49 protein-coding genes and 1 other RNA gene (1 of these 50 cut by a window edge) are annotated in these 56,495 nt (G+C 66.6%); 19 read left to right on the forward strand and 31 right to left on the reverse strand.

Annotation, left to right across the window (positions count from 1 at the left end; genetic code table 11):
• Window positions 1-95 precede the first annotated feature (95 nt).
• Together ACNFBT_RS06245 and ACNFBT_RS06250 are read left to right on the forward strand one after the other, a co-directional pair.
• Entirely contained in the window at window positions 96-590 is a 495-nt protein-coding gene (locus ACNFBT_RS06245) for a glycine zipper domain-containing protein (RefSeq protein WP_416747490.1), read from the forward strand.
• Window positions 591-712: 122 nt separating this feature from the next.
• Window positions 713-1,159, forward strand: a complete 447-nt coding sequence (locus tag ACNFBT_RS06250) for a glycine zipper domain-containing protein (RefSeq protein WP_416747492.1) — start codon at window positions 713-715, stop codon at window positions 1,157-1,159.
• 45 nt (window positions 1,160-1,204) lie between these two features.
• On the opposite strand, the gene ACNFBT_RS06255 is transcribed toward ACNFBT_RS06250, so the two are convergent.
• On the reverse strand, window positions 1,205-1,747 hold the full coding sequence (locus ACNFBT_RS06255; protein ID WP_416747494.1) for a DUF2087 domain-containing protein: 543 nt from the start codon (window positions 1,745-1,747) through the stop codon (window positions 1,205-1,207).
• Between the two features lie 276 nt (window positions 1,748-2,023).
• Here ACNFBT_RS06255 and ACNFBT_RS06260 point away from each other — a divergent pair, with 276 nt between their 5' ends.
• Window positions 2,024-2,389: a hypothetical protein gene (locus ACNFBT_RS06260; RefSeq protein WP_416747495.1), complete on the forward strand. Its 366-nt coding sequence runs from the start codon at window positions 2,024-2,026 to the stop codon at window positions 2,387-2,389.
• A gap of 321 nt (window positions 2,390-2,710) precedes the next feature.
• On the opposite strand, the gene ACNFBT_RS06265 is transcribed toward ACNFBT_RS06260, so the two are convergent.
• From ACNFBT_RS06265 to ACNFBT_RS06275, 3 genes are all read right to left on the reverse strand, one after another.
• A complete protein-coding gene (locus tag ACNFBT_RS06265) occupies window positions 2,711-3,145 on the reverse strand; it encodes an acyl-CoA thioesterase (protein ID WP_416747497.1) in 435 nt (144 codons plus the stop codon).
• Window positions 3,146-3,152: 7 nt separating this feature from the next.
• Window positions 3,153-4,310: an iron-containing alcohol dehydrogenase gene (locus tag ACNFBT_RS06270; protein ID WP_416747499.1), complete on the reverse strand. Its 1,158-nt coding sequence runs from the start codon at window positions 4,308-4,310 to the stop codon at window positions 3,153-3,155.
• A 286-nt stretch (window positions 4,311-4,596) separates the two neighbouring features.
• A complete protein-coding gene (locus ACNFBT_RS06275) occupies window positions 4,597-5,391 on the reverse strand; it encodes a thymidylate synthase (protein WP_416747501.1) in 795 nt (264 codons plus the stop codon).
• A 218-nt stretch (window positions 5,392-5,609) separates the two neighbouring features.
• Here ACNFBT_RS06275 and ACNFBT_RS06280 point away from each other — a divergent pair, with 218 nt between their 5' ends.
• From ACNFBT_RS06280 to ACNFBT_RS06305, 6 genes are all read left to right on the forward strand, one after another.
• Window positions 5,610-6,116 carry a sugar dehydrogenase complex small subunit gene (locus ACNFBT_RS06280; protein ID WP_416747503.1) on the forward strand — a complete coding sequence of 169 codons (507 nt, stop codon included), beginning with the start codon at window positions 5,610-5,612 and terminating at the stop codon, window positions 6,114-6,116.
• 2 nt (window positions 6,117-6,118) lie between these two features.
• Entirely contained in the window at window positions 6,119-7,702 is a 1,584-nt protein-coding gene (locus ACNFBT_RS06285; protein ID WP_416747505.1) for a GMC family oxidoreductase, read from the forward strand.
• Window positions 7,703-7,704: 2 nt separating this feature from the next.
• Window positions 7,705-8,979, forward strand: a complete 1,275-nt coding sequence (locus ACNFBT_RS06290; RefSeq protein ID WP_416747507.1) for a c-type cytochrome — start codon at window positions 7,705-7,707, stop codon at window positions 8,977-8,979.
• A 125-nt stretch (window positions 8,980-9,104) separates the two neighbouring features.
• Entirely contained in the window at window positions 9,105-11,504 is a 2,400-nt protein-coding gene (locus ACNFBT_RS06295) for a tetratricopeptide repeat protein (RefSeq protein ID WP_416747509.1), read from the forward strand.
• Between the two features lie 73 nt (window positions 11,505-11,577).
• Complete coding sequence (locus ACNFBT_RS06300; protein ID WP_416747511.1) at window positions 11,578-11,895, forward strand: DUF2388 domain-containing protein; 318 nt, start codon at window positions 11,578-11,580, stop codon at window positions 11,893-11,895.
• Between the two features lie 113 nt (window positions 11,896-12,008).
• Window positions 12,009-12,335 carry a DUF2388 domain-containing protein gene (locus tag ACNFBT_RS06305; RefSeq protein ID WP_416747513.1) on the forward strand — a complete coding sequence of 109 codons (327 nt, stop codon included), beginning with the start codon at window positions 12,009-12,011 and terminating at the stop codon, window positions 12,333-12,335.
• A 640-nt stretch (window positions 12,336-12,975) separates the two neighbouring features.
• Here the strand turns inward: ACNFBT_RS06305 and gcvP are convergent.
• The 4 genes from gcvP to ACNFBT_RS06325 form a co-directional block, all read right to left on the reverse strand.
• Window positions 12,976-15,852, reverse strand: a complete 2,877-nt coding sequence (gene gcvP / locus ACNFBT_RS06310; RefSeq protein WP_416747515.1) for an aminomethyl-transferring glycine dehydrogenase — start codon at window positions 15,850-15,852, stop codon at window positions 12,976-12,978.
• 75 nt (window positions 15,853-15,927) lie between these two features.
• Window positions 15,928-16,317, reverse strand: coding sequence for a glycine cleavage system protein GcvH (gene gcvH, locus ACNFBT_RS06315; protein ID WP_416747517.1), 390 nt, complete (start codon window positions 16,315-16,317; stop codon window positions 15,928-15,930).
• A gap of 65 nt (window positions 16,318-16,382) precedes the next feature.
• Window positions 16,383-17,465, reverse strand: coding sequence for a glycine cleavage system aminomethyltransferase GcvT (gene gcvT / locus ACNFBT_RS06320; RefSeq protein WP_416747519.1), 1,083 nt, complete (start codon window positions 17,463-17,465; stop codon window positions 16,383-16,385).
• Between the two features lie 112 nt (window positions 17,466-17,577).
• Complete coding sequence (locus tag ACNFBT_RS06325; protein ID WP_416747521.1) at window positions 17,578-19,197, reverse strand: ABC transporter permease; 1,620 nt, start codon at window positions 19,195-19,197, stop codon at window positions 17,578-17,580.
• Between the two features lie 175 nt (window positions 19,198-19,372).
• On the opposite strand from ACNFBT_RS06325, the gene ACNFBT_RS06330 reads away from it, so the two are divergent.
• The gene (locus ACNFBT_RS06330; protein ID WP_416747522.1) at window positions 19,373-19,711 is read left to right on the forward strand and encodes a hypothetical protein; all 339 of its coding nucleotides are present in this window, start codon (window positions 19,373-19,375) and stop codon (window positions 19,709-19,711) included.
• A gap of 15 nt (window positions 19,712-19,726) precedes the next feature.
• Here ACNFBT_RS06330 and ACNFBT_RS06335 read toward each other — a convergent pair whose 3' ends face one another.
• The 5 genes from ACNFBT_RS06335 to ACNFBT_RS06355 all read right to left on the reverse strand — a co-directional run bounded on the left by ACNFBT_RS06335 (window position 19,727) and on the right by ACNFBT_RS06355 (window position 25,347).
• Window positions 19,727-20,728 (reverse strand): extracellular solute-binding protein, encoded by a 1,002-nt coding sequence (locus ACNFBT_RS06335; protein WP_416747524.1) that lies wholly within the window; start codon window positions 20,726-20,728, stop codon window positions 19,727-19,729.
• 291 nt (window positions 20,729-21,019) lie between these two features.
• Window positions 21,020-22,237 carry a 2-octaprenyl-3-methyl-6-methoxy-1,4-benzoquinol hydroxylase gene (locus ACNFBT_RS06340; protein ID WP_416747526.1) on the reverse strand — a complete coding sequence of 406 codons (1,218 nt, stop codon included), beginning with the start codon at window positions 22,235-22,237 and terminating at the stop codon, window positions 21,020-21,022.
• Between the two features lie 25 nt (window positions 22,238-22,262).
• Entirely contained in the window at window positions 22,263-23,447 is a 1,185-nt protein-coding gene (ubiH, locus tag ACNFBT_RS06345; protein ID WP_416747528.1) for a 2-octaprenyl-6-methoxyphenyl hydroxylase, read from the reverse strand.
• 1 nt (window position 23,448) lies between these two features.
• Window positions 23,449-24,783, reverse strand: coding sequence for a Xaa-Pro aminopeptidase (gene pepP, locus ACNFBT_RS06350; protein WP_416747530.1), 1,335 nt, complete (start codon window positions 24,781-24,783; stop codon window positions 23,449-23,451).
• A gap of 9 nt (window positions 24,784-24,792) precedes the next feature.
• Entirely contained in the window at window positions 24,793-25,347 is a 555-nt protein-coding gene (locus ACNFBT_RS06355; protein WP_416747532.1) for a UPF0149 family protein, read from the reverse strand.
• A 185-nt stretch (window positions 25,348-25,532) separates the two neighbouring features.
• On the opposite strand from ACNFBT_RS06355, the gene ACNFBT_RS06360 reads away from it, so the two are divergent.
• The 4 genes from ACNFBT_RS06360 (at window position 25,533) to ACNFBT_RS06375 (ending at window position 26,926) form a co-directional block, all read left to right on the forward strand.
• Window positions 25,533-25,742 carry a TIGR02449 family protein gene (locus ACNFBT_RS06360; protein ID WP_371232512.1) on the forward strand — a complete coding sequence of 70 codons (210 nt, stop codon included), beginning with the start codon at window positions 25,533-25,535 and terminating at the stop codon, window positions 25,740-25,742.
• Window positions 25,739-26,053: a cell division protein ZapA gene (locus tag ACNFBT_RS06365; protein ID WP_416747534.1), complete on the forward strand. Its 315-nt coding sequence runs from the start codon at window positions 25,739-25,741 to the stop codon at window positions 26,051-26,053. Before ACNFBT_RS06360 ends, ACNFBT_RS06365 begins: the two co-directional genes overlap by 4 nt.
• Before the next feature lie 31 nt (window positions 26,054-26,084).
• A non-coding RNA gene (ssrS, locus tag ACNFBT_RS06370) (6S RNA) lies at window positions 26,085-26,263 on the forward strand.
• A gap of 9 nt (window positions 26,264-26,272) precedes the next feature.
• The gene (locus ACNFBT_RS06375; RefSeq protein ID WP_416747536.1) at window positions 26,273-26,926 is read left to right on the forward strand and encodes a 5-formyltetrahydrofolate cyclo-ligase; all 654 of its coding nucleotides are present in this window, start codon (window positions 26,273-26,275) and stop codon (window positions 26,924-26,926) included.
• Here ACNFBT_RS06375 and ACNFBT_RS06380 read toward each other — a convergent pair.
• Complete coding sequence (locus ACNFBT_RS06380; RefSeq protein WP_275609728.1) at window positions 26,914-27,045, reverse strand: hypothetical protein; 132 nt, start codon at window positions 27,043-27,045, stop codon at window positions 26,914-26,916. The genes ACNFBT_RS06375 and ACNFBT_RS06380 overlap by 13 nt on opposite strands.
• Before the next feature lie 326 nt (window positions 27,046-27,371).
• On the opposite strand from ACNFBT_RS06380, the gene ACNFBT_RS06385 reads away from it, so the two are divergent.
• A complete protein-coding gene (locus ACNFBT_RS06385) occupies window positions 27,372-27,833 on the forward strand; it encodes an EVE domain-containing protein (RefSeq protein WP_416747538.1) in 462 nt (153 codons plus the stop codon).
• A gap of 85 nt (window positions 27,834-27,918) precedes the next feature.
• The gene (locus ACNFBT_RS06390; RefSeq protein ID WP_416747540.1) at window positions 27,919-29,757 is read left to right on the forward strand and encodes a diguanylate cyclase; all 1,839 of its coding nucleotides are present in this window, start codon (window positions 27,919-27,921) and stop codon (window positions 29,755-29,757) included.
• Window positions 29,758-29,966: 209 nt separating this feature from the next.
• Here the strand turns inward: ACNFBT_RS06390 and ACNFBT_RS06395 are convergent, their stop codons facing one another.
• The 4 genes from ACNFBT_RS06395 to ACNFBT_RS06410 form a co-directional block, all read right to left on the reverse strand.
• Window positions 29,967-31,091 (reverse strand): ABC transporter permease, encoded by a 1,125-nt coding sequence (locus ACNFBT_RS06395; protein WP_416747542.1) that lies wholly within the window; start codon window positions 31,089-31,091, stop codon window positions 29,967-29,969.
• A gap of 1 nt (window position 31,092) precedes the next feature.
• Window positions 31,093-33,828 (reverse strand): ribosome-associated ATPase/putative transporter RbbA, encoded by a 2,736-nt coding sequence (gene rbbA, locus ACNFBT_RS06400; RefSeq protein WP_416747544.1) that lies wholly within the window; start codon window positions 33,826-33,828, stop codon window positions 31,093-31,095.
• A complete protein-coding gene (locus tag ACNFBT_RS06405) occupies window positions 33,825-34,898 on the reverse strand; it encodes an HlyD family secretion protein (RefSeq protein WP_416747546.1) in 1,074 nt (357 codons plus the stop codon). The genes rbbA and ACNFBT_RS06405 overlap by 4 nt, the downstream gene beginning before the upstream one ends.
• Window positions 34,899-35,062: 164 nt before the next feature.
• A complete protein-coding gene (locus tag ACNFBT_RS06410; RefSeq protein ID WP_416747548.1) occupies window positions 35,063-35,470 on the reverse strand; it encodes a flagellar basal body-associated protein FliL in 408 nt (135 codons plus the stop codon).
• 159 nt (window positions 35,471-35,629) lie between these two features.
• On the opposite strand from ACNFBT_RS06410, the gene ACNFBT_RS06415 reads away from it, so the two are divergent.
• Window positions 35,630-36,607: an NADPH:quinone oxidoreductase family protein gene (locus ACNFBT_RS06415; RefSeq protein WP_416747550.1), complete on the forward strand. Its 978-nt coding sequence runs from the start codon at window positions 35,630-35,632 to the stop codon at window positions 36,605-36,607.
• 516 nt (window positions 36,608-37,123) lie between these two features.
• On the opposite strand, the gene ACNFBT_RS06420 is transcribed toward ACNFBT_RS06415, so the two are convergent.
• The 7 genes from ACNFBT_RS06420 to ACNFBT_RS06450 form a co-directional block, all read right to left on the reverse strand.
• Complete coding sequence (locus ACNFBT_RS06420) at window positions 37,124-38,647, reverse strand: malonate--CoA ligase (RefSeq protein ID WP_416747551.1); 1,524 nt, start codon at window positions 38,645-38,647, stop codon at window positions 37,124-37,126.
• A 9-nt stretch (window positions 38,648-38,656) separates the two neighbouring features.
• Window positions 38,657-39,976: a malonyl-CoA decarboxylase gene (locus ACNFBT_RS06425; protein ID WP_416747553.1), complete on the reverse strand. Its 1,320-nt coding sequence runs from the start codon at window positions 39,974-39,976 to the stop codon at window positions 38,657-38,659.
• Window positions 39,977-40,005: 29 nt separating this feature from the next.
• On the reverse strand, window positions 40,006-41,463 hold the full coding sequence (locus tag ACNFBT_RS06430) for an amidase (protein ID WP_416747555.1): 1,458 nt from the start codon (window positions 41,461-41,463) through the stop codon (window positions 40,006-40,008).
• A 174-nt stretch (window positions 41,464-41,637) separates the two neighbouring features.
• Window positions 41,638-42,672, reverse strand: a complete 1,035-nt coding sequence (locus ACNFBT_RS06435; protein ID WP_416747557.1) for an extracellular solute-binding protein — start codon at window positions 42,670-42,672, stop codon at window positions 41,638-41,640.
• A gap of 19 nt (window positions 42,673-42,691) precedes the next feature.
• Window positions 42,692-43,498 (reverse strand): ABC transporter permease, encoded by an 807-nt coding sequence (locus ACNFBT_RS06440; RefSeq protein WP_416747559.1) that lies wholly within the window; start codon window positions 43,496-43,498, stop codon window positions 42,692-42,694.
• Window positions 43,498-44,421: an ABC transporter permease gene (locus ACNFBT_RS06445; protein ID WP_416747561.1), complete on the reverse strand. Its 924-nt coding sequence runs from the start codon at window positions 44,419-44,421 to the stop codon at window positions 43,498-43,500. Before ACNFBT_RS06445 ends, ACNFBT_RS06440 begins: the two co-directional genes overlap by 1 nt.
• A gap of 12 nt (window positions 44,422-44,433) precedes the next feature.
• Window positions 44,434-45,552: an ABC transporter ATP-binding protein gene (locus ACNFBT_RS06450; RefSeq protein ID WP_416747563.1), complete on the reverse strand. Its 1,119-nt coding sequence runs from the start codon at window positions 45,550-45,552 to the stop codon at window positions 44,434-44,436.
• 229 nt (window positions 45,553-45,781) lie between these two features.
• On the opposite strand from ACNFBT_RS06450, the gene ACNFBT_RS06455 reads away from it, so the two are divergent.
• Entirely contained in the window at window positions 45,782-46,687 is a 906-nt protein-coding gene (locus tag ACNFBT_RS06455) for a LysR substrate-binding domain-containing protein (protein WP_416747565.1), read from the forward strand.
• Window positions 46,688-46,809: 122 nt separating this feature from the next.
• On the opposite strand, the gene ACNFBT_RS06460 is transcribed toward ACNFBT_RS06455, so the two are convergent.
• From ACNFBT_RS06460 to trxA, 4 genes are all read right to left on the reverse strand, one after another.
• Window positions 46,810-47,778 (reverse strand): CDP-6-deoxy-delta-3,4-glucoseen reductase, encoded by a 969-nt coding sequence (locus ACNFBT_RS06460; RefSeq protein WP_416747567.1) that lies wholly within the window; start codon window positions 47,776-47,778, stop codon window positions 46,810-46,812.
• A gap of 109 nt (window positions 47,779-47,887) precedes the next feature.
• The gene (gene ubiD / locus ACNFBT_RS06465; RefSeq protein ID WP_416747569.1) at window positions 47,888-49,354 is read right to left on the reverse strand and encodes a 4-hydroxy-3-polyprenylbenzoate decarboxylase; all 1,467 of its coding nucleotides are present in this window, start codon (window positions 49,352-49,354) and stop codon (window positions 47,888-47,890) included.
• A gap of 220 nt (window positions 49,355-49,574) precedes the next feature.
• Entirely contained in the window at window positions 49,575-50,837 is a 1,263-nt protein-coding gene (rho, locus tag ACNFBT_RS06470; RefSeq protein ID WP_275609711.1) for a transcription termination factor Rho, read from the reverse strand.
• A 248-nt stretch (window positions 50,838-51,085) separates the two neighbouring features.
• The gene (trxA, locus tag ACNFBT_RS06475) at window positions 51,086-51,412 is read right to left on the reverse strand and encodes a thioredoxin TrxA (RefSeq protein WP_015475045.1); all 327 of its coding nucleotides are present in this window, start codon (window positions 51,410-51,412) and stop codon (window positions 51,086-51,088) included.
• Window positions 51,413-51,602: 190 nt separating this feature from the next.
• Here trxA and ppx point away from each other — a divergent pair, with 190 nt between their 5' ends.
• A complete protein-coding gene (gene ppx, locus ACNFBT_RS06480; RefSeq protein ID WP_416747572.1) occupies window positions 51,603-53,105 on the forward strand; it encodes an exopolyphosphatase in 1,503 nt (500 codons plus the stop codon).
• 281 nt (window positions 53,106-53,386) lie between these two features.
• Here the strand turns inward: ppx and ppk1 are convergent, their stop codons facing one another.
• Window positions 53,387-55,579, reverse strand: coding sequence for a polyphosphate kinase 1 (ppk1, locus tag ACNFBT_RS06485; protein ID WP_416747574.1), 2,193 nt, complete (start codon window positions 55,577-55,579; stop codon window positions 53,387-53,389).
• 21 nt (window positions 55,580-55,600) lie between these two features.
• Window positions 55,601-56,495, reverse strand: partial view of a porphobilinogen synthase gene (gene hemB, locus ACNFBT_RS06490; RefSeq protein WP_416747576.1) — the 3' portion only. It continues 119 nt past the right edge of the window; the window shows 895 of its 1,014 coding nt (coding positions 120-1,014); its start codon lies beyond the right edge, outside the window; its stop codon occupies window positions 55,601-55,603.

Genomic DNA, 56,495 nt, shown 5'->3' on the forward strand with positions numbered 1-56,495 from the left:
TTGCTGAAAGTCGTGTTATTCGTCGGAAGTGGCTTGTCAGAGCCTTCGCACGAACACAGGATCGCTCCCAACATCCACACAGAGAGATCCTCTCTATGAAATACTCCTCGATGCTCCTGTTGTCTCTTGCGCTGGTTGGTGGCACCGCCTTCGCGGACGGCGACACCCGTGCCGGCGTCGGTGGCGCCCTGGGCGGGGTATTGGGTTCGGTCATCGGCCAATCGGTCGGTGGCAGCACCGGCGCCGCCATTGGTAGCGGTATCGGCGGTGCGGCCGGTGGTGCGGTCGGTGCCCGCCACGGTAACAAGACAGAAGCCGCCATCGGCGGTGGCCTGGGCGCAGCCGGCGGCCAGGTGATCGGCAACAAGATGGGTGGTACAACCGGCGGCCTGATCGGCGCGGCCCTGGGCGGCGGCGCAGGTGGCGCACTGGGTAACCACTACGCCGACAACAACCGCGACGACGATGACGACTACCACCACCACGACGGCTACCGTCGCGCGCGCTACTACGACCGCGGCGACTGGCACGACAACGGTCGCCATCGCGGCTGGTACAAGCACAAGCACCACCACCGCGACTGGGATTGATCGTCGGCAGATAAACCGCGATCAGTCCACGGAAACGATGACTGACAGCCGGGCGCAGATTGCCCGGCTGTTTTCTGTGCGGGACAATCTCCGCAACCCTTTCCTACATTCAGGTTCGCAAGATGCGTAAGACTCTTTCTGTTCTGACGCTGGCCCTCCTGGCCAGCCACGCCATGGCCGATGACACCAAGGCTGCCATCGGCAGCGGCGTGGGCGGTGCCCTGGGCAACGTGGTCGGCGGCGCCCTGGGCGGCTCCACCGGCGCAGCCATCGGCGCAGGTGTCGGCGGTGCGGCCGGCGGCGCGATGGGCGCGAAGAACGGCAACAAGACCGAGGCGGCCATTGGTGGCGGCCTGGGTGCAGCCGGCGGCTCGGTCATCGGCAACAAGGTCGGCGGTTCCACTGGCGGCACCATCGGTGCGGGCCTGGGCGGCGCCGCGGGCGGCGCGCTGGGCAACCACATGGCCGACAAGAACAACGACGATGACGACGATGGCCACCACGACAGCGGCTACCACAAGGCCAAGGGTCACTATAAGCACAAGCACAAGCATCACGACGACGATTGATGCTGCGTTGAACCAAGAGCCCGCCTTCCGGCGGGCTCTTTCATTTCAGGCCTGGCAAGCCGGCAGCACGGAGAGCAGCGCGCTCAGTTCAACAGGTGGGCGCCGCTCGATGCGCCGGTACTCGCCGCCGTCGTCGGTGCGCGAAAGCCAGCCGCCATCGACCAACGCCCGGCGCAGCAGCAGGTGATCGCCGAGGCGCTCCTGGGTGCGCAGCCGCTCGTTGAGCTCCCGCTCGCTCCAGCGCTGGCGCGCCGGCAGCCGCGACCACAATACCCAGAGGCAGGCCTCGCGGTGGCTGTGTTTCTTCGGCCAGCGTTGCAGGCAGCCGGATCCATCGAAATAGCGCCGCCACTGCTCGATGCGGCGGAAGTCCACCGCCGCTTCGGGTTCGGCCTTGCGCGCCAGGCGCACTTCGGCCTGGTGGCTGGCGCGCAGCGCCTGGTAGTTGCGAAAGCCGACCGCGCGGGCCAGCAGATTGAGCATTTCGACATGGCCGGGACGTTCAGGCGACTCATCGAGCTGACGGGTCAGCGATTTCGCCAGGGCGGAAATGTCGGGGGAGTTGAAGGGCAAGCGTTGCCTGGACACAGTGCAATCCTCGTTGCGTGCCAAGACCTCGCGCAGAGGTTATCGGGGGTCGCCGGATTCCGATGCGGCACTCAAGGGATGTGTGTCGGATCGTCAAGGGTGCGGGGAACCGCGCGGCAGGTTTAGCGCTCTCCATACGGAGGCGGCGACGCCTGGGTGAACTGCCGACCGGCGGCCAGCATAGGCCCCCGGCGGCGCCCAGGGCAAGCCCCGACCGGATCGGCGAAGCTGGTATAGGCTTGCCGGGCAGGGATCACTATGGAGAAGGAGCTATCCGTGAAGGTTGTAGCGATTGCCGGGTTGCTGTCGACGCCGCTGCTGGCGAACACGGCGCAGGCCGGAGCCTGGCAGGTATGCCGATTGGAAGTGGAGATCACCGCGACGGTGAAACAGCCTCACCCGGGGCTCAAGGGGCGGGTGGAGTCGGTCAAGGCCAGACCCGCCGAAGCGCAATGCCCGGCCAAGGGTGCGGTGATCGCCTTCGAGCCGGAGAGTGCCGACTGGCAGAGCATGATCCCGCGCAGGCACTGGCCGACACCGGGGCAGCGGGTGTGGATGCGCTACCAGTACCTCGACGGGATGTGCAAGAACGACGGGAACGAGCGGCCCTGCAGGATCGAGCATTATCCGATGGGCTGGTGAATTGGCGGGCCGATGCAGCGCTCCTTTCGCGGACAAGGGCCAGGCGCCCCCGTCGTTCCTGCAGCAGCCTGACCGGGAGCGTAGGGCGCATAACGTTCGACGTTATACGCCGTTTGACCTTGGTTTCCGGCCGCACGGACTCTAACCAGGACACCTGTCACCGAGCGCGTCGAACTCAACCCATTTGCCAACTGACGATCGCGGCGTATCGGCGTACAACCGCGAACGGTTGTACGCCCTACGAATGCTGCGGCCATGGAGTCCTTCGCGATGCTTTCCAAAAGTGCATCGCGGACAAAGTCCGCTCCTACGAAAAGCCGTTCAGGCGCGAAGCAGCACTTCCATCGCCTCGCGCAGCGGCGCCGGAATCGACACCGGGCGATTGCTCGCACGGTCGACGAACACATGCACGAACCTGCCCGCCGCGCAGGCCAGGTCCTCGCCTTCGCGGAAGATCGCCAACTCGTACTGCACCGAGCTGTTGCCCAGCTTGCCGACCCGCAGACCGGCCTCGATGCGCTCGGGGAAGGCCACTGGGGCGAAGTAGTCGCAGCTGGAGCTGACCACGAAGCCGACCACCTCGCCGTTGTGGATATCCAGGCCGCCGCGCTCGATCAGGTAGGTGTTCACTGCCGTGTCGAAGAAGCCGTAGTAGGTCACGTTGTTCACGTGGCCGTAGATGTCGTTGTCGTGCCAGCGGGTGGTAATCGGCTGGAAGTGCGCGTAGTCGGCGCGGCTGGGGTGCTGTTCGCTCATCGCTCTCTCAGTAGGCGGCTCGGTAGATGGCCAGCGCATCGGCTTCGCTGACTTCGCGGGGATTATTCACCAGCAGGCGCTGCTGCAACATCGCATCGGCGGCCAAGCGCGGCAGGCTGTCCTCCGGCACGCCGGCGTCACGCAGGCGCGAAGGCAGGCCGCAGCGCGGGCTGAGGTCGGTCAGCTCGGCGATGAACTGCTCGGTTCGGTCCGCATCAAGGCGCAGGCGGTCGCCCAGCAACAACGGCGCGAGTTCGGCGTACAGGGCTCCGGCTTTGGGCGCATTGAAGCGGATCACTTCCGGCAGCACCAGCGCGTTGCTCAGGCCGTGGGGAATGTGGAAGTGCCCGCCCAGCGGATAGGCCAGCGCATGGACCGCCGCTACCGGGGCGTTGGCGAAGGCCTGCCCGGCCAGGCAGGCGCCCAGCAGCATGGCCTGGCGGGCCTCGCGGTTACGGCCGTTGTGCACCGCTTCGTCGAGGTTCAGCGCCAGCAGGCGCAGGGCCTCGCGGGCCAGCAGGTCGGACAGCGGGTTCTTCTTCAGCTTGCTGGTGTACGCCTCGATGGCGTGGACCATGGCGTCGATGCCGGTGGCGGCGGTGACCGCCGGCGGCAGGCCGAGGGTGAGGTCGGCGTCGAGCACCGCCAGGTCCGGCAGCAGGTGCGGGCTGACCACGCCCATCTTGGTGGTCTCGCCGGTGGTGACGATGGCGATCGGCGTAACCTCCGAACCGGTGCCGGCGGTGGTCGGCACCTGGATCAGCGGCAGGCGCGGGCCGCGGGCATTGCCGACGCCGAAGAGGTCCTTCAGCCCCTGGGAGGCCAGCGGGTGCGCCAGCAACGCCACCAGCTTGGCGACGTCCATCGAACTGCCGCCGCCATAGCCGATCACCAGTTGCGCGGCCATCCGGCGGGCCTGTTCGGCGGCTTCCAGCACTACGCTTTCCGGCGGGTCGGCCAGCACCTGATCGAAGACCTCCACCGCCACGCCAGCACTGGCAAAGCCCGGCAGCACGCCGTCGAGCATGCTCAGCCGGGTGATGCCGGGGTCGGTGACGATGAGCACACGCTGGGCACCGCGCTCGCGGCAGAGTTCGCCCAGGCGGGCGGCGGAGCCACTCTCGCAGAGGATCTGCGCGGTGGTGGCGAAGCTGAAAGGCTGCATGACGGTCCCCTTCTTGTTGTGCTTGCAAGCCCCATCGCAGAGCGGGCCGGCCAGGACACCGAGAATAATCCGCCGTCGCTGGTCCTCCGCCCCTCCCTTGGAAGGGGCAGGACGGGCAGCATAGCAAAGAACCCATCCACATACGGAATACCGTACCGCAGAGCGGAACAATCATTCACAAGATGAATACAATCAGCAGGCAGCGGGGACGGAGGGCTCACCCCGGGGAAATGAAATGGGCAGCCTGAAACGCAAGGGCCGGCATTGCGCCGGCCCTTGAGGAGTATCAGACGGCGACCGGCGCCTTGATGTGCGGGTGGGACTCGTAGCCGACCAGCTCGAAGTCCTCGAAGCGGAAGTCGAACAGGTCCTTCACCTCGGGGTTGATCTTCATGGTGGGCAGCGGCAGCGGCTGACGGGTCAGCTGCAGGTCGGTCTGCTCCAGGTGGTTGGCGTACAGGTGGCAATCGCCGCCAGTCCAGATGAACTCGCCCGGTTGCAGCCCGGCAACCTGCGCGACCATCAGGGTCAGCAGCGCGTAGCTGGCGATGTTGAAGGGCACGCCGAGGAAGATGTCGGCCGAACGCTGATACAGCTGGCAGCTGAGCTTGCCGTCGGCGACATAGAACTGGAACAGCGCGTGGCACGGCGGCAGGGCCATCTCGTCGATCAGCGCGGGGTTCCACGCGGAAACGATCAGGCGGCGCGAGTCCGGGTTCTTCTTCAGCATTTCCATCAGGTTGGCGATCTGGTCGATGTGGCGGCCGTCCGGCGCCGGCCAGGAGCGCCACTGGTAGCCGTAGACCGGGCCCAGGTCGCCGTTCTCGTCGGCCCATTCGTCCCAGATGGAGACGCCGTTTTCCTTCAGGTAGGCGATGTTGGTCGAGCCTTTGAGGAACCACAGCAGCTCATGGACGATCGATTTCAGGTGGCACTTCTTGGTGGTCACCAGGGGGAAGCCTTCGGCCAGGTCGAAGCGCATCTGGTGGCCGAACACGCTGTAGGTGCCGGTGCCGGTGCGGTCGCTCTTGAAGGTGCCGTGTTCGCGCACGTGGCGCATGAGGTCGAGGTACTGTTTCATCGATGCAGTCTTATCCGGTGAGGCTCTGCGGCGCGGCTCGCGGTGGCCGCCGGCGGATCGATCCGCCCAGGCAGAATCTGAACAAGCGGCAATACTAAGGGGCGCGGCCCGCTCTCGCCACCCCGACCGGCCCGGTGGCCGCCCAAGTTCCGAACGACACGATGCAAGCGGCGCAAGACCGCGCGCCGCCACCTTTGCCTGGTGCCAGAGAGGTCTGCATGTCTGACGTTCAACGACCCGACTTCCCCCTGTCCCGCCGCCGCCTGCTGGCAGCGGCCTGCGCCGGCGCGGCGGTGGGTGGCGTGCTGCTCAGTCCCGCCGCCCGCACCTGGGCCGCGCTGACGCCCCAGGCGGAGGCGGAACTGGCCAGCTTCATGACCCTGTCCCAGCGCCTGACCGGACGCAGCAACCTCGACCCGCGCATCGGCCAGCGTCTGTTCGAAGCCCTGGCCCAGCGCGACACAGCGCTCAAGCAAAGCCTCGCCGAACTCCAGGCGCACCTGGCCGACCCGCCCGCCAGCTGGGGCGAGCGCCCGCAGTGGCTGGCCCGGCAGATCCTCGGTGGCTGGTACCTGGGGCAGATCGGCGAGGCCAGCAACGCCAGCGTGATCACCTACGAGCAGGCGCTGATGTTCAAGGCGGTGGACGATGTGCTGGTGATCCGCAGCTACTGCCCGAACAAGCCGGGCTTCTGGGCGGCCCAGCCGGCCGAACGGGAGGTTTGAACATGGCCGACACGCAACGCGCGGATTTCGTGGTGGTCGGTTCCGGCGTGGCCGGGGCGCTGGTGGCCCATCAGCTGGCACTGGCCGGCAAGGACGTGCTGATCCTTGAAGCCGGGCCGCGCATGGAGCGCTGGGAGATCGTCGAGCGCTTCCGCAACCAGGCGGACAAGTCCGACAACCAGGCGGCCTACCCGTCCAGCCCGCACGCCCCGCACCCGCAGTTCCACCCGGACAACCACTACCTGATCCAGAAGGGCACGCATCCCTACGACGTGCAGTACCTGCGCGTGGTCGGCGGCACCACCTGGCACTGGGCGGCCTCCGCCTGGCGCTTCCTGCCCAACGACTTCAAGCTGCGCAGCCTCTACGGCGTGGGCCGCGACTGGCCGATCGAATACGCCGAGCTCGAACCCTGGTACCAGCGCGCCGAGGAAGAACTGGGCGTCTGGGGACCGGGCGACGAGGAGCTCGATTCGCCACGCAGCCAGCCCTACCCGATGCCGCCCCTGCCGCTGTCGTGGAACGAGCAGCGCATCAAGACCCTGCTCAACGCCAACGGCTACCGCGTGGTCACCGAACCGGTGGCGCGCAACAGCCGCCCCTACGACCAGCGGCCGACCTGCTGCGGCAACAACAACTGCATGCCGATCTGCCCCATCGGCGCCATGTACAACGGCATCGTCCACGTCGAGAAGGCCGAAGCCGCCGGCGCGCGGCTGGTGGAAAACGCCGTGGTGTTCAAGCTGGAGAACGGCGAAGGCGGCAAGATCACCGCCGCGCTGTACAAGGACCCGCAAGGCAACGAGCAGCGGGTCGAGGGCGGGACCTTCATCCTCGCCGCCAACGGCATCGAGACACCCAAGCTGATGCTGATGTCGGACGTCGGCAACAGCTCGGACATGGTCGGCCGCAACCTCATGGACCATCCCGGCACCGCCGTGCAGTTCTATGCCGACGAGAAGCTCTGGCCGGGCCGTGGGCCGCAGGAGATGACCTCGATGGTGGGCTTCCGCGACGGCGCCTTCCGCAGTCAATACGCCTCCAAGAAGATCCACCTGTCGAACCTCTCGCGCACCGACCAGGTGGCCGCCGAGCTGATCCGCAAGGGCCCGCTGCTGCTGGGCCGCGAACTGGAGGCGCAGATCCGCGACCGCGCCGCGCGCTTCGTGCGCTTCGACAGCTTCCACGAGATCCTCCCGCACCCGGAGAACCGCATCGTCCCCAGCGCCAGCGAGCGCGACGCGGTGGGCATCCCCAAGCCGGAGTTCACCTACGCGATGGACGACTACGTGCACAAGAGCGCCGAGCACACCCGCGAGGTGTACACCCACGCGGCGAAACTGCTGGGCGGCACCGAGGTGGTGTTCGAGGACAACTTCGCCAACAACAACCACATCACCGGCACCACCCTGATGGGCGCCGACCCGAAGGACTCGGTGGTGGATAGTCACTGCCGCAGCCACGACCACCCCAACCTGTTCATCGCCGGCAGCGCCGTGATGCCCACCGTCGGCTCGGTGAACTGCACCCTGACCATCGCCGCCCTGGCCCTGCGCCTGGCCGACCAGCTGAAGCACGAGGCCTGACGATGAAAGCCCTGGCCCTCCTCGCCCTGCTCGCCGCGCCGCTGCCGGGCCACGCCGCCAACTCCCTGGACCCGGCGCCGCAGGAACTGCTGCAACGCGGCGAATACCTGGCCCGCGCCGGCGACTGCGCCGCCTGCCACACCGCGCCGGGCGGCAAACCCTTCGCCGGCGGCCTGCCATTGGCCACGCCACTGGGCGCCGTGTACTCCACCAACATCACCCCCGACCCGAAGACCGGCATCGGCAGCTACAGCTACGACGACTTCGCCCGCGCCCTGCGTGACGGCGTGGCCAAGGACGGCATCCGGCTCTACCCGGCGATGCCCTACACCGCCTACGCGAAGATCAACGACGACGACATGAGGGCGCTCTACGCCTGGTTCCTCAACGGCGGCGTGCAGGCGGTGGCGCAGCCCAACCAGGACTCGGACATCGCCTGGCCGCTGGACGTGCGCTGGCCGCTGGCGATCTGGAACCTGCTGTTCCACGACGACCAGGTCTACCAGCCCAATCCGAAGCAAAGCGCCGCCTGGAACCGTGGCGCCTACCTGGTCCAGGGCCTGGCCCACTGCGGCACCTGCCACACCCCGCGCGGCATGGCCTTCCAGGAGAAGGCCATGAACGAACGCGGCACCGGCTACCTCGCCGGCGCCGCCCTGGGCGGCTGGTACGCCTTCAACATCACCCCCGACACCCACAGCGGCATCGGCGGCTGGAGCGACGCGGAGCTCGTGCAGTACCTCAAGACCGGCGGCGTGCCGGGCAAGGCCCAGGCCGCGGGCCCCATGGGCGAGGCGGTCGAGCACAGCTTCCAGTACCTGGCCGAGGCCGACCTGCAGGCCATCGCCACCTACCTGCGCAGCGTCCCGGCGGTTAGCGACGGCGAGCGCAAGGCGCGCTTCCAGTGGGGCAAGCCGGCCGAGGACGTGATCACCCTGCGCGGCCAGGACGTGCAAAATCAGAACGACGGCGCCCGCCTGTACCTGGGCAACTGCGCCAGCTGCCACTCCTGGAGCGGCGAAGGGGTGAAGGACGGCTACTACCCGATGCTGCTGAAGAACAGCGCGGTCGGCGCCCTGCAACCGGACAACCTGGTGCAGGTGGTGCTCGGCGGCGTGCACCGCAAGGTCGGCGACCAGGAGCTGTTCATGCCTGGTTTCGCCGGCACCCTCAACGACGAACAGATCGCCACGTTGGTGAACTACCTCACGGCGCAGTTCGGCAATCCGGAGATAAAAGTCGACAGCGCGCGGGTCGCGGAAATACGCCAGCCCTGAGGCCCAACCCCAAAGCCGGTGGCGGGCCGCCATCACAGGATGAAAGCGCCCCCCCGCGTTGACAGCCACCCCCTGCTCACGGAAGCTCCCTTACCCCTGGAGTCGTCGCGGAACAACGGAAGTCCATGTCCAACAAGACCAAGAAGCCTCGTCCCACTCCCCCGGCATCCCGACCTTCCGCCCCCCGCCGCACCTGGCTTGCAGCTGCCGCCGGCGTACTCCTCCTGGTCACCCTCGGCGCCTGGATCTGGGTGCAGCAGGACAGTGGCGTCACCCTGCCCAGCGATCACCCGCCGGTCCAGGCCGCCGCCCCCGCTCCGCAGCCACCGGCACCCGCGGCGCAACCCGCGCAACTGGTCGCGGAATCCACCTGCGAAGGCTGCCACCAGGCGCAGACCAAGGACTGGCAGGGCTCCCATCACCAGCAGGCGATGAAACCGGCCAGCGAAGGCAACGTGCTGGGCGACTTCGCCGACGTCACCTTCAAGGGCGAAGTCGAGACCACCCGCTTCTTCCGCAAGGGCGACGAATACTGGGTAAACACCCCCGGCAACGACGGCAAGCCGGCCGACTTCAAGGTGGCCTACACCTTCGGCATCGAACCCTTGCAGCAGTATCTGCTGGAATATCCCGGCGGCCGCCTGCAGGCCCTCGGCGTCGCCTGGGATAGCCGCAAGAACCACTGGTTCCAGCTCATGCCCGGGCAGCGCATCGACTACAAGGACGAACTGCACTGGACCCGCCCCGCGCAGAACGCCAACTTCATGTGCGTGGAGTGCCACACCACCGGCTTCAAGCGCACTTACGACGCAAAGACCGACAGCTTCGCCAGCCACTGGAACAGCCTCGGCGTCGGCTGCCAGGCCTGTCACGGGCCGGCGTCGAAGCACCTGGAATGGGCGCAGAAGCCGGACCGCAGCGCCGACAAGGGCTTCGAGGTGCCGCTGAAGAACGCCAGCCAGAGCACCGTCGTCGAAACCTGCGCGCGCTGCCATGCCCGCCGCGCGCCGCTGGGCGACGGCTACCAGAACAAGAACCGCTTCATGGACGACTACCTGCCCAGCACCCTGACCCGCGAGCTCTACGAGATCGACGGCAAGATCAAGGAGGAGGTCTTCGAGTGGGGCTCCTTCACCCAGAGCAAGATGTTCGCCAAGGGCGTGCAGTGCACCGACTGCCACAACCCGCACAGCGGCGAGCTGAAGGCCCCGGGCAATGGCGTCTGCCTGCAATGCCACAACACCGCCGGCAAGCCGGTGCGCCCGCAGATCGACGGCAAGGGCCTGCAGGCGAAGAACTACGACTCGCCCGAGCACCATCACCATGAACCCGGCAGCCCCGGCGCGCAGTGCACGTCCTGCCACATGCCGGGCCGCTACTACATGGTCAACGACTACCGCCACGACCACGGCTTCAGCCTGCCCGACCCCGCCCATGCGCGGCACATCGGCGCGCCGGATGCCTGCCAGGCCTGCCACAAGGACACCCCGGCGAAGAAGATCGCCGAGCAGTTCCGCCAGTGGTACGCCAGTGAGCAACCGGCCAAGCCGAATGCCTCCGGCAACCCCACCCCGCGCTACGACGACACCCTGTGGAAGGCCCGCGGCGGCAAGCCGGGCGCCTCCCGCGCGCTGCACCTACTGCTGGCTTCGCCCGAACTGCCGGCGATCCGTCGCGCCACGCTGATGGCCGAACTGCCCGCCTATCCCAGCCCGCGATCGCTGGAGCTGGCGGCACAGGGCCTGAAGGATACCGACCCGCTGGTGCGCACCGCCGCCGTCAACGTCGTCCTGCCCCTCGCCAATGCCCCGCAACAGGCCCTGGTACTGGCGCCCATGCTGGCGCCCATGCTGTCCGACCCGACCCGTGCCGTGCGCATCGCCGCCGCCTGGCAGCTGTCGCAGCTGCCGCCGCAGGCGCGCCCCGGCCTCGACGAAGCACTGGACAAGGGGCTGCGCGAATACGAGGACGTACAGAAGAGCCTGGCCGAGCGCGCCGAGGCCAACCTCAACCTCGCCATGCTCTACCAGCGCACCGGCCGTGGAGACCAGGTGGAGCCCGCATTGCGCGCGGCGATAGCGCGCAACCCGGACTTCCTGCCGGCCACCGTGACGCTGATCCAGTGGCTGGAAGCCAATAGTCGCCAGGCCGACGCCCGCCAACTGCTCGACGACGCCCTGCGCCAGCATCCAGCCGCCGGCCTGCTGCACCACGTCAACGGCCTCGCCCTGGTGCGCCAGGGCGAGCACGCGGCGGCGCTGAAGGAGCTGCGCGAAGCGGTGCGGCTGTCCCCGGACGACGACCAGTTCCGCTACGTGCTGGCCATCGCCCTGCACGACAGCGGCGAAGCCGACGCCGCCGCCCATGAGCTGGAAGCGCTGCTGCAACGCCACCCGGCCAACCGCTCGGCGCGCCTGGCGCTGATCGGCTACCTGCGCGAAACCGGGCAGATGCAGAAAGTGCAGATGCTGCTGGCGGAACTGGAACAGCAGAACCCGGACGATCCCACGCTCAAGCGTGAGTGAATCTTCCGACGAACAGGCGGGAACTCGCGAAGCGGCAAAAGCTCTGACAGACGCACTCAACCAAGGAGTTACCATGCGTCGCCGCTTCATCCCCGCCGTCCTTGCCCTCACCCTGCTCCCGCTGGCCTCGGCCATGGCCGAAGACAACGACTTCTGGCGCTCGGTCCTGACCTCCGGCGCCACCACCGCGTCGAGCTACCTGACCAGCCGCGACGACCACAAACTGGTCGGCCCGGCCCAGGACGATGCCGCCAGCTTCATCGCCACCGATGGCGCCATTCGCGGCCCCTACCTCGAGGCCGCGCTGCAGCAGATGCGCACCAGTAACCCGGCACTGGCCAACGCCAGCGACGCGGACCTGGCCACCGCCCTCCTCGCCAGCCAACGCTGACCGCGACGGCGCGCGCTGCCTCCAGCGCAACGCGCGCCGCCCGGCGCAAAGGTGGAACTCCCCGCAAACCCCGCGCATCTCACCTGTATACGGACCCTCCGGAGGTGATTCTGATGCACACCGCCAAACTGGCCACCGTTCTTGCCCTGCTTGCCCTGCCCGTCGCCTCGGCCATGGCCGACGACTTCTGGCGCGACATCATTTCGTCCGGCGCGACCACCGCAGCGCTCTACCTGACCTTCAGGCACGACCACAAACTGATCGTCGCCGCCCAGGACGACGCCACCGCCTATGTCGCCAGCGATGGCGCGATCCGTGGGCCCTACCTTGAATCCGCACTGACCCGCCTGCGCAGCGACAACCCCAGCCTGCGTGATCGCAGCGACATGGAGCTGGCCAACGCCATCCTGGCTCGCGGCAACGATGCACCTGCCCACTGAAACCCACCGGCGCGGCCCCTGGCGCTCGCCGCGGGCCGTTTCGCCCTGGCTGGCGAAACATGGGTACCGCTTCGCCCTGGCCGCACAGCGAATGTCCCACGCGCCGATCTGCTTCCTGTAGGAGCTCGCTCGCGAACGGTGTTTGCTGGCGGCTTCGTCGGTGGGTCGATTCGCGAGCAAGCTCGCTCCTACGAAAAGCGGCTTCCAGAGAAACATCCGCGCGCGCCGGAGCGCCCCTTCAGGAGGCCGAGTGGAGTCGGAGTTTCAGGGGTTGAGCGGCATGGATGCCGCGAGAGCGTCGTTGGGCCAGGGATGGCCCGTCGACGCGGGCCCCTGAAACTCCGATGGAGCGAGGGAACCCCGGCGAAGCCGGGGCCGGATGCAGGGGCAAGACGTTTTGGTTCCTTTTGTGAGGGCGGCTATCCGACGTTTGACAAAAGGGACTCGCCCGAGGGGGCGAAACAAATAGTCCGGCACACGCCGAAGCGGCGCAGAAACACCAAAAAGCCAAAACGGCGGATAACGCCTTAGGCGTTATTCGCCCTACGAAGAGCAAGAGCATCGCGGACAAAGTCCGCTCCTATGAAGAGCCAAAACAAAAAAGCCGCCCGAAGGCGGCTTTTTCAGTTCAGCGCACAGCTCACTCGCGGTAGTCATCCACCGGCACGCAGGCACAGAACAGGTTGCGGTCGCCGTAGACGTTGTCCACGCGGTTCACCGCCGGCCAGTACTTGAAGGCGCGGGTGTGCTCGGTCGGGGTCACCGCCTCGACGATCTCGTAGGAGCGCTGCCACAGGCCGGTGACGTCGGCCAGGGTATGCGGCGCGCGCTTGAGCGGGTTGTCCTCGGCCGGCCACTCGCCCGACTCGACCTTGGCGATCTCCGCGCGGATCGACAGCATCGCCTCGATGAAGCGGTCCAGCTCATGCTTGGACTCGCTCTCGGTGGGCTCCACCATCAGCGTGCCGGGCACCGGGAAGGACATGGTCGGCGCGTGGAAGCCGTAGTCCATCAGGCGCTTGGCCACGTCTTCCTCGCTGATCCCGGTCTGCGCCTTGAGCGGGCGCAGGTCGAGGATGCATTCGTGGGCGACGCGGTCGTTGCGGCCGCGGTAGAGCACCGGGAAGGCGCCGTCGAGCCGGCTGGCCAGGTAGTTGGCGTTGAGGATCGCAACTTCCGTGGCGTCCGCCAGCTGCGGGCCCATCATGGCGATGTACATCCAGCTGATCGGCAGGATGCTGGCGCTGCCCCAGGGCGCGGCGCTCACCGCGCCGTTGAGCGGGTTCGGGCCTTCGATGCGGATCACCGGGTGGTTGGCGACGAAGGGCGCGAGGTGCTGCTTCACGCCGATCGGCCCCATGCCCGGGCCGCCGCCGCCGTGGGGAATGCAGAAGGTCTTGTGCAGGTTCATGTGCGACACGTCGGCGCCGATGTCCGCCGGGCGCGCCAAGCCAACCTGGGCATTGAGGTTGGCGCCGTCCATGTACACCTGGCCGCCGTGGGCGTGGATGACCTCGCAGATCTCGCGGATGCCTTCCTCGTACACGCCGTGGGTCGAGGGGTAGGTGATCATCAGGCAGGACAGCTGCGAGCCGGCTTCCTCGGCCTTGCGCTTGAGGTCTTCCAGGTCGACGTTGCCGCCCTTGTCGCACTCGACGATGACCACGCGCATGCTCGCCATGATCGCCGAGGCCGGGTTGGTGCCATGGGCCGAGGACGGGATCAGGCAGATGTTGCGGTGCACATCGCCACGGCTCTCGTGGTACTTGCGGATCGCCAGCAGGCCCGCGTACTCGCCCTGGGCGCCGGAGTTGGGCTGCATGCAGATGGCGTCGAAGCCGGTGATCGCGCAGAGCCAGCGCTCCAGCTCTTCGATCATCAGGCGATAGCCCTCGGCCTGCTCACGCGGGACGAAGGGGTGGAGGCTGGCGAACTCCGGCCAGGTGATCGGGATCATCTCGCTGGTGGCGTTGAGCTTCATGGTGCAGGAGCCCAGCGGGATCATCGCCTGGTTCAGCGCCAGGTCCTTGCCTTCGAGCTGGCGCAGGTAGCGCAGCATCTCGGTTTCGCTGTGGTGACGGTTGAACACCGGGTGGCTCAGGTAGCCGCTGCTGCGCTGCAGGGCGGCGGGGATGCCCTCGGCCACGGCGCTTGCGTCCAGGCGCTCGACCTCCAGGCCGTGGCCGACACCGAGGACGATGTCGAACAGGCCGGCGACGGTCTGGGCGCTGCTGGTTTCGTCGAGGCTCATGCCCAGGCAGTTTTCGCCGACGATGCGCAGGTTCACGCGGGCGGCGCGGGCGCGCTCGACGATGGCCTGCTGCTGTGCGCCGACGTCCAGGGTCAGGGTGTCGAAGAAGTGCTGGTTGACGCGTTTCACACCCTTGGCTTCCAGGCCGGCGGCCAGGACAGCGGTCAGGCGGTGCACGCGCTGGGCAATGCGTTTCAGGCCCTGCGGGCCGTGGTAGACGGCATACAGGCTGGCGATGTTGGCCAGCAGTACCTGCGAGGTGCAGACGTTGGAGTTGGCCTTCTCGCGGCGGATGTGCTGCTCGCGGGTCTGCAGGGCCATGCGCAGCGCGGTATTGCCACGGGCGTCCTTGGACACGCCGATGATCCGCCCCGGCATGGCGCGCTTGTATTCGTCGCGGCAGGCGAAGAAGGCCGCGTGCGGACCGCCGTAGCCCATGGGCACGCCGAAGCGCTGGGCGCTGCCCAGCACCACGTCGGCGCCCAGCTCGCCCGGCGGGGTGAGCAGCAGCAGCGCGAGCAGGTCGCTGGCCACGCAGGCGATGGCCTGCTGGGCGTGCAGCGCGTCGATCAGGCTGCGCAGGTCGCGGACTTCGCCACGGGTATCGGGGTATTGCAGCAGCGCACCGAACACCTGGTGCTGGCCGAGGTTCTCCACCTCGTCGACCACCACGTCGAAGCCGAAGGCATCGGCGCGCGTCTGCACCACGGAGATGGTCTGCGGGTGGCACTGGGCGTCGACGAAGAACAGGTTGCTCTTGGCCTTGGCCACGCGCTTGGCCAGGGCCATGGCCTCGGCGGCGGCGGTGGCCTCGTCGAGCAGCGAGGCGCTGGCGAGGTCGAGGCCGGTGAGGTCGATGGTCATCTGCTGGAAGTTCAGCAGGGACTCGAGACGGCCCTGGGCGATCTCCGGCTGGTAGGGGGTGTAGGCGGTGTACCAGCCCGGATTTTCCAGCACGTTGCGCAGGATCACCGTGGGGGTCAGGGTGCCGTAGTAGCCGGTGCCGATCAGGCTGGTCCACAGCTGGTTCTGCTGTGCGTACCCCTTCAGCTTGGCCAGCGCGCCCTGCTCGTCGAGGGCAACCGGCAGGTCCAGCGCCCGGTTCAGGCGGATGGCCGGCGGCACCGTCTGCACGATCAGCTCATCGCGGCTGACGATGCCGAGGGCGTCGAGCATGGCCTTCTGTTCGGCGGCGTCGGGGCCGAGGTGGCGGGCGAGGAAGGCGTCGGGCTGGTGCAGCTGGGAAAGCGAAGGGGTGTTCGACATGGCGTCGGTTCTCGAAAGGTCGTGCCTTAAAAGAACAGGCCCCGACGAGTCGAGGCCTGTGTGTACAGCGGTGTCTTACGCGTCGGCGTCGCAGGAAGCGCGGTAGCCGGCGGCGTCGAGCAGCTTGTCCAGCTCCGCCGGGTTGCTCGGCTTGAGCTTGAAGAACCAGGAGCCGTACGGATCGTTGTTCACTTCTTCGGGGGTGTCGGCCAGCACGTCGTTGATGGCGATGACTTCGCCGCCCACCGGGGCGTAGATGTCCGAGGCGGCCTTCACCGACTCGACCACACCGGCTTCCTGGCCGGCGGCGAGGGTCTTGCCCAGCTCCGGCAGTTCGACGAAGACCACGTCGCCCAGGGCTTCCTGGGCATGGTCGGAGATGCCCACGGTCACGGTACCGTCGGCTTCCAGGCGCGCCCACTCATGGCTGGCGGCGTAACGCAGGTCGGCGGGGATATTGCTCATCTTGTTTTCCTCGGTGACTGGGCGACGGGCGGCGATGCCGCCCTATTCAAGTTAGATCATGCAATTTAGATCAGGGCTTTGCCATGACGCACGAAATTCGGCTGAACGACGCGAACGGGGTACCACTTGCCACGGATTTCCACCTCGGCACGGTCGCCGGTGGCGGCCGGCACGCGGGCCAGGGCGATGGATTTGCCGAGCGTCGGGGAGAAGCTGCCGCTGGTGATCTCGCCATCGCCGACACCGGCGACGCGCACCACCTGGTGGGCACGCAGCACGCCGCGCTCCTCCAGTACCAGGCCGACCAGCTTGGGCGCATCGCCCGCGGCCTTCTGTGCCTCCAGGGCCTGGCGGCCGATGAAGTCGCGGCCTTCGGGTTCCCAGGCGATGGTCCAGCCCATGTTGGCGGCCAGCGGGGAAATCTCTTCGTCCATGTCCTGGCCGTACAGGTTCATCCCGGCTTCCAGGCGCAGCGTATCGCGCGCGCCCAGGCCCGCCGGGGCGATGCCGGCGCCGACCAGTTCGTTGAGGAAGCCCGGCGCCTCGGCAGCCGGCAGCATGATTTCCAGACCGTCCTCGCCGGTGTACCCGGTGCGGGCGATGAACCAGTCACCGTCGGCCTTGCCCTGGAAGGGCTTGAGTTCGCGGATCAGCGCGGCGCGCGAAGGGGTGACCAGCTCGGCGGTCTTCTCGCGGGCATTCGGGCCCTGGACCGCCAGCATCGCGAGGTCCGCGCGCTCGTTCAGGGTGACGTCGAAGCCTTCGGTATGGGCCTGCATCCAGGCCATGTCCTTGTCGCGGGTGGACGCGTTGACCACCACGCGGTAGCCGTACACGCCCAGGTAGACGATGAGGTCGTCGACCACCCCGCCACGGTCGTTGAGCATGCCGCTGTACAGCGCCTTGCCCGGGGTTTGCAGTCGTTCGACGTCGTTGGCCAGGAGTCGCTGCAGGTATTCCTTCGCCTGCGGACCGGTGACGTCGACCACGGTCATGTGGGAAACGTCGAACACGCCGCAGTCGCGACGTACCTGGTGGTGCTCTTCGACTTGCGAGCCGTAGTGCAGCGGCATGTCCCAGCCGCCGAAATCGACGATCTTGGCGCCGAGGGCGACGTGCAAATCATAGAGCGGTGTGCGCTGTCCCATGGGTGGTCTCCTTCCGGGCGAGGCGGGTGCGGAGCGCGAGTACGGCCCGCACGAAACGCGCGCATTGTAGTCGCATGACCGGCCCGTGGACAGCGGGTCCGACAGTCGAATCTCAGCGATCGGCGCAACCGGCCGCGCGGGCCGAGCGACGGATCAGGCCGACGACCGGGAACAGCCCCACCAGCACCAGCGTCAGGGCCGGCAACGCGGCCCGCGCCCACTCGCCTTCGCTGGTCATTTCGAAGACCCGCACGGCCAGCGTGTCCCAACCGAAGGGGCGCATCAGTAGCGTAGCCGGCATTTCCTTGAGCACGTCGACGAACACTAGCAACGCGGCACTCAGCGCCCCTGGCAGCAGCAGCGGCAGGTAGACCCGGAAGAACAGCCCCGCGCCACCCACCCCAAGGCTGCGCGACGCTTCCGGCAGCGACGGACGGATGCGCGCCAGGGCGCCCTCCAGCGGGCCATGGGCTACCGCCATGAAGCGGATCAGGTAGGCCACCAGCAGCGCGCCGAGGCTGCCCAGCAGCAGCGGCTTGCCGGCGCCGCCCAGGGCCGCAGACAACGGGATCACCGCGTGATTGTCCAGCCAGCTGAAGGCCAGCATGATCGCCACCGCCAGCACCGAGCCGGGCAGTGCGTAGCCGAGGTTGGCCAGGGCGACCGCCGAACGCACTGCCGGGGTGGGCGACAGGCGGCGGGCAAAGGCCAGCAGCAGCGCCACCGCCACCGTCAGCAGCGCGGCGCAAGCGCCCAGGTAAAGGCTGTGCAGTATCAGCCCCCAGTAGCGCTCGTCGAGGTCGAAACGGCCCTTCTGCCAGCACCACACCAGCAGCTGCAGCAACGGAATGACGAAGGCGCAGGCGAACACCAGCAAGCACCAGAAGGTCGCGGCGAAGGCCTTCCAGCCGTGCAGGCGATACAGCGCGGCACCCCGTGGCCGCTCGCTGGGTACGCCGCTGCGGCCCCGGCTGTAGCGCTCGCCCAGCAGCACCAGCATGACGAACAGCAACAACAGACTGGCCAGCTGGGTGGCGCTGGAGAGGCTGTAGAAGCCGTACCAGGTCTTGTACACGGCGGTGGTGAAGGTATCGAAGTTGAACACCGAGACGGTGCCGAAGTCCGCCAGGGTCTCCATGACCGCCAGCGCAAGGCCAGCGCCGATGGCCGGCCGCGCCATGGGCAGGGCGACCCGCCAGAACGCCGCCCAGGGCGACAGCCCGAGCACCCGCGCCGCTTCGGTCAGCCCGCGCCCCTGGGCGAGGAACGCGGTGCGCGCCAGCAGGTAGACGTAGGGATAGAACACCAGCACCAGGACGGTGATCACCCCGCCGGTGGAGCGCACGCGGGGCAGTCGCAGGCCGTTGCCGAACCACTCGCGCAGCAGCGTCTGCACCGGACCGGCGAAGTCCAGCAGGCCGACGAAGACGAACGCCAGCACATAGGCCGGCACCGCGAAGGGCAGCATCAGCGCCCAGTCCAGCCAGCGCCGGCCGGGGAAATCGCAGAGGCTGGTGAGCCAGGCCAGGCTCACGCCCAGCAGGGTCACGCCAACGCCTACGCCGCCCACCAGGATCAGCGTATTGCCCAGCAGGCGCGGCAGCTGGGTGTCCCACATGTGCGCCCAGATGTCCCGGTCGACCTCCGCCCAGCTCAGCAGCAGCACGCTGATCGGCAGCAATACCAGGGCGGCGACGATGAAAGTGATGGGGTACCAGCGGTTGACGCGCATGCGGCGGGCTATCCAGAAACTTCAGTGGGTACTCGGATCAGACACATCCGAGTGACGCTCGGAACACTCCGCCCGCGAGCTCGAAATCAACCGATCCTCAGCAAGCAGGGATAAAGCGCAAGGTAGAGCGGTCGAATCGCCCACTGTGCCATCCCCCTCACTCAGGAAAAAGTCCATGCTTCTCCGCCGCACCCTGCCAATCCTGCTCTTCGCCCCGCTCTGTGGACTGGCATTCGGCGACGAACCCACCGCTACCGAAGCCTGCCTCAACCTCGCCCACCGCACCCTGATCGGCACCCCGGAACAAGCGCAACGCTGGCAAGAGCTGTGGGTCGATGCGCGATTGACCCGCGAGGATGCCTATGACGGCGAGGTCGAAGGTCAGCGCGTCGACCGGCGTCTCCACCTGGTACTGCGTCGGGACAGCGACGAGGACGGGATACTCACCTGCTTCCTGCAGGGGAAAAACCAGGCCATTTCGGCGCAGTTCCAGGCAAAGTCAGACGCCCCTTGAGGCGTCGACCGACGATCAGTTCCAACCGGCGTGATCCATCAGCTTGATCGCCTCGGCCTGGCGCTTGCCGGCAACCTCGACCGGGATGCTGTCGGCCTTGAACGCGCCCCAGGCCGCCACTTCCTGCGACGGCGCCACTTTCGGGTTGGCCGGGAACTCCTGGTTGATGCCGGCGAACAGCGCCTGGGCCTGCGGGCCGGTCATCCACTCCACCAGTTTCTTGGCGGCTTCGGGGTGCGGCGCGTACTTGGTCAGGCCGATGCCCGACAGGTTGACGTGCACGCCACGGTCGCCCTGGTTCGGCCAGAACAGCTTCACCGGCAGGTCCGGCTTCTCCTGGTGCAGGCGGCCGTAGTAGTAGGTATTGATGATGCCGACGTCGCACTGGCCGGCGGCGATGGCCTGGAGCAGCGCGGTATCGTCGGAGAACACGTCGGTGGCCAGGTTGCTCACCCAGCCCTTGAGGATTTGTTCGGTCTTCTGCTCGCCGTGGGTCTCGATCAGGGTGGCGGTCAGCGACTGGTTGTAGACCTTCTTCGCCGTGCGCAGGCACAGGCGGCCTTCCCACTGTTTGTCGGCCAGCGCCTCGTAGGTGCTCAGCTCGTCGGGCTTCACCCGCTGGGTGGAGTAGGCGATGGTGCGCGCGCGCAGCGACAGGCCGGTCCAGCTGTCGGTGCCGGAGCGGTACTGCGACGGGATGTTGGCGTCCAGGGTGGGCGAGTCGAACGGCTGCAGGATGCCCATCTTCTCGGCCTGCCAGAGGTTGCCGGCGTCGACGGTCAGCAGCAGGTCGGCCGGGGTGTTGGCACCTTCGGCCTTGATCCGCGCCATCAGCGGCGCTTCCTTGTCGGTGATGAACTTGATCTTCACCCCGGTCTTCTCGGTATAGGCGTCGAACACCGGCTTGATCAGCTCGTCGATGCGCGAGGAATAGACCACCACTTCGTCGGCGGCCTGGGCGGTGCCAGCGATGGCGGCCAGCAGGAGGGTGGCGGGAAGACCTTTGCGCATGAGCATGGGCGTGTCCTTTGCGGGGAAGATATTCCGCAAATGATAAGGAACCGCATTTGCTACTGGGTCGCGCAGGTGTGTCGGGGTGTTTCGGGAGGGTGCGGTGCGGGGTCGCGGGGTATTTGGCTCGGAGCGCGAGCGCCCTCACCCCAGCCCTCTCCCAAAGGGAGAGGGGGCAGTTCGGAGTGCGCGGTCATTGCGGAGTCAGCCGGCGAGATCTGAACGTTCAGCCTGCGCCGATCAGTCCCCTCTCCCCCTGGGAGAGGGTTAGGGTGAGGGGGCCGCAGGCCGCCGTTATCAAACCCGCGCCAGCGTCGGCAGATCGCCGGAAAGCCCCAGCGCCTGCCGCACGAACATCCCCTTGGCCTCGTGATGCTTGTCCACCAGTCGCAACCCGGCATTGCGCAGCCAGCGCACCGCCAGCGGGTCGGCCTGGAACAGGCGCTGGAAGCCTTCCATCGCCGCCATCATCGCCAGGTTGTGCGGCATCCGGCGACGCTCGAAGCGGCTCAGCACGCGCTCATCCGCGATGTTCTCGCCCCGCTCGTAGGCATGCAGGATCACCTCGGCCAGCACCGCGGCATCGAGGAAACCGAGGTTGACGCCCTGCCCGGCCAGCGGGTGGATGGTGTGCGCGGCATCGCCGATCAGCGCCAGCCCCGGCTCCACGTAGCGCTTGGCGTGACGCTGGCGCAGCGGAATGCAAAGGCGGCGGTCGGCATGTTCGATGGCGCCGAGGCGGTGTTCGAAGGCCCGTCCCAGCGCGGCGCAAAAACCTTCGTCGTCCAGCGCCATGATGCGTTCGGCCTGCTCCGGGGTGGTCGACCAGACGATCGAGCACCAGTGCGCGTCGCCCTCCTTCGCCAGCGGCAGGAAGGCCAGCGGGCCGTCATCGGTGAAGCGTTGCCAGGCGGTGGCCAGGTGCGGCCTCTCGCAGCGCACGCTGGTGACGATGGCGTGGTGCAGGTAATCCCACTCGCGGGTAGCGCAGCCGGCCAGGCGGCGCACCGCCGAGTTGGCGCCGTCGGCGGCGATCACCAGCGGCGTACGGATTTCCCGGCCGTCGGCCAGGGTCAGCAGCCAGTCGTCGCCGGAATGGCGCAATTGCTCCAGGCGCGCGCCGGGCATCAGACCAAGGGCGGAGTCGTGCAGCCGGTCCAGCAGCGCATCCTGCACCACGCGGTTCTCGACGATATGACCGAGCACCTCGGCGTGTACGCTGGCGGCGCTGAAGTGGATCTGCCCGGTGCCGGAGCCGTCCCACACCTGCATCTCGCGGTAGGGCTCGGCGCGGCGCGCGGCGATGCCGTCCCACGCGTGCAGACGCTGGAGGATGCGCCGGCTGGCCTCGGACAAGGCGCTGACGCGCGGCTCGAAGGGCGACTCGCGGTCGAACGGCTTGACGCTCATCGGGCTGCCGTCCAGCAGCAGGATGTCCAGGCCGCTGCCTTCCAGGGCCAGGGCCAACGCGCTGCCGACCATGCCGGCCCCGACTATTACCAGATCCGCGTGCATCGAATTTCCTTATGACTGGGGGCTGTCACACCGGGCGGGCGCCCAGGCCCATGGCCTGGCGGGCGAACCAGCGTTTGGCCGGCGGCAGCAGGTCGAGGCCGAGCAGGCCCAGGTTGCGGCTGGTGGCGAGCAACGGCTGGGCGTTGGAGAACAGGCGGGTGACGCGGTCGGAGAAGCCAACGGTCATCTGCTGGTCCAGGCGTTGGCCATCCAGGTAACGCTGCAGCACGGCGAAGTCGCCCGGCGCGGCCTCTTCCTGCAGCAGCCGGTCGCCCAGGGCCTGGGCGTCGCGCAGCGACAGGTTGAAGCCCTGCCCGGCGATCGGGTGCAGGCTGTGGGCGGCGTTGCCCAGCACCACCAGGTGCGGGCGAATCTGTTCCTCGGCCTCGATCAGGCTCAGCGGATAGCCATGGCGCGCACCGACCTGGCGGAAGGCGCCGAGGCGATAGCCGAAGGCTTGCTGCAACTCGGCGAGGAAGGCCGCATCGGGCAGCTCGCGCAGGCGTTCGGCATCGCGGCCGTTGCGGGTCCAGACCAGCGCGCAGCGGTTTTCCGGCAGCGGCAGCAGGGCCAGCGGGCCATTCTCGGTGAAGCGTTCGAAGGCCTGGCCACGGTGGGCCTCGGACGGGCTGACGTTGGCGATCAGCGCGGTCTGCCCGTAGGACGAGGAGCGCACGCCGATGCCCAGCTGCTCGCGCAAGCCGGAACGGCCACCATCGGCCAGCACGGCAAGGTCGCAGTCCAGCTGCGTGTCGTCGTCCAGGGTCAGGCGATAGCCGCCCCCCAGGGCGTCCATCCGCCGAACCTCGGCGGGGCAGCGCCAGCTGACCACTTCCGGGTCCAGCGCGTGCCACAGGCACTGGCCGAGCCAGGCGTTTTCCACCACGTAGCCGAGGGCCGGCACGCCCTCCTCCACCGCCGTCAGACGCGCGGAGCCGAATCGGCCGCGATCGGAAACATGAATCTGCGAAATCGGCTCGGCGCGCTGGGCGATCTGCTGCCACAGCCCCAGACGTTCGTAGATCTGCCGGCTGCCGAAGGACAGCGCGGAGGAGCGCGCATCGTAGCTGGGCTGGTAGGCGTCGCCCGGGGCGAACGGCTCGACCAGCACGATCCGCCAGCCGCGCTCGCGGGCGCCGGCCTGGAGAATCAGCGCCAGGCTGGCGCCCACCAGGCCACCGCCGATGATGGCCAGTTGCGTACGTTGCATGTCAGGCGGCCTGGGCGCGGGCTTGCGCCATCAGCGCCTCGATCTCGGCGACGGTCTTGGGCACGCCGTTGGTCAGGATCTCGCAGCCGGTCCTGGTCACCACCACGTCATCCTCGATGCGCACGCCGATGCCGCGCCATTTCTTCGGCACGTCGGTGTTGTCCGGGGAGATGTAGATGCCCGGTTCGACGGTCATCGACATGCCGACTTCAAGCACGCGCCATTCGCCGCCGACCTTGTATTCGCCGACGTCGTGCACGTCCATGCCCAGCCAGTGCCCGGCACGGTGCATGTAGAAGGCCTTGTAGGCTTCGCTTTCGATCAGCTCGTCGACGTCGCCGCTGAGCAGGCCGAGCTTCACCAGACCGGCGGTGATTACCCGCACGGTGGCCTCGTGGGCTTCGTTCCAGTGGCGGCCGGGGGCGATGTAGTCGAAGGCGGCCATGTTGGCTTCCAGCACCAGCTCGTAGATGGCCCTCTGCTCGGGGCTGAAGGTGCCATTGGCCGGGAAGGTGCGGGTGATGTCGCTGGCGTAGCAGTCGATCTCGCAGCCGGCGTCGATCAGGATCAGGTCGCCGTCCTTGATCGGTGCGTCGTTCTCCCGGTAGTGCAGGATGCAGGCGTTGCGGCCGGTGGCGACGATGGAGCCGTAGGCCGGCATCTTCGCCCCGCCCTTGCGGAAGGCGTAGTCGAGTTCGGCTTCGAGGTGGTACTCACTCAGCCCCGGACGGCAGATCTGCATGGCGCGCACGTGGGCGCCGGCGGAGACCTCGGCGGCGTAGCGCATCACCTTCACTTCGCCCGCGCTCTTGTACAGGCGCAGGTCGTGCAGCAGGTGGTCGAGGGCGACGAACTCGTTCGGCGGCTGCGCACCCTGGCGGGCCTTGGAGCGGATCACGTTGATCCAGTCCACCAGCCGGCGGTCGAATTCCTGGTTGGCGCCCAGCGCGTAGTAGACGCGGTCGCGGCCTTCGATCAGGCCGGGAAGGATGTCGTCGATATCGCCGATCGGGAACGCGTCGTCAGCGCCGAAGCTGCTGATCGCGCCGTCCTGGCCGGCGCGCAGGCCGTCCCAGAGTTCACGCTCCGGATCGCGCTCGCGGCAGAACAGCACGTACTCGCCGTGCTCGCGGCCGGGAATCAGCGCCATCACCGCTTCCGGCTCGGGGAAACCAGTGAGGTACTGGAAGTCGCTGTCCTGGCGGTAGACGTGCTCGACGTCACGGTTGCGGATGTACATCGGCGCCGCCGGGAGAATGGCGATGCTGTTGGGCTCCATCTGCGCCATCAGCGCCTTGCGCCGACGGGCGTATTCCGACTTGGCGATACGGATCATGCAGCAACCTCAATGCAGGGACGGTTTCTCGGCCGGTGCCGGCACCTTGCCGAACTCGGAGAACAGCAGCAGCGGGGCGACGCGCAGGTACTCCTGCACTTCCATATAGTCGGCCTCGCCGTCTTCGGAATCTTCCAGCGCGCCCTGGACCTGGGCGATGGCGGCAATGTCCTGCAGCACTTCGTCGGCTTCGTCGGACAGGCTGGGGGAGCGCAACGCCAGGCCGAAGCCGGCGAGGAAGCCCTGGCACCACTGGCCCAGGGCCGCGGCGCGCTCGGCCAGCGGAGCGTCGTCGTTGGGCAGCATCAGCACCACGGCCATCTCGCCGGCGCTGAAGTCCTGCTGGACCATGCCCAGCAGGCCGCCCAGGGCCGCGCCCAGGCGCTCGCCCGGCTCACCGCCGAGCAGTTCGCCCGCGGCCTGCAGCCATTCGTCCTGGTCGAAGCCGGAACCGGCGCAGACGCGGCCGAGCAGGTGGCCTTGCAGCTCGGCGGGAGAAATCGGCAGGGCGGCCTCGGCGAGCAGCGTGGCAAAGGCGGAATAGGCGGAACTTGACGTGGACATGATCGAACCCGGGGTAAGGCAGCTAGGCGCCATCGGGCGCCGCGCATAGAATGTGGTCCCGTATCCTAGCACCGCCGCCCAGTGCAAGACCATGTAACGGGTCGCCGCGTTGACCCACCCCCACGGCGGTCCTATATAGTTTCCGGTCACTCCCATTCTCAGAGTTAAGAGCCAAGCGAGAACCCATGGAAGACGCCGACCTGCACATGCTGATCGCCAAGTTCGACCAGCTGCTCCAACGCCTGGAGCAGCTCAAGGCCGAGAACCGGCTGCTGCGGGCGAACGAGAAAAGCTGGCGGGAAGAACGCGCCCATCTGATCGAGAAGAACGAATTGGCTCGGCAGAAGGTCGAAGCGATGATTTTGCGACTCAAAGCCTTGGAGCAGGACTCATGAGCCAGTCGAATACCCTCAATGTTCAAATCCTCGACAAGGAGTACTGCATCGCCTGCCCTCCGGACGAGCGCGTCAACCTGGAAAGCGCTGCGCGTTATCTCGACAGCAAGATGCGCGAGATACGCTCCAGCGGCAAAGTGATCGGCGCCGACCGCGTGGCGGTGATGGCCGCGCTGAACATCACCCACGACCTGCTGCACAAGCAGGAGCGCCAGGACCACGACACCAGCTCCACCCGCGAGCGCGTGCGCGAACTGCTCGAACGCGTGGACCGCGCCCTTACCACTGATAAGGAACCGGGTGAAGTCTGACCAGGGAAATTTCCTTGGGGTATAATCGCCTCGTTCCCTGGTGTGTTGGCCAGTCGGTGATGTCCCTGAGCCGATAATTGCAACAACGGAGGTTGCCAGTTGGGCTGGTGTGCATGTCCGCACGACGGAAAGCCTTAAAGCCTACTGCAACCGCCACCTTGAACTCTCGGGTTCAAGGGCTAACCCGACAGCGGCATGTCCGGGGAGCTTTACCCTTCCATGATCCATTCCGACGGACTCTCCCGTCCGGCCCTGCGCCGTCAGTTGCGCCAGGCCAGACGCGCCCTCACCCCGCTCCAGCAACGCCTCGCGGCCCAGGCCCTGTATCGCCAGCTGGCACAGCACCCGCTGTTTCGCCGCGCGCGGCACATCGCCCTGTACCTGCCGGCTGACGGCGAGATTGACCCACGGCCCTTGATGAAGGCGGCGCAGAAGCGCGGCAAGGCGACCTACCTGCCGGTGCTGTCGGCCTGGCCGAAAACCCATATGACCTTCCAGCGCGTCGGCATCGGCGAGCGCTGGACGCGCAACCGCTTCGGCATCGCCGAGCCGCTGCCCAACCGCGGCCAGCAACGCCCGGCCTGGGCGCTGGACCTGCTGCTGCTGCCACTGGTGGGGTTCGACCCGCAGGGGGGGCGCCTGGGCATGGGCAAGGGCTTCTACGACCGCACCCTGGCCTATCTGGGCATGCGCAAAAATTGGCACACACCGACGCTGTTGGGTCTGGCGCACGAATGTCAGAAGGTCGACCGGCTGGAGTTGGCCAGCTGGGACGTGCCGCTGATGGGCACGGTGACGGATGGCGGCTGGTATGGCCGCCTGGCACAGGCGTCGCGATCCCTGCGACACCCGGCTGGGAATCAGGGCTGCTGAGTCACCTGGGCAGGCAGGCTGCCCTGGCGTTCCCAGAGGCTCTGGGTGTAACCGGTAGTGACGACCCCCAGGCCGAACAGGATTACCAGAACCCACAAAAGATCAGGCTTGCGTTTCATCGATTGCCTCCCCCTTCCAGGCAAACTGTCCACGATGGCCGGCGGTGATTTTTGGTCCGTCCGGCGGGCCGAGCTGAAAACGGCGGCATTCTCCGACAATGAAAAGCTTCCCGCAATTCTGACGCCAACCGATCGTCGGAGGAGGCGCGCCTGCCAAAACTTCGGGCACTTTCAGGCAAGGTTCATGCCGTTTTCCTACATTTTCTTCCTACAACAAATCTTCCGCGAGCCGGCAACTTGTCGCACGGCAAGCACCTACCCTTAGTCCCCGGGCGAACCTCGCGCCCGCGTCCGGACAATCGCCACAGACAAGGAGACCTTCGCGAATGGCACGCGCTTACTGGCTGATGAAATCCGAGCCCGACGAACTCTCGATCCACGACCTCAAGCGCCTGAAGAGCGCGCGCTGGGACGGCGTGCGCAATTACCAGGCGCGCAATTTCATGCGCAGCATGCAGCCGGGCGACCTGTTCTTCTTCTATCACTCCAGCTGCCCCGAGCCGGGCATCGCCGGGATCGCGCAGATCGAGGGCGAAGCCTACCCGGACCCCACCGCGCTCGATCCGCAGAGCCACTATCACGACCCCAAGGCCAGCGCGGAAAAGAATCCCTGGACCGCCCGCGACGTGGGTTTCGTCGAAGCCTTCACCTCGGTGCTGCCGTTGGCCGCGCTCAGGGCCCAGGCGGGGCTCGAAGAAATGCCGCTGGTCCAGCGCGGCAGCCGTCTGTCGGTGATGCCGGTGACCGAGGAGCAGTGGCAGATCGTACTGCGCCTGGCCAGGCAGTGACGGGGCCCAGCGCTGGAAAAGGCCTGTCCGTGAAAGACCGATATCACTGTGCTATTAGGTAAGGAACGCTTTCGGAATTCACCGCATGGACCGCCTGAAGTCCTCTCTTGCCACCTATCTCGGACTTGGCGGCCTGCTCTGTGTTCTGCTGCTGGCCAGTGCCTGGCTCGGCCTTGAACTGGCCAACAGCGAACGGCAACGGGTTCGCGAACGCCTGAACTACCAGGCGCGCGCCCTGGCCCATCAACTGGAGGCCACCCTGCACGAACAGGTGCAGGGGCTGGACCTGCTGGCGCAGCTCTGGAGCCACCACGAGCGCATCCCACGCTCGGAGTGGGAGCTCAACGCGCGCTTCTACATCGACAATTTCCCCGGCTACCAGTCGATCCAATGGGCCGACGCGGACCTGCGCATCCGCTGGGTGGAGCCCCTGGAAGGCAACGAGGTGGCGCTGAACTACTGGCTGTCACCGATGAGCCCCGGCTACGCCACCGCCATGGCCGCCCGCGACACCGGCAAGCCACGGCTGAGCGACAGCATCGAGCTGCTCCAGGGCGGCCGCGGCTTCGTGCTCTACACGCCGGTCTACCTGCGCAGCCCGGACGGCACGCTGCAATTCGACGGTTTCATGGAAGGCGTCTTCCGCGTCGGCAACCTGATGAACCACCTGCTTGAACAGACCGACAGCCAGCTGTTCAGCATCCGCCTGCTGGAGCACGGCCAGCCGCTCTACGTCCGCTCCCAGCCGGACAGCCGGGCCGAAGACACCCTGCGCCTGCCGCTGCAACTGCTGAACAACCGCAGCTTCGAACTGGAGCTCAGTCCCAGCGCGGCGCTGGTGCAATCGCTCTCCACGCCGCTGCCGACGGTGGTATTCAGCGCCGCCATGGCCATCAGCCTGCTGCTGGTCGCGGCCCTCGCCCTGGCGCGGGAAAACGCCCGCCGCGCCACCGCGCTGAGCGCCAGCAACCGCCTGCTCAACCTGGAGGCCGAGCAGCGCCAGGAGATCGAAGGGCACCTGCTCGACAGCCGCGAACGCCTGCAACTGGTCCTCGACCTGACCGACTCCAGCCGCGATGCCCTGTTCATCTTCGAGCTGCACAGCCGCGAGCTGCTGCACATGAACTGCGCCACCTACAGCAGCCTCGGCTACAGCGCCGAGGAGTTCCGCCAGTTGCTGCGCGACGACCCCGAGCGCCTGATTCCCGGCTTCTTCGCCTGGTTGCAACTGGTGCAGCAGGCCAAGCGGCTGAACCTGTCGATGATCTTCCAGCGCGAGATGCAACGCCGCGACGGCAGCCTGCAGGCCGCGGAGATCAACACCCAGCTGGCCCACCAGGGCGAGCGCGAGTACCTGATTGCGGTGGCCCGCGACAACGGCGAACGCCTGCAACTGGAAGCCCAGCTACAGAAACAGTCGCAACAGGACGGTCTCACCGGCCTGTTCAACCGCCGCTACTTCGACCGCCAATTGCAGAGCGAATGGCGCCGCCTGCGCCGCTCCGACTCGCCACTGGCGATACTGATGCTCGATGTCGACCACTTCAAACTGTTCAACGACTGCCTCGGCCACCTGGCCGGCGACGACGCCCTGCGCCGGGTCGCCAGCGCCCTGCGCGGCTGCCTGCAGCGCGAAGGAGACGCGGCCTGCCGCTACGGCGGCGAGGAATTCGTGATCATCCTCGCCGATACCGGCCTCGACGGCGCCGCCCACGTGGCCGCACGGGTGCACCAGCGCATCGCCGAGCTGGGCATCGCCCATCCGGCGACGGAGCTGGGGCGGCTGACCATCAGCATCGGCGTGGCCATCGCCAAGCCGGGGCAGGACAGCGAGCCGGACCAGCTGATCGCCCAGGCAGACCAGGCGCTGTACACGGCGAAGCATCGCGGACGGAACCAGACGTGCGTGTGGCCGGTGGAGTGATCCGGAGCGCCATGCGCGCGATCGCAGGAATGAGGCCCTGCAAGAGCCCCTCACCCTAACCCTCTCCCAGAGGGAGAGGGAACCGTTCGGCAGAGGATGAAATCACGGCGTCAGCCGGCACGGACAGCCCCCTCTCCCTGGGGAGAGGGCTGGGGTGAGGGGAAAGCACAGACCCCGGAGTTTCAGGGGATGGCAATTGCATCCACCCGTTACGCCATCTGCCCGATGGTCCGGCGGAAGCGCCACAGCGCGCCTGCGAAGAACGCCGCACCGATACCGACTATGGCCAGCAGCTGCGGCCAGACGATGGACAGGTCGGCGCCCCGGTAGAGGATCGCCTGCGCCAGGCTGACGAAGTGGGTCGTCGGCGCCGCCAGCATGATGTTCTGCACCAGCTCCGGCATGCTCTCGCGCGGCGTGGTGCCGCCGGAGAGGATCTGCAGCGGCATCAGGGTGAGGATCACCAGCAGGCCGAGCTGCGGCATCGAGCGCGCCACCGTGCCGAGGAAGATGCCCATCGAGGTGGTGGCGAACAGGTGCAGCGCGGCGCCGAGCAGGAACAACCCCACCGAGCCGCTGATCGGCACGTCGAGCCAGCCGCGCACCACCAGTTGCAGGGAGATGGCAGCCGCCACCAGCACCACGGTGCCCATGGACCAGACCTTGGCCATCATGATCTCGAAGGCCGTCAGCGGCATCACCAGCAGGTGCTCCACCGTGCCGTGCTCGCGTTCGCGGATCAGCGCGGCGCCGGTGAGGATGATCGACAGCATGGTGATCTGGTTGATCACCTCCATCACCGCGCCGAACCAGGCCTGGGTCAGGTTCGGGTTGAACTCCATGCGCACCGCCAGCGCCGCCGGCATCGAAGCCTCGGCGCGGTAGCGGCTGACGAACTCGCGCACCTCGGTGCCGACGATGTTCTGGATATAGCCGGCGCCGGAGAAGGCCTGGCCGGTCTGCGTCGCATCGACGTTGACCTGGATCGCCGGCTGCCGCCCGGCCAGCACGTCGCGCTGGAAGTCCGGCGGAATGTCCAGGGTGAAGGTGTAGAGGCCGACGTCCATGCCGCGGTCCATCTGCGCGTGGCCGATCATCTCCGGCGGACGGAAGTACGGCGGCTGGAAGGCGTTGATGATGCGCGTGGAAAGCTGCGACTGGTCCTCGTCGACAATGGCGATGGGCGCGTGGTGCAGGGTTTCCGGCACGCCGGTGGCCGAGCTGTAGACGCCCAGGGTGAAGGCCCAGGCGATCAGGATCAGCATTGCGTAGTCGCGACCCAGGCTGCGGAATTCCTTGATGCCGAGGTTGAAGATGTTCGCCAGCTTGTTCATCTCAGGCCTCCTGCTTCTTCAGGCAGGCCACGCTGAGCAGCGTCAGCACCACCACCATGGCCAGCAGCGGCAGGTAGTAGACCCACAGGTCGGCGAAGCCCAGCGCCTTGGAGAAGGCGCCCCGGGTGACGATCAGGAAGTGCGAGGTCGGGTAGAGCTGGCCGATCACCGCCGCCGCGCCTTCCAGCGAGGACACCGGGTGGATCAGCCCGGAGAACTGGATGGCCGGGATCATGGTGGCGATGGCGGTGCCGAACACCGCGGCGATCTGGCTCTTCATGAAGGTCGAAAGCAACAGGCCGAGGCCGGTGCTGGTCACCACGTAGAGGAAGGCGCCCACCAGCAGTGCGAGGAAGCTGCCCTTGAGCGGCACCTGGAACAGCAGCACGGCCATCGCCAGCATCAGCACGAAGTTGACCATGCCCATGCCGATGTAGGGCAGTTGCTTGCCCAGCAGGAACTCCAGGCGCGTCACCGGGGTGACGTAGAGGTTGGTGATGGAGCCCAGCTCCTTCTCGCGCACCACGCCCAGGGCAGTGAGCATCGCCGGGATCATGATCAGCAGCAGCGGGATCACCGCCGGCACCATGGCCTTGATACTCTCCACGTCAGGGTTGTAGCGGTAGCGCACCTCGGTGCTGGCCGCCGCGCTGGCGGCGGCGTTGCCGGTCTGTCGGGCGAGGTCGGCGAGGTAGCTGGCATGCAGCCCCTGCACGTAGCCGAGCACGGTGTTGGCGCGGGTCGGCATGGCGCCGTCGATCCACACACCAATGGCCGGGTCGGCGCCGCGCTTGAGGTCGCGGCCGAAGTTCGGCGGAATCTCCACTGCCAGGCTCAGCTCGCCGCTGCGCATGCGGCGCTCCAGTTCCTCGGGGTTCTGGATCGGCGCGTGCTCGATGAAGTAGCGCGAGCCTGAAATGTTCAGCGCATAGGCCTGGCTGGTGGTGGTCTGGTCGCGGTCGAGCACCGCGTAGGTGAGGTCCTCGACGTCCATGTTGATGCCGTAGCCGATGATGAACATCAGCAGCGCGGTGCCCAGCAGCGCCAGGGTCAGGCGGATCGGGTCGCGGCGTAGCTCCATGGCTTCGCGGCGCGCGTAGCTGAACAGGCGCAGCCAGCTGAATCTGTCGTTGCCCTTGTAGCGGGCAGGCTCGGAGGAAGGCTCCGGAGCAGGCGCGGCGTCCGTTACCGGTGCGCTGCCGGCGGCCTCTTCCAGATAGGCGATGAAGGTGGCTTCCAGGGTCGGCAGTCCGCGTTTTTCCATCAAGCCTTGCGGAGTATCGCTGTCGAGCACCTTGCCGGCGTGCATCAGCGAGATGCGGTCGCAGCGCTCGGCCTCGTTCATGAAGTGGGTGGAGATGAAGATGGTCACGCCGTCGTTGCGCGACAGCTCCACCATCAGCTCCCAGAAGCCGTCGCGGGCCACCGGGTCGACGCCCGAAGTGGGCTCGTCGAGGATGAGGATTTCCGGCTTGTGGATCACCGCCACGGCCAGCGACAGGCGCTGGCGGATGCCCAGCGGCAGACTGTCCGGCAGCTCGTTGCGCACCTTGCCGAGGTCGAAGCGTTCGAGCATCTCCTGCACGCGCGGCTCGATCTGGTCAGCTGGCAGGTGGAACAGCTTGGCGTGCAGTTCCAGGTTCTGCAGCACCGTCAGCTCGGCATAGAGCGAGAAGGCCTGGGACATGTAGCCGACGCGCCGGCGGGTCTCCATGTCGTTGGCGTTCACCGGCTGGCCGAACAGCGCGCAGGTGCCTTCGCTGGCCGGCAGCAGGCCGGTGAGCATCTTCATGGTGGTGGACTTGCCGCAGCCGTTGGAACCGAGGAAGCCGAAGATTTCCCCGCGCTCGATGCGGAAGCTCACATGGTCCACCGCGACGAAATCGCCGAAGCGGCAGGTCAGCCCTTCGGCTTCGATGGCGATCTGCGGTGCGCCGTCATTGCGCGGACGCGGTGGAATGACCAGCTTGTGATGGCCAGCGCGCTTGCTCTCGGGCAGCAACGCAATGAATGCCTCCTCGAGGCTCTGCGTCGTGGTGTGCTCGCGCAGTTCGGCGGGCGTGCCGGTGGCGAGCACCCTGCCCTCGTCCATCGCCACCAGCCAGTCGAAGCGCTCGGCCTCCTCCATGTAGGCGGTGGCCACCAGCACGCTCATGCCCTCGCGCTCGGCGCGGATTCGCCCGATCAGCTCCCAGAACTGGTTGCGCGACAGCGGGTCGACGCCGGTGGTGGGCTCGTCGAGGATCAGCAGGTCGGGGTCATGGATCAGCGCGCAGCATAGCCCGAGCTTCTGCTTCATGCCGCCGGAGAGCTTGCCCGCCGGGCGCTCGGCGAAGGGCGCAAGGCCCGTGCTGCGCAGCAGGTCGGCGATGCGCCGCTCGCGTTCGGCCTTGTCGTGGCCGAACAGGCGGCCGAAGAAATCGACATTCTCGAACACCGAGAGCGTCGGGTAGAGGTTCTTGCCCAGGCCCTGGGGCATGTAGGCGATGCGCGGGCACACGGCGCGGCGGTGGCCGGCGTCGCGCATGTCGCCGCCGAGCACCTGGATCTCGCCGTCCTGCATCTTCCGCGCGCCGGAGAGCAGCGCCAGCAGGCTGGACTTGCCGACGCCGTCCGGGCCGATCAGACCGACCATGCGGTTGGCCGGGATGTCGAGCATGACGTCGTCCACCGCGCGGGTCTCGCCATAGCGCAGCGAGACGCCGGCCAGACGGGCCACGCAGTCGCGGCTGTTCATTGCGGGACCTTGAGCTGCAGGTGCGCCGGCCACTCGACCTGCGGGTCGAGGCGCAGGTAGGCCATGCCCGGCACGCCGGTCTTCACGTAGGTGATGTACTTCGCCAGCAACGCTGGATCGAGGCGCGCCTTGACGCGGAACACCAGCTTCTCGCGCTCGTTGGCGGTCTCCACGGTCTTTGGCGTGAACTGCGCAACGCTGGCGACATAGGACACCTTGGCCGGGATCACGTACTGCGGCACGGCGTCGATCACCAGGTGCACTTCCTGGCCAAGCTCGACCTTGCCGGCCTGGCCCGAGGGCAGGAAGAAGGTCATGTAGACGTCGGCCAGGTCGACCATGTTGAGCAGCTTGCCGCCGGCAGCCAGCACTTCGCCGGGCTGCGCCACGCGGTACTGCACGCGACCGTTGCGCGGGGCCTTGAGCAGGCTGTCGTCGATGTCCGCCTGCAGGCGCACGGTGCTCGCGGTGGCGGCCTCGATGGCCGACTGCGCTTCGATCACCTGGGAACGCGCGGCGGCAATGCCGGCCTGGGCCGACACTACTTGCGAGCGCGACGCGGCCAGCGCGGCCTGGGCGCTCTGTAGCGCAGCGCGGTCGTCATCGAGCTGCTGCTGTGGCAGGGCGTTGCGCCTGACCAGCTGTTCGGTACGGCTGAAGCGCTTCTGCGCGGCGGTGAGTTCGGCCTGGCGCTGGGCGACCACGGCTTCGGCGGTGGCCTTCTCGCTGGTGCGCTGGGCCACCAGGGATTCGGCGGTGAGCTTGGCGTTCTGCGCCTGGCGCACCTCGGCCTGGGCCTGGGCGAGCTGGGCCTGGAGCACCTGGGTGTCCATCTTCGCCACCACCTGGCCGGCTTTCACGAAGTCGCCTTCGTCCACCAGGATTTCCGCCACCCGTCCGGGCAGCTTGGTGGCCACGTCCACCTCGGTGGCCTCGATGCGTCCATTGCCGCTGGCGAAGCCTTCACCCAGGCCGGTCGGCTTGAACGTCTGCCAGGCCAGCGCGGCGAGCACGGCCGCGACCACCACGATCAGTCCGCGGGTGCGCCAGCTTTTTGCGTTTCCTGCCATCCGAATCTCCTCATCATCAAGCTCGAACTATTTCGAATCATGAGGAGATAATCGGTGATCGACGGCGAATGGCGTTTGATACAGGTCAGGCGTGACTGGGAAATTTCCTACACGCTTGCTGGGACGGGGCTTAGGCCCTGAGACGCGATGCGCAGGGCCTGAGGTCAGGGCTGGACGATCAGGTTGTTGAACAGCAGGTCATCCACCAGCGGCTTGCCCTCCTCCTGCTGCAGGACACCCTGCACCTGCTTGAGGGCTTCCTGGCGGAGCTTTTCCTTGCCGTCGACGCTGCCGAGGGAGTCGTCGGTCTGCTGGGCGAACAGCATCACCAGCTGGTTGCGGATCAGCGGCTCGTGGTGCTCGACCTTCTCCGACGCCTCCTTGCCGGTGACTTTCAGCGCGATGTCGGCCTTGAAATACTTCAGCTTCGGGCCGCTGCCGTAGTTGCCCACCAGCGCCGGGGTGAGGTCGATGAACACGGGCTTGTTGGCCTCCTCCGGCTTGGCCTCTTCGGAGGCGGCCACGAAGGGGCTGAAGGACAGGACCAGCAACAGGGCGAGGAAAGCTCTCAAGGCGATGTCTCCGGATTCGATGGCCCAAAGGATAGCCAGACTCACGCCGCCGCCCAAGCTATATCGCGGCATAAGCCGGGACCATGGTGATTTGCCCCCTTCCCCCGCACTCCTACACTGCCCCACTTGGAAACAAGAACCCCCAACGGAGTACTTCGAATGAAAGCCGTGCTGTGCAAAGCCTTCGGCCCCGCCGAAACCCTGGTGCTGGAAGAGGTCGCCAGCCCCGAGCCGAAGAAGAACGAAGTCCTGCTGCAGGTGCATGCCGCCGGGGTGAACTTCCCCGACACCCTGATCATCGAGGGCAAGTACCAGTTCAAGCCGCCCTTCCCCTTCTCCCCGGGTGGCGAGGCGGCCGGCGTGGTCGGCGCGGTGGGTGAGAAGGTCAGCCACGTGAAGCCCGGCGACCGCGTGATGGCGCTGACCGGCTGGGGCAGCTTCGCCGAGGAAGTGGCGGTGCCCGGCTACAACGTTATGCCGATCCCCGACGGCATGGACTTCGCCAGCGCCGCCGCCTTCGGCATGACCTACGGCACCTCCATGCACGCGCTCAAGCAGCGCGCCAATCTGCAGCCGGGCGAAACCCTGCTGGTGCTCGGCGCCTCCGGCGGCGTGGGCCTGGCGGCGGTGGAGATCGGCAAAGCCATGGGCGCGAAGGTGATCGCCGCCGCCAGCAGCGACGCCAAGCTGGAAGTGGCGAAAGCCGCCGGCGCCGACGTGCTGATCAACTACAGCGAGGGCAGCCTGAAGGACAAGCTCAAGGAAATCACCGGCGGCCAGGGCGTGGACGTGATCTACGATCCGGTCGGCGGCGATCTGTTCGAGGAGGCCTTCCGCTCCATCGCCTGGAACGGCCGCATGCTGGTGGTCGGGTTCGCCAGCGGCACCATCCCGTCGCTGCCGGCCAACCTCACCCTGCTCAAGGGCGCCTCGCTGGTCGGCGTGTTCTGGGGCTCCTTCGCCCAGCGCCAGCCGCAGGACAACGCGGCGAACTTCCAGCAGCTGTTCGCCTGGTTCGCCGAGGGCAAGATCAAGCCGCTGGTGTCGCAGACCTATCCGCTGGAGAAGGCGGCCGATGCGATCAACCACCTGGGCCAGCGCAAGGCGGTGGGGAAGGTGGTGGTGACGGTGCGCTGATTGATTTGTGCAACATGAAAGAGCCCCGCTGATGCGGGGCTTTTTCATTGCGTCGCTCCGGCGTTGAGCGATTCGCGAGCAAGCTCGCTCCTACGAAGAACCCTACTTCTGCGGCTTTGGCTTTGGCTTTAAAAGGATTTCCAGAGAAACATTCACGCACTCCGAACGGCCCCGTTCAGGAGGCCTCGTTGAAGCGGAGTTTCAGGGGTTGAGCGACATGGATGTCGCGAGAGCTGCGATGGGCCAGGGATGGCCCTTCGCAGCGTGCCCCTGAAACTCCGCTTCAACGAGGGAATTTTTCGCCCCAAGCGAAAAACCGGATGATTGGGGCAAGACCTTTGCCTACTTTGCGTCGTTTGGCAAAGTAGGTCGCCCGAGGGGGCGAAACAATATCTCGCAGCGCACGTCGAAGCGACGCTGGAAAACCCGGCGCGAGGCAGGCACATCGCGGACGAAGTCCGCTCCTACGAGAGCAAAAAGCCCTGCGTGAGCGGGGCTTTTTCACGCGAGTCAGACTCAGGCGTACAAAGCCTTGAACTGCTCCCGCAGCACGTTCTTCTGCACCTTGCCCATAACGTTGCGCGGCAGCGCGTCGACCACCATCACCCGCTTGGGCTGCTTGAAGCGCGCCAGCTTGCCGTCCAGCGCGGCGAGCACCTGCGCCTCGGTCGGCGCCTGGCCCTTACTGGCCACCAGCACGGCGGTCACGCCCTCACCGAAGTCCGGGTGCGGCACGCCGATCACCGCCGACTCGGCCACGCCGGGCAGGGTGTCGAGGATTTCTTCCAGCTCCTTGGGATACACGTTGAAGCCGCCGCTGATGATCATGTCCTTGTTGCGGCCGACGATCTGCACGTAGCCCTTGTCGTCGACGAAACCGATGTCGCCGGTCATGAAGTAGCCGTCCGCGCGCAGCTCCTCGGCGGTCTTCTCCGGCATCCGCCAGTAGCCCTGGAACACGTTCGGCCCGCGCACTTCGATCATCCCCGGCTCGCCCTGCGGCAGCACGGTCGGCTCGGCCTTGCCCGGATCGGTGATGCGCAGCTCGACGCCCGGCAGCGGGAAGCCGACGGTGCCGGCGATGCGCTCGCCATCCAGCGGGTTGGAGGTGTTCATGCCGGTCTCGGTCATGCCGTAGCGTTCGAGGATGGCCATGCCGGTGCGCTCGGAGAACGCCTTGTGCGTCTCGGCGGTGAGCGGCGCGGAGCCGGAAATGAACAGGCGCATGTGCGCCACCGCCTCGCGGGTCAGGCCGGGCTGGTCGAGCAGGCGGGTGTAGAAGGTCGGCACACCCATCAGCAGGTTCACCTGCGGCATCAGCTTGAGGATTTGCGCGGCGTCGAACTTGCTCAGGAAGAGCATCGAGCCGCCGGCCATCAGCAGGCTGTTACAGGCCACGAACAGGCCGTGGATGTGGAAGATCGGCAGCGCGTGGAGCAGCCAGTCCTCGCTGGAAATCTTCCAGTAGCCCACCAGCGCGCGGGCATTGGAGACCAGGTTGCCGTGGCTGATCATCGCACCCTTGGAGCGCCCGGTGGTGCCGGAGGTGTAGAGGATCGCGGCAAGGTCGCTGGAGGCGCGCTCAACATCGACGAAGCGCCCCGGCTTGCCCTGCACGCGATCCATCAGCGAGCCGTTGCCGGCATCACCCAGAGTCTCCACATGAGCCACGCCGCTGACGTTCGCCAGCTCGCGGGCCTGGGCCTCGAAGGCCGGGGCGCAGACGAACAGCGAGGGTTCGGCGTCGTCGAGGAAGTAGCGCAGCTCCTCGCCGGTGTAGCCGCTGTTGAGTGGCAGGTAGACCGCGCCGACACGCAGCACGGCGAGGTAGAGCATCACCGTCTCGGGACTCTTGTCGACCTGCACGGCGACGCGGTCGCCCGGCTGCACGCCGAGCTCCACCAGCGCATGGGCGAACTGCGAGGTGCTGCGCAGCATGTCGGCGTAGCTGTAGCCACCGCCTTCGGGCGTGCGGATGAAGGGCTTGGAAAGGTCGCTGGGCAGGTGTTTGCCGACTTCGGCGAAAAGGCTCTGGTTCATGTGCGGGTCCTAGCGTTTTGTTTTCGCCGACAGGGTGGCCAGCTTGCGGACCTCGGGAGAGGCCGTGACCGCGCCCTGGTTGGCGTAGGCTTCGTGGTTCTTTTCGATCTGGCGCAGTTCGTAGCGGTAATTGACCATCAGCCCGGCCGCCTGGCGCAGGCCACTGGCAGAGAGGTCGCCGCGCCAGTTCAGGCGTTCCAGGCGGGCGCCGTTGCCCAGGTGGAAGCGCGCCACCGGGTCCAGCGGCAGGCCTCCGCCGTTCTTGGCGTGCAGGAAGTACTCGGCGGCCAGCGCCAGCAGCGGCTGTTCCGTGCGCGGCGGTGGCGGCGCGTCGGGCTTGAGCGCCTTGAGCAGTTCGGCGGCGGCGGCGCCCAGTTGCGGGTCATCGCCCAGGCTGTCGAGCCAGCGGCGGAAACCGGGCACCGGCGACAGGGTGACGAACTGGCGCAGGCCGGGAATCTCCCGCGCCAGTTCCTCCACCACCTGCTTGATCAGGAAGTTGCCGAAGGAGATGCCGCGCAGGCCGTCCTGGCAGTTGCTGATGGAATAGAACACCGCCGTGTCCGGCTCTTCCGCCGGCTGCGTTTCCGTCTTGGGCTCCAGGATGTCCGCGATGGCGCCGGGCATGGCGCGGGTCAGCGCCACTTCGACGAAGATCAGCGGCTCGTCGGCCAGGGCCGGGTGGAAGAAGGCGAAGCAGCGGCGATCCGCCGGTTGCAGGCGACTGCGCAGGTCGTCCCAGTCCTTGATGGCATGGACGGCCTCGTACTTGATGATCTTTTCCAGGATCGACGCCGGCGTCGACCAGTCGATGCGCCGCAGCACCAGGAAGCCTCGATTGAACCAGGAGGCCAGCAGATGCTGCAGATCGTGGTCCACGGCCGTCAGTTCCGGCTTGGCCTTGAGCTCCTGCAACAGCAGGCGGCGCATGGCGATCAGCTCGGCGGTGCCGCCGGGTGCCTGGTTCAGGCGACGGAACAGCTCCTGGCGTGGCGGTTCGCTGGCCTGGAACAGTGCGGTGATGTTGGCCGCCGACGGCTCGTCGAGGTAGCGCTTGCAGGCTTCGGCCAGCGCCTCCTGGGGTGGCGCGAAGTCCTTCAGCAGGATGTCGAAGAAGGCTTTCTGCTGCGCTTGCGGGCAGTCCCGGTAAGCGCACAGCACCTGCTGCGCCAGGGCCACGCCCGAGGCTTCGCCGTGGCTGGAGACCAGCTTGCGGCTCGCCTCGGCCAGCGCCTGGGCATTGCCCGGCGCCGGCTCGCGCGACTCCAGCAGTTGCCGGCCGCGCTCGGTGATGCTTTGCAGCAGTTCCTGGAAGAAGCTGATATTCATGCGCGCCCCTCTAGGTGTGGAAAAAGCGATCAATCCCCCGCCAGCATCGGCGGCGGGCAGCGCTGGTACCAGCGCGAGGCCTGCTCGTAGGCATGCGCCAGTTGCAGCACGGCCATGTCGGCCTGGTGCTTGCCGATGATCTGCAGGCCCATCGGCAGTCCCTGTTCATTGAAGCCGACCGGCACGTTGGCCACCGGGCAACCGGACAGGGTGCCGGGGATCACCACTTCCATCCAGCGGTGGTAGGTGTCCATCGACTTGCCGGCGATCTCTTTCGGCCAGTCCCAGTTCTTGTCGAACGGGAACACCTGGGCGCTGGGCAGCAGCAGGTAATCGTAGCGCTCGAACAACTGGCTGATGGCGCGGTACCAGTCGCTGCGCGCGGCGGAGGCGCGGAACACGTCCACGGCCGAGAGCTTCAGGCCATTCTCGATCTCCCAGATCGCCTCGGGCTTGAGCAGCTCGCGCTTGGCCGGATCGGCGTAGGCCGCGCCGAGGGAGCCGGCGACCATCCAGTGGCGCAGGGTGCGCCAGGTGTCCCAGAGGCGCTCGGCAGAAAAGCCCGGCGCGGTGTCTTCGACACGGCAGCCGATGGCCTCGAAGTCGGCGAAGGCCTTGCGGCACAGCTCCAGCACGCCGCGCTCCATCGGCAGGTGGCCGCCCAGGTCACCCAGCCAGCCCAGGCGCGCGCCCTTGAAGTCGCGTTCCAGGCTGCCGGCGAACTGCTCGCCGGATTCGGCGATGGACAGCGGTGCGCGGGCATCGCCACCGGCCTGCACCGACAGCAGCAGGGCCACGTCACGCACGCTGCGGCCCATGGGGCCTTCGTAGCCGAGCTGGTCGATGAACAGGTCGGCGCTGTCGTCGAAGGGCACGCGGCCCTGGGACGGCCGGAAGCCGATGATGTTGTTGAAGGCCGCCGGGTTGCGCAGCGAGCCCATCATGTCGCTGCCGTCGGCCACCGGGAGCATCTGCAGCGCCAGGGCCGCCGCCGCGCCACCGCTGCTGCCGCCGGCGGTGCGATCGGGTGCGTAGGCGCAACCGGTGACGCCGAAGATCGGGTTGTAGCTGTGGGAGCCGAGGCCGAATTCCGGGGTGTTGGTCTTGCCGATCAGAATGGCGCCGGCGGCGCGGATGCGCTCGACCATGATGCCGTCGCGCTCGGGCAGGTAATCGCGGAACAGCGGCGAACCGAGGGTGGTGCGGATGCCCTTGGTCAGCGACAGGTCCTTCACCGCATGGGGCAGGCCGTGCATCCAGCCGTGGTACTCGCCGCGGGCCAGTTCGGCGTCGCGCTCGTCCGCTTCGGCCAGCAGGGTTTCGGTCGGCTGCAGGCTGACGATGGCGTTGACCGCCGGGTTGTAGCGCTCGATCTGCCCAAGGTAGGCCTGCATCACTTCCCGGCAGGACACCTGGCGCAGGCGGATGAGCTGGGCCAGTTCGTGGGCCTGGAGCTGGACGAGTTCGTTGTGCGGATTCTGGCTCATGGAACGAGGCCTTTTTTTCATCGGGACTTCCCTCGGCGGGAAGACTCATTCGGGTTCAGCGGCCCCGCCGGAGGGCGGAGCTTGGTGCGGTCGTCGCTTTCGCCGGGCCGAGCGCTGCCGGCGCGCCCACGAAAGTGGACGCGTGCAGCGTCGGGCCAGCGTTCCCCGGAGGGATCAGCGCATCAGGTTGGTCCAGACACGGTCGGCCAGGCGGATCGCGCCTTCGCCGCAGGTCTGGCTGAACACCACCTTGGTGCCTTCGGGGATGTGCAGCTCAGGCGCATCCTTCAGACCAGCGTCGAGGAAGGGTTCCACGCCCTTGATCGGGCTCTGGTGCTTGAGGAAGTTCTGGGTCATCGCCGAGTTCTCGGGCTTGCTGAGGAAGGCGATGAACTTCTTGGCGCTGTCCGGGTGCTTGGCGCCGGCCGGGATCACCAGGTTGTCCACCCAGGCGGTCACGCCCTCTTTCGGGTAGAGGTACTTCAGGCTGGGCTTCATCTCACGCGCGCGCATCGACGAGCCGCCCCAGAACATCGACATGTCGACTTCGCCCGAGGCCAGGTTCTCGCGGATCGAGCCGGCCTTGGAGCTGTAGGTCTTCACGAAGGGCTTCTGGTTCTTCAGCAGGGTCAGCACCTGCTGCATCTGCTTGGGGTCCTCGCTGCACAGCGGGATGCCCAGGTAGAGGCTGGCGGTGTCGATCACATCGCTGGAGGAGTCCAGCATGTTGATCTTGCCCTGCAGCTCCTTGGGCGGGGTGAACAGCACCGAGTAGCTGTCCATCGGGCCGCTGTACTTGGCGGTGTCCAGCACCACGCTGGTGGTGCCCCAGATGAAGGGCACCGAGTAGGCGCCTTCCGGGTCCCAGGTGGGCTTCTTCAGATTGTCCACGAGGTTCGCGTAGTACGGCTGGCTGACCGGATCGAAGCGCTCCAGCAGCTTCTCCTTCACCAGGATCGGGATGAACTGGTGCGAGGGGATGGCCACGTCGTAGCCGGTACCGCCCTGCTTGAGCTTGGCCAGCAGGGTTTCGTTGGAGTCGTAGGAGTCCACGGTCACCTTGATGCCGGTTTCCTTCTCGAACTTCTCCAGGATCTGCGGCGTGAAGTAGCCGCTCCAGCTCACGACGTTCAGTTGCTCGGCGGCATGCACGTTGGCCACCAGGCCCAGCGTCAGTGTTGCCCCTACAGCAGCGATCAGTTTGCTCATCTTGTTCTCCGGAAGTGGCTCAGGCTTTCTTCTTGCCAAGCAGGTAGGACAGCGTTACGAACAGCACGGAAACACCGAGGATCAGGGTCGACACTGCGTTCACGTCGGGCGTCACGCCCATACGCAGCAGGCCGAAGATGAAGATCGGCAACGTAGTGGTGCCGGCCTGGGAGACCATCATCGAGATCACGAAGTTATCCAGCGAGACGATGAAGGCCAGCATCAGCCCGGAGACGATCCCCGGCGTCAGCAGCGGCAGGGTGACCTTGCGGAAGGTCCGCCAGGGGCCGGCGTAGAGGTCGGCGGCGGCCTGTTCCAGGGACAGGTCCATGTCGTTCAACCGGGCGCGGATCGGCAGGTAGGCGAACGGGATGCAGAACACCGTGTGGGCGATGATCAGGTTGCCGTAGCCCAGCGACAGGCCAAGGGTGGAGAACAGCGCCAGGGTGGCGACGCCGACCACGATCTCCGGCAGCACCAGCGGCAGCATGATCGCCCCCATCGACAGCCGCAGGCCTTTGAACTTCGCGCCACGCGAGGTGCCCAGCGCGGCCAGGGTGGCGATCGCGGTGGAGATCACGCAGGCACACACGGCGATCAGCAGGCTGTTGCCGGCGGCCTGTCGCAGCGCCTGGTTGGCGAAGGCGCTGCGGTACCAGTCGAGGCTGAAGCCGGTCCACACGGTGGCGGACTGGTTGGCGTTGAACGAGAGCACCACCAGCACCACGATGGGCGCGTAGAGGTAGATGTAGAACAGCAGGCTCAGGGCGCCGAAGCCACGGAAATCCTGCACGCCCAGACGGCGTTTGCTCAGCAGCGACAGCATCATTCACCTCCCCGGGCGATACGCAGGCGCTCGGCGCGCATCGCGTAGAACATCAGCACCAGCATCACCGCGGCCATCAGCACCAGCGACAGCGCCGCGCCGAAGGGCCAGTTACGCCCGTCGCTGAACTGCCGGAAGATCAGGTTGCCGAGCATCATCTTGGTGCCGCCGCCGAGCAGCTCGGGGGCGATCATCGCGCCCAGGCAGGGCACGAAGGTGAGGATGGCGCCGGCCAGGATCCCCGGCCGGGCGATCGGCAGGACCACCTTGCGCAGGGTGCGGATACGCCCGGCGTAAAGGTCCTGGGCCGCTTCGAGCAGGCGCATGTCCATCTTCTCCAGGGTGGAGTAGATCGGCAGCACCACGAAGGGCGCGTAGGTGTAGACCAGGCCGAGCAGCACGGCGCCGTCGGTGTAGAGCAGGTCCAGCGGCTGGTGGATGATGCCGAGGCTCATCAGCGTGCCGTTGATCACGCCGGTGCCACGCAGCAGCAGGATCCAGGCGTAGGTGCGGATCAGCAGGTTGGCCCAGAACGGCACGGTGATCAGGAAGATCAGCAGGCCACGGCGGTGCGCCGGCTGCATCGCCAGCCAGACCGCCACCGGGAAGCCCACCAGCAGGGTGATGAAGGTGGTCGCCGCGGCGATGCCGATGGAGCGCAGGGCGATCACCATGTAGGAATCGGCGAAGGCCAGGCTGTCGTCGAGCTGGCGCTCGAACAGCAGCGAGACGTACGCGTCGGTGCTGAAGTGCGGATTGACCCCGCCGTAGGGGTTGGCCTGCATCAGCGAGTAACCGATCACGATGAAGATCGGCACGATCAGGAACAGCCCGATGGAGACCAGTGCGGGCGACACGCCGAGGAAGCTCCTCAGCGCCTTGCGCCGTTCCAGCGCACCGCCAGTGGTGGATATCTGGTTCATGCTCACCCCCGCTCAGTCCAGCAGGACGCTGGCGCTGCCGGCTTCGAACAGCAGCCCGGCGCGTTGTCCGGCCACCAGGCGCTGACGCTGGCCGGCGCTGTTGGGCGCACGGACCGTCAGGCGGGTGCCGTCGGCGAGGCTGACCTGGTACTGCAGGTCGGTGCCCAGGTAGATCTGCTGGGTGATGCTGCACGGCGTGGCGGACGTGTTGTCCTCGGCCACCAGTTGCAGGCGTTCCGGGCGGATCGACAGGGTGACCTCGGCGCCGGCCTTGAGCCCCTCGCGGCTTGCCGCCTGGATCAGCTGGCCACCGGGGATGCGGAACTGCGCGCAGTCACCGGTGATGCTCTCGACCCGGGCCGGGAGGAAGTTGGTCTCGCCGATGAAGTCGGCGACGAAGCGGTTGCGCGGATGCTCGTAGATCTCGTCCGGGCAGCCGACCTGCTGCACCTCGCCCTCGGAGAGCACGGCGATGCGGTCGGACATGGTCAGGGCTTCTTCCTGGTCATGGGTGACGAAGATGAAGGTGATGCCAGTCTTGGACTGGATCGCCTTGAGCTCTTCGCGCATGGCCTGGCGCAGCTTGAGGTCGAGGGCGGACAGCGGCTCGTCGAGCAGCAGCACCTTGGGGTGCGGCGCCAGGGCGCGGGCCAGGGCGACGCGCTGTTGCTGGCCGCCGGAGAGCTGGGTCGGCTTGCGCTGGGCGAAGCGCTCCATCTGCACCAGGGCGAGCATTTCGCGGACGCGCTCGGCGACCTGCGCCTTGCTCATGCGCTTGCCCATCGGGTGCGATTCCAGGCCGAAGGCCAGGTTCTCGGCGATGGTCATGTGCGGGAACAGGGCGTAGTGCTGGAACACAGTGTTCACCGGACGCTCGAACGGCGGGCGGTCGGCGATGTTCTCGCCGTACAGCTGGATTTCCCCGGCGGTGGGGAATTCGAAGCCGGCGATCATCCGCAGCAGCGTGGTCTTGCCGCAGCCCGAGGGGCCGAGCAGGGTGAAGAACTCGTTGTCGCGGATATCCAGGTCGACGCATTTCAGCGCCACGGGACCGCTGGCCGGATCGCCGTAGACCTTGCGCACGGAGCGGATGGAAACCGCCGCCGTCTGCAGGCTGTGCAGGGCATTCATGGTGAAACCTCCGCATCCTTCCCGTCCGCCGCACACTGGCGGTCGGGGGATCTTGTAGTTGTTCTGGCAGGACTAGAGAAACGCTGGAACCAGCGCCGGCCGCATGTTCGGCTCGAATTATCGTGGTGCTCCTGGAGCGGATATTCGAAGAAAGGTGGTTGAGCGAAAAGCTCAATTTTCTTACATTCGGTATTAAAAAAATTAACAGCTCACCGCCGAGGCAATTTTCATGTCGATCCAGCGCCTTCCGCCGCTCAATGCCGTCCGCGCCTTCGAGGCCGCCGCCCGGCTGGGCAGCTACGTCGCGGCCTCCCGGGACCTGCACGTCACGCAGCCAGCCATTGGCCGCCACGTGAAGCTGCTGGAGGACTGGCTGGGCGTGCAGCTGTTCGAGCGCACCCCGCGCGGGGTCAGCCTCACGCCCGCCGGACAGCGCTACTACGCGAAGATATCCACAGCCCTGCAGCAGATCGCCGATGCCGGCCACGAGCTGGCCCCCGGCGGCTCGGCGCGCTGGTTGAAGATCATGGCGGTGCCGGCCTTCACCAAGCGCTGGCTGATGTCGCGCCTGGAAACCCTGCGCCAGCAGCGCCCGGGCCTGAAGGTGGCGGTGGAGCCCAACCCCACCTTCACCGAGGTGGACGGCAAGAGCGCGGACCTGGGCATCGTCTACGGCCTGCCGGGGATCTACCCGCAATGCCATGCGACGCTGATCCGTCCGGCGGTGTTTCCGGTCTGCTCGCCGTCCTACCTGGCCGAGCACGGCCCGCTGACCAGCGCGCGCGATCTGGCGCAGCACGATCTAATCCATGTGGACGACGGCGAATGGTGGAACCTCTGGCTGTCCACCATCGGCCTGGACCTGCGGGTGAGCCCGGAGGTGCTCTACGTCAGCAACGACCACGCCCTGTCGATGGCCGAGGCCGGACACGGCATCGCCCTGGCCAACCTGGTGCTGGTCAAGCACCAGCTGGCCGCCGGCACCCTGGTGCGACCGCTGGCCGAGGAAGTGCCGCTGGAGAGCTACCAGCTGTTGCTACCGCCGGGGCCGGTCAGCGCCGACGTGGCGTGGTTCGAGGAGTGGATTCGTGCGGCGTTGCAGGAGGAGTTTTCCACCGGGTCTCCGCATGGCTGAGGGCCAGAATCCCGGCTGCGGCGTAACCCTGTAGGAGCGAGCTTGCTCGCGAACCCGCCAGCTCCGACGCTGCAGGGAACATCGTTCGCGAGCAAGCTCGCTCCTACAAAAAGCCGGGCGAATCAGCCGCGTGGCGCGTAAGCGAAAACATCCGCGCGCATTTGATGCGGGTCCATGCCCGCCGCCACCAGCGCATCCAGGGTGCCGTAGACCATCGCCGGCGAGCCGCTGGCGTAGACGCGCAAACCCGAGAGGTCGGCAAAGTCTTCGCACACCGCCTCATGCAGCAAGCCGCAGCGCCCCACCCAGCCGCACATATCACTGACGATCTTGTGCAGGTGCAGATTGGGCACGCCTTGCCACTGGTCCCAGTGCGGCAGCTCGTAGAAGTCTTCCGGGCGGCGCACGCCCCAGTACAGGTGTACCGGGTGGGCAAAGCCGGCGGCGCGGCAGTATTCGATCAGGCTGTGCATCTGCGCCATGCCGGTGCCGGCGGCGATCAGCACCAGCGGGCCGTCCGGCAGGTCTGCCAGGTGCGCGTCGCCGAACGGCATCTGCACGCGGGCGAAACGGTCGCGCTGGAGTTGCGCCAGCAGGTCGATGGCGCTGTTCTCCCGGGCCAGGATGTGCAGCTCCAGGTCACGTCCTTCCTGCGGCGCGGAGGCCATGGAGAAGGCGGCCGGATCGCTGCCATCGCGCTCGATCAGCAGGTACTGCCCCGCGTGGTAGCGCGGCGGCTTGCCGGCCGGCGCGCGCAGGCGCACGCGCCAGACATCGCCGCCCACCGGCTCGCATAAGGTCAGTTGGCAGGACAGTTTGCGCAACGGCAGTTCGCCGGGAGCCAGCACGCCGTCCCAATGCAGCACGCAGTCTTCCAGCGGCTCGGCCAGGCAGGTGAAGAGTTCGCCCTGGTCGCGCACTTCGCCGTCCTGGCGCACGCGCCCCTCCACCAGCAGCGCCGCGCAGATGTGGCAGTTGCCGTTGCGGCAGCTCTGCGGGCATTCGTAGCCCAGGCGCCGCGCGCCATCGAGGATACGTTCGCCGGGTTTCAGCTCGAGCTGGGCGCCGGAGGGTTGCAAGGTCACTTTCAAGCGTTGTTCTCGTTGTTTTGTTCTTGTAGGAGCGAGCTTGCTCGCGAACCGAGCCCCACTGCGAAGCCATGTTCGCGAGCAAGCTCGCTCCTACAGGCCACTCCGGACATCAATCGATGCCCAGGCTCGCCCAGATTTCATCGACACGGCGGGTCACCGCCGGGTCCTTCTCGATCACCCTGCCCCACTCGCGGCTGGTCTCGCCCGGCCACTTGTGGGTGGCGTCCAGGCCCATCTTCGAGCCGAGGCCCGAGATCGGCGAGGCGAAGTCCAGGTAATCGATCGGCGTGTTGTCGATCATCACCGTGTCGCGCTTGGGGTCCATGCGCGTGGTGATCGCCCAGATCACGTCGTTCCAGTCGCGGGCATTGATGTCATCGTCCGTGACTATGACGAACTTGGTGTACATGAACTGTCGCAGGAACGACCACACGCCTAGCATTACGCGCTTGGCGTGGCCGGGGTACTGCTTCTTCATGGTCACCACCGCCATGCGGTAGGAGCAACCTTCGGGCGGCAGGTAGAAGTCGGTGATCTCCGGGAACTGCTTTTGCAGGATCGGCACGAAGACTTCGTTCAGCGCAACGCCGAGGATCGCCGGCTCATCCGGCGGGCGGCCGGTGTAGGTGCTGTGGTAGATCGGTTTCTGCCGGCGGGTGATGCGCTCGACGGTGAACACCGGGAAGCGGTCCACCTCGTTGTAGTAGCCGGTGTGGTCGCCGTAGGGGCCTTCATCGGCCACCTCGCCGGGATGGATCACCCCTTCGAGGACGATCTCGGCGCTGGCCGGCACCTGCAGGTCGCTGCCGACGCACTTCACCAGTTCGGTCTTATGCCCGCGCAGCAGGCCGGCGAAGGCATATTCGGAGAGTGTGTCCGGCACCGGGGTGACGGCGCCGAGGATGGTCGCCGGGTCCGCGCCCAGGGCCACGGCGACCGGGTAGGGTTTGCCCGGGTGCTTCTGGCACCACTCGCGATAGTCCAGCGCGCCGCCACGGTGGCTGAGCCAGCGCATGATCACCTTATTGCGGCCGATCACCTGCTGGCGGTAGATGCCGAGGTTCTGCCTTTCCTTGTTCGGCCCGCGGGTGACGGTCAGGCCCCAGGTGATCAGCGGCGCGACGTCGCCGGGCCAGCAGGTCTGCACCGGCAGCTTCGACAGGTCGACGTCGTCGCCCTCCTCGATCACTTCCTGGCACGGCGCGTCCTTGAGGACCTTGGGCGCCATGCTGATGACCTTCTTGAAGATCGGCAGCTTCGACCAGGCGTCCTTCAGCCCCTTGGGCGGCTCGGGCTCCTTGAGGAAGGCCAGCAGCTTGCCGATCTCGCGCAACTCGGAGACGTCCTCGGCGCCCATGCCCAGGGCCACGCGCTCGGGCGTGCCGAACAGGTTGCCGAGCACGGGGATGTCATAGCCGGTGGGTTTTTCGAACAGCAGGGCCGGGCCCTTGGCGCGCAGGGTGCGGTCGCACACCTCGGTCATTTCCAGCACAGGGGAAACCGGCGCCTGGATGCGCTTGAGCTGTCCACGCTGCTCCAGGGCGGCGATGAACTCGCGCAGGTCGCGATACTGCATGAGGGTCTCGATGCGAAGGTGAAGATGCGACAGTTTAGCCGCTAACAACGCCTCGCAGAAACACGAAGGCCGGGTTTCCCCGGCCTTGTGGCATTACTAACGCGCGTAGAGGCGCTGGCAAATCTGAGCGAAGCGGTTCTGGCTAGGCGCCTGGCCGAAGACAGTACTTCTCGTACGGCGAGGCCAGGCAACAACGCCAGAACAGATTTGCCGGCGACTCTTACTTGCTGCGCTTCATCGAGTCGAAGAACTCGTCGTTAGTCTTGGTCTGCTTGAGCTTGTCGAGCAGGAATTCGACCGCGGCGATCTCGTCCATCGGGTGCAGGATCTTGCGCAGGATCCACATGCGCTGCAGCTCTTCCTCACCGGTGAGCAGCTCTTCGCGACGGGTGCCGGAGCGATTGATGTTGATCGCCGGGAACACGCGCTTCTCGGAGATGCGACGGTCGAGGATGAGTTCCGAGTTACCGGTGCCCTTGAATTCCTCGTAGATCACTTCGTCCATCTTCGAGCCGGTTTCGATCAGCGCGGTGGCGAGGATGGTCAGCGAACCGCCTTCCTCGATGTTGCGCGCGGCGCCGAAGAAGCGTTTGGGCTTCTCCAGGGCGTGGGCGTCGACACCACCGGTGAGCACCTTGCCGGAGCTCGGGATCACGGTGTTGTAGGCACGCGCCAGGCGGGTGATGGAGTCGAGCAGGATGATCACGTCCTTCTTGTGCTCGACCAGGCGCTTGGCCTTCTCGATCACCATCTCGGCGACCTGCACGTGGCGGGTCGGCGGTTCGTCGAAGGTGGAGGCGACCACTTCGCCGCGCACGGTGCGCTGCATCTCGGTCACTTCTTCCGGGCGCTCGTCGATCAGCAGGACGATCAGGTGGCACTCGGGGTTGTTGCGGGTGATGTTCGCCGCGATGTTCTGCAGCATGATGGTCTTACCGGCTTTCGGCGGTGCGACGATCAGGCCGCGCTGGCCCTTGCCGATCGGGGCGCAGAGGTCGATCACCCGGCCGGTGAGGTCCTCGGTGGAGCCGTTGCCGGCTTCCATGGTCAGGCGCTTGGTCGGGAACAGCGGGGTCAGGTTCTCGAACAGGATCTTGTTCTTCGCGTTTTCCGGGCGATCGAAGTTGATCGTGTCGACCTTGAGCAGCGCGAAGTAACGCTCGCCTTCCTTCGGCGGACGAATCTTGCCGATGATGGTGTCGCCCGTGCGCAGGTTGAAGCGCCGGATCTGGCTGGGCGAGACGTAGATGTCGTCGGGGCCGGCCAGGTACGAGGAATCGGCGGAGCGCAGGAAGCCGAAGCCGTCCTGGAGAATCTCCAGCACGCCGTCGCCGGAGATTTCCTCACCGCTCTTCGCGTGCTTCTTCAGCAGCGCGAAGATGATGTCCTGCTTGCGCGAACGAGCCATGTTTTCCAGGCCCATGGCATCGGACATTTCCAGCAATTCGGCAATCGGCTTTTGCTTGAGTTCGGTCAGATTCATAGAAGGGGACGTAAATACGCTGAAAGGGGAAAAGGGAACAAGCGTGATGCTTGAAGAGCCGTGCCGCAGATGACGGACAGGATCGCTTGGAATTCGAATAGGAAGTGCGTCGGCGACGGCTTGCAGGGAACAACGAAAACTCGTTGTGGCCCGAATTTAACACCCGGGTTTCGGAGCGTCTAGGGGAAAATAACGCCGAAAAGAAAAAAGCCCCGCTGATTTGCGGGGCTTTTTACGCAGGCTTCGACTCAGATGTTGCTGTCGAGGAAGGCTGCCAGCTGGGACTTGGACAGTGCGCCGACCTTGGTCGCTTCGACGTTGCCGCCCTTGAACAGCATCAGGGTCGGGATACCGCGCACGCCGTACTTCGGCGGGGTGTCCTGGTTCTCGTCGATGTTCAGCTTGCAGACTTTCAGCTTGCCCTGATAGTCCTTGGCGATCTCGTCGAGTACCGGGGCGATCATCTTGCACGGGCCGCACCATTCGGCCCAGTAGTCGACCAGCACGGGACCGTCGGACTTCAGTACGTCCTGCTCGAAGCTGGCATCGGTAACATTGACGATATGTTCGCTCATGTATTCTCTCCGTCAATCGGATGCGAAAAAGTGTCCGTCATCATATCCCGCCTCGGCCCGCACCGAAAGGCACAGCTGATTGAGTCTATCTATCGCTGCTGCGGCATTTGCTGATCGGTGACACCCTCTTCATTGGCACTCCCGGCCTAAAATGGCAGGATGTCTCCTGTATTTGTCCGGACCTTCAAACATGCCCCATACCCCAGCCAAGACCTTCCCCTTGATCGCGGCCATCGACCTCGGCTCGAACAGCTTCCACATGGTTTTGGCGAAGGCCGATCACGGCGAGATCCGCATCCTTGAGCGGCTTGGCGAGAAGGTCCAGCTGGCCGCCGGCATCGGCGAAGACCGCATGCTCACCGAAGAATCGATGCAGCGCGGCTTCGATTGCCTGAAGCAGTTCGCCCAGTTCATCAGCGGCATGCCGCCGGGTTCGGTACGCGTGGTGGGCACCAACGCCCTGCGCGAGGCGCGCAACCGCGCCGACTTCATCCGCGTCGCCGACCAGATCCTCGGCCACCCGGTGGAAGTCATCTCCGGCCGTGAAGAAGCGCGCCTGATCTACCTGGGCGTGTCCCACACCCTGCAGGACACCCCCGGCAAGCGCCTGGTGGTGGACATCGGCGGCGGCAGCACCGAATTCATCATCGGCCAGCAGTTCGAATCGCAGCTGCGCGAGAGCCTGCAGATGGGCTGCGTGAGCTTCACCCAGCGTTACTTCAAGGACGGCAAGATCACCCCGGCGCGCTACGCCCAGGCCTACACCTCGGCGCGACTGGAACTGATGAGCATCGAGAACAGCCTGCGCCGCCTGGGCTGGGACGAGGCGGTGGGCGCCTCCGGCACCATCCGCGCCATCTGCCTGGCGATCCAGGCCGGCGGCCACGGCAACGGCGAGGTCAACCCCGAGGGCCTGGCCTGGCTCAAGCGCAAGATGTTCAAGGCAGGCGAGGTCGAGAAGCTCGACATCGACGGCATCAAGCCCGACCGCCGGCCGATCTTCCCGGCGGGCATGGCGATCCTCGAGGCGCTGTTCGACGCCCTCGAACTGACCCGCATGACCCACTCCGAAGGCGCCCTGCGCGAAGGCGTGCTCTACGACCTGCTCGGCCGCCACCACCATGAGGACGTCCGCGAGCGCACCATTGGTGCACTGATGGAGCGCTACCACGTCGACCCGGAACAGGCCGCGCGTGTCGAGGCCAAGGCGCTGGAGTCCCTGGACCAGGTCGCCGATGCCTGGGACCTGAACGACGACGGCCACCGCGAACTGCTGATGTGGGCCGCCCGCGTGCACGAGCTGGGCCTGGACATCGCCCACTACCACTACCACAAGCACGGCGCCTACCTGCTGGAGCACTCGGACCTCGCCGGTTTCTCCCGCATCGACCAGCTGACCCTGGCGCTGCTGGTGCGCGGCCACCGCCGCAATATCCCGGCGGACAAGTTCAACGAACTGGGCGACGAAGGCGACAAGCTGATCCGCCTGTGCATCGTGCTGCGCTTCGCCATCCTCTTCCATCACATTCGTGGCACCCAGCAGATGCCGGCGGTGACCCTCAAGGCTTCCTCCAAGTCCCTGAGCGTGCGTTTCCCGGAAGGCTGGTTGGCCGCCAACCCGCTGACCCAGGCGGACTTCGAGCAGGAAGCCGGCTGGCTCATGCGCGTGGGATACTCGCTCAGCGTGAGCTGATCGGTATCGCGGTACAGAAAGGCCCCGGCGCGCAAGCACCGGGGCCTTTTCGTTTCCGCGAGGGCGATTCACTGCAGGAGCGAGCTTGCTCGCAAACCCGAGTTACCGGGCACGTCGATGCTGGGCGATTCGCGAGCAAGCTCGCTCCTACGAAAAACGTCTCACCGGGTACATTGGTGCTGCGCAATTGACGAGCAAGGACTGGGCGCCCCCCTCAGTCCTACAAACGCACATGAAAAAGCCCTGCCGAGGCAGGGCTTTTTCATGGGGCAAGCGTCGGATCAGCGCGAGCTGATCACCGGCGTGCACAGGCGATCGAGCAGTATCGCCTGGGAGTTGCGGGCGTTCTGGTTGCCGCTGGGGCTCTGGCGCACGTAGCTGCCGTCGGCCTGCAGCACCCAGGCCTGGGTGTTGTCGGCCAGGTACGACTCCAGCTCCTTCTTCACGCGCTGCACCAGCTTCTTGCCTTCCACCGGGAAGCAGGTCTCCACGCGCATGTCGAGGTTGCGTTCCATCCAGTCGGCGCTAGAGAGGTAGAGCTTCTCGTCGCCACCGTTGAGGAAGTAGTAGATCCGGCTGTGCTCCAGGAAGCGGCCGATGATCGAGCGCACCTGGATGTTGTGCGACACGCCCGGCACGCCCGGACGCAGGCAGCACATGCCGCGCACCACGAGGTCGATCTTCACGCCGGCCTGGCTGGCCTTGTACAGCGCGCGGATGACCTTCGGGTCGGTCAGCGAGTTGACCTTGGCCATGATCTGCGCCGGCTTGCCCTCGGCGGCCTGGGCGGCCTCGCGGTTGATCATCTCCAGCAGGTTCTTCTTCAGGGTGAAGGGCGCGTGCAGGAGCTTCTTCATGCGCAGGGTCTTGCCCATGCCGATCAACTGGTTGAACAGCTTGTGCAGGTCCTCGCAGAGCGCCACGTCGGCGGTCAGCAGGCTGTAGTCGGTGTACAGGCGGGCGTTGCCGGCGTGGTAGTTGCCGGTACCCAGGTGCGCGTAGCGGCGCAGCTCGCCGTCCTCGCGACGCAGGATCAGCATCATCTTGGCGTGGGTCTTGAAGCCGACCACGCCGTAGATCACCACGGCGCCGGCCTGCTGCAGGCGGCTGGCCAGCTGCAGGTTGGATTCTTCATCGAAGCGCGCCCGCAGCTCGATCACCACGGTGACTTCCTTTCCGTTGCGCGCGGCTTCCACCAGCGCGTCGACGATCTCGGAGTTGGCGCCGGAACGATACAGCGTCTGCTTGATCGCCAGCACGCTGGGGTCCTTGGCGGCCTGGCGCAGCAGGTCGATCACCGGGGTGAAGGACTCGAACGGGTGCATCAGCAGCACGTCGAGCTTGCCCAGGACGTTGAACAGGTTTTCCTTCTTCTGCAGCAGCTTCGGGATCGCCGGGGTGAACGGCGGGTACTGCAGCTCCGGATGGCTGGCCAGCCCCGTGACGCTGAACAGGCGGGTCAGGTTGACCGGACCGCTGACGCGGTACAGCTCGGTCTCGGACAGGCCGAACTGCTTGAGCAGGTAGTTGGACAGGTGCGTCGGGCAGGTGTCCACCACCTCCAGGCGCACGGCGTCGCCGTAGCGGCGCGAGAACAGTTCGCCGCGCAGCGCGCGGGCCAGGTCCTCGACGTCCTCGGCGTCCACCGAGAGGTCGGCGTTGCGGGTCAGGCGGAACTGGTAGCAGCCCTTCACCTTCATGCCATGGAACAGGTCGTCGGCATGGGCATGGATCATCGACGACAGGAACACGTAGTTGTCGCCCGGGCCGGCGACGTCTTCCGGCAGGCGGATGATCCGCGGCAGCGAGCGCGGCGCCGGGATGATCGCAAGGCCGGAGTCGCGGCCGAAGGCGTCCAGGCCTTCGAGCTCGACCATGAAGTTCAGGCTCTTGTTCACCAGCAGCGGGAACGGGTGGGTCGGGTCGAGGCCGATGGGGGTGACGATCGGCGCGATCTCGTCGCGGAAGAAGCGACGGACCCAGGCCTTGATCTTCGGCGTCCAGTAGCGACGGCGGATGAAGCGGATGTCGTGCTTGGCCAGCTCCGGCAACAGGATGTCGTTGAGGATGCTGTACTGGCGGGCGACCTGCTCGTGCACCTGCTCGCTGATGCGCGCCAGCGCCTGGTGCGGCAGCAGACCGTCGGCGCCGGCCTGTTCGCGGGCGAAGGTGATCTGCTTCTTCAGGCCGGCGACGCGGATCTCGAAGAACTCGTCGAGGTTGCTGGAGAAGATCAGCAGGAACTTCAGGCGTTCCAGCAGCGGGTAGGACTCATCCAGCGCCTGCTCCAGCACGCGGATGTTGAACTGCAGCTGCGAGAGCTCGCGATGAATGTAGAGGGCACTGTCGTCCACGTTGACCGCAGGAACGGTCACCTCCGGCGGCGGAGGCGTCGCCTCGGTGGTCTCTGCCACGACGACTTCGGTGGTTTCAGCTTCGAGGAGTTCGGTTTCGCTAAGGCCTTCGGTATTCATCGCAAGTCTCATCGACGGGGGTCAGCCCCCCTTTTTCAATTGTTCTGCAGCACGTTTGGCGAAGTAGGTCAGGATGCCATCTGCGCCGGCGCGTTTGAAGGCCAGCAGCGATTCCAGGATGACCGCTTCGCTGAGCCAGCCGTTCTGGATGGCGGCCATGTGCATCGCATACTCGCCACTGACCTGGTAGACAAAGGTCGGCGCGCGGAATTCGTCCTTCGCCCGTCGAACGATATCGAGATAGGGCATGCCCGGTTTGACCATGATCATGTCGGCGCCTTCGGCGAGGTCCGCGTAGATCTCGTGCAGCGCTTCGTCGCCGTTGGCCGGGTCCATCTGGTACGTGGCCTTGTTGCCCTTGCCGAGGTTGGCGGCCGAGCCGACCGCGTCGCGGAACGGGCCGTAGTAGGCACTGGCGTACTTGGCCGAGTAGGCCATGATGCGCGTGTTGATGTGACCGGTCGACTCCAGGGCTTCACGGATGGCGCCGATGCGGCCGTCCATCATGTCCGACGGAGCGACCACCTGGGCGCCGGCTTCGGCATGGGACAGCGCCTGCTTGACCAGCACGTCGACGGACACGTCGTTCAGTACATAGCCGTCCTCATCGAGGATGCCGTCCTGGCCGTGGCTGGTGAAGGGGTCCAGGGCGACGTCGGTGATGATCCCCAGCTCCGGGAAGCGCTCGCGCAGGGCGCGGGTGGCGCGCTGGGCGATGCCGTCGGGGTTGAAGGCTTCGGCGCCGTCGAGGGACTTCTTCTCCGTCGGGGTCACCGGGAACAGCGCCACGGCCGGGATACCCAGCTCCACCAGCTCCTCGGCTTCCTTGAGCAGCAGGTCGATGGACAGGCGCTCCACGCCCGGCATCGAGGCCACCGCCTCACGCTGGTTCTTGCCGTCGAGGACGAACACCGGA

Origin of the sequence: Pseudomonas sp. NY15181 (assembly GCF_048068055.1) — a bacterium.
GTDB lineage: Bacteria > Pseudomonadota > Gammaproteobacteria > Pseudomonadales > Pseudomonadaceae > Pseudomonas.

Coding starts and splice junctions, on each gene's coding strand:
- ACNFBT_RS06420 (WP_416747551.1), bottom strand. CDS start 38,647: ATGAACCAGAGCCTTTTCGCCGAAGTCGGCAAACACCTGCCCAGCGAC.
- rho (WP_275609711.1), bottom strand. CDS start 50,837: ATGAATCTGACCGAACTCAAGCAAAAGCCGATTGCCGAATTGCTGGAA.
- ACNFBT_RS06440 (WP_416747559.1), bottom strand. CDS start 43,498: ATGCTGTCGCTGCTGAGCAAACGCCGTCTGGGCGTGCAGGATTTCCGT.
- ACNFBT_RS06250 (WP_416747492.1), top strand. CDS start 713: ATGCGTAAGACTCTTTCTGTTCTGACGCTGGCCCTCCTGGCCAGCCAC.
- ACNFBT_RS06265 (WP_416747497.1), bottom strand. CDS start 3,145: ATGAGCGAACAGCACCCCAGCCGCGCCGACTACGCGCACTTCCAGCCG.
- ACNFBT_RS06390 (WP_416747540.1), top strand. CDS start 27,919: ATGGACCGCCTGAAGTCCTCTCTTGCCACCTATCTCGGACTTGGCGGC.
- gcvH (WP_416747517.1), bottom strand. CDS start 16,317: ATGAGCAATATCCCCGCCGACCTGCGTTACGCCGCCAGCCATGAGTGG.
- ACNFBT_RS06385 (WP_416747538.1), top strand. CDS start 27,372: ATGGCACGCGCTTACTGGCTGATGAAATCCGAGCCCGACGAACTCTCG.
- ACNFBT_RS06305 (WP_416747513.1), top strand. CDS start 12,009: ATGCACACCGCCAAACTGGCCACCGTTCTTGCCCTGCTTGCCCTGCCC.
- ACNFBT_RS06285 (WP_416747505.1), top strand. CDS start 6,119: ATGGCCGACACGCAACGCGCGGATTTCGTGGTGGTCGGTTCCGGCGTG.
- ACNFBT_RS06405 (WP_416747546.1), bottom strand. CDS start 34,898: ATGGCAGGAAACGCAAAAAGCTGGCGCACCCGCGGACTGATCGTGGTG.
- ppk1 (WP_416747574.1), bottom strand. CDS start 55,579: ATGAATACCGAAGGCCTTAGCGAAACCGAACTCCTCGAAGCTGAAACC.
- ACNFBT_RS06445 (WP_416747561.1), bottom strand. CDS start 44,421: ATGAACCAGATATCCACCACTGGCGGTGCGCTGGAACGGCGCAAGGCG.
- ACNFBT_RS06415 (WP_416747550.1), top strand. CDS start 35,630: ATGAAAGCCGTGCTGTGCAAAGCCTTCGGCCCCGCCGAAACCCTGGTG.
- ACNFBT_RS06295 (WP_416747509.1), top strand. CDS start 9,105: ATGTCCAACAAGACCAAGAAGCCTCGTCCCACTCCCCCGGCATCCCGA.
- ubiH (WP_416747528.1), bottom strand. CDS start 23,447: ATGCAACGTACGCAACTGGCCATCATCGGCGGTGGCCTGGTGGGCGCC.
- gcvP (WP_416747515.1), bottom strand. CDS start 15,852: ATGTCGAACACCCCTTCGCTTTCCCAGCTGCACCAGCCCGACGCCTTC.
- ACNFBT_RS06290 (WP_416747507.1), top strand. CDS start 7,705: ATGAAAGCCCTGGCCCTCCTCGCCCTGCTCGCCGCGCCGCTGCCGGGC.
- ACNFBT_RS06335 (WP_416747524.1), bottom strand. CDS start 20,728: ATGCTCATGCGCAAAGGTCTTCCCGCCACCCTCCTGCTGGCCGCCATC.
- ACNFBT_RS06430 (WP_416747555.1), bottom strand. CDS start 41,463: ATGAGCCAGAATCCGCACAACGAACTCGTCCAGCTCCAGGCCCACGAA.
- gcvT (WP_416747519.1), bottom strand. CDS start 17,465: ATGGGACAGCGCACACCGCTCTATGATTTGCACGTCGCCCTCGGCGCC.
- ACNFBT_RS06395 (WP_416747542.1), bottom strand. CDS start 31,091: ATGAACAAGCTGGCGAACATCTTCAACCTCGGCATCAAGGAATTCCGC.
- ACNFBT_RS06360 (WP_371232512.1), top strand. CDS start 25,533: ATGGAAGACGCCGACCTGCACATGCTGATCGCCAAGTTCGACCAGCTG.
- ACNFBT_RS06330 (WP_416747522.1), top strand. CDS start 19,373: ATGCTTCTCCGCCGCACCCTGCCAATCCTGCTCTTCGCCCCGCTCTGT.
- ppx (WP_416747572.1), top strand. CDS start 51,603: ATGCCCCATACCCCAGCCAAGACCTTCCCCTTGATCGCGGCCATCGAC.
- ACNFBT_RS06380 (WP_275609728.1), bottom strand. CDS start 27,045: ATGAAACGCAAGCCTGATCTTTTGTGGGTTCTGGTAATCCTGTTCGGC.
- ACNFBT_RS06245 (WP_416747490.1), top strand. CDS start 96: ATGAAATACTCCTCGATGCTCCTGTTGTCTCTTGCGCTGGTTGGTGGC.
- ubiD (WP_416747569.1), bottom strand. CDS start 49,354: ATGCAGTATCGCGACCTGCGCGAGTTCATCGCCGCCCTGGAGCAGCGT.
- ACNFBT_RS06425 (WP_416747553.1), bottom strand. CDS start 39,976: ATGAATATCAGCTTCTTCCAGGAACTGCTGCAAAGCATCACCGAGCGC.
- ACNFBT_RS06325 (WP_416747521.1), bottom strand. CDS start 19,197: ATGCGCGTCAACCGCTGGTACCCCATCACTTTCATCGTCGCCGCCCTG.
- ACNFBT_RS06355 (WP_416747532.1), bottom strand. CDS start 25,347: ATGTCCACGTCAAGTTCCGCCTATTCCGCCTTTGCCACGCTGCTCGCC.
- ACNFBT_RS06270 (WP_416747499.1), bottom strand. CDS start 4,310: ATGCAGCCTTTCAGCTTCGCCACCACCGCGCAGATCCTCTGCGAGAGT.
- ACNFBT_RS06455 (WP_416747565.1), top strand. CDS start 45,782: ATGTCGATCCAGCGCCTTCCGCCGCTCAATGCCGTCCGCGCCTTCGAG.
- pepP (WP_416747530.1), bottom strand. CDS start 24,783: ATGATCCGTATCGCCAAGTCGGAATACGCCCGTCGGCGCAAGGCGCTG.
- ACNFBT_RS06275 (WP_416747501.1), bottom strand. CDS start 5,391: ATGAAACAGTACCTCGACCTCATGCGCCACGTGCGCGAACACGGCACC.
- trxA (WP_015475045.1), bottom strand. CDS start 51,412: ATGAGCGAACATATCGTCAATGTTACCGATGCCAGCTTCGAGCAGGAC.
- ACNFBT_RS06365 (WP_416747534.1), top strand. CDS start 25,739: ATGAGCCAGTCGAATACCCTCAATGTTCAAATCCTCGACAAGGAGTAC.
- ACNFBT_RS06450 (WP_416747563.1), bottom strand. CDS start 45,552: ATGAATGCCCTGCACAGCCTGCAGACGGCGGCGGTTTCCATCCGCTCC.
- ACNFBT_RS06340 (WP_416747526.1), bottom strand. CDS start 22,237: ATGCACGCGGATCTGGTAATAGTCGGGGCCGGCATGGTCGGCAGCGCG.
- ACNFBT_RS06300 (WP_416747511.1), top strand. CDS start 11,578: ATGCGTCGCCGCTTCATCCCCGCCGTCCTTGCCCTCACCCTGCTCCCG.
- ACNFBT_RS06435 (WP_416747557.1), bottom strand. CDS start 42,672: ATGAGCAAACTGATCGCTGCTGTAGGGGCAACACTGACGCTGGGCCTG.
- ACNFBT_RS06375 (WP_416747536.1), top strand. CDS start 26,273: ATGATCCATTCCGACGGACTCTCCCGTCCGGCCCTGCGCCGTCAGTTG.
- rbbA (WP_416747544.1), bottom strand. CDS start 33,828: ATGAACAGCCGCGACTGCGTGGCCCGTCTGGCCGGCGTCTCGCTGCGC.
- ACNFBT_RS06280 (WP_416747503.1), top strand. CDS start 5,610: ATGTCTGACGTTCAACGACCCGACTTCCCCCTGTCCCGCCGCCGCCTG.